General features: G+C 67.0%; 50 protein-coding genes, 2 tRNA genes and 2 rRNA genes (1 of these 54 cut by a window edge). 24 read left to right on the top strand and 30 right to left on the bottom strand.

Annotated elements, in window-relative coordinates:
• Positions 1–1,092, top strand: partial view of a polysaccharide biosynthesis/export family protein gene (locus ACO1BU_RS17695; RefSeq protein WP_424137291.1) — the 3' portion only. The gene continues 648 nt to the left of window position 1, outside the view; only the last 1,092 of its 1,740 coding nucleotides appear in the window; the start codon falls outside the window, past its left edge; it ends in the stop codon at positions 1,090–1,092.
• Between the two features lie 244 nt (positions 1,093–1,336).
• Positions 1,337–2,146 carry an enoyl-CoA hydratase/isomerase family protein gene (locus ACO1BU_RS17690; protein ID WP_424137290.1) on the top strand — a complete coding sequence of 270 codons (810 nt, stop codon included), beginning with the start codon at positions 1,337–1,339 and terminating at the stop codon, positions 2,144–2,146.
• On the opposite strand, the gene ACO1BU_RS17685 is transcribed toward ACO1BU_RS17690, so the two are convergent.
• From ACO1BU_RS17685 to urtA, 6 genes are all read right to left on the bottom strand, one after another.
• Positions 2,134–2,841 (bottom strand): SDR family oxidoreductase, encoded by a 708-nt coding sequence (locus ACO1BU_RS17685; RefSeq protein ID WP_424137289.1) that lies wholly within the window; start codon positions 2,839–2,841, stop codon positions 2,134–2,136. The genes ACO1BU_RS17690 and ACO1BU_RS17685 overlap by 13 nt on opposite strands.
• 120 nt (positions 2,842–2,961) lie before the next feature.
• Positions 2,962–3,654 carry an urea ABC transporter ATP-binding subunit UrtE gene (urtE, locus tag ACO1BU_RS17680; RefSeq protein WP_424137288.1) on the bottom strand — a complete coding sequence of 231 codons (693 nt, stop codon included), beginning with the start codon at positions 3,652–3,654 and terminating at the stop codon, positions 2,962–2,964.
• 3 nt (positions 3,655–3,657) lie between these two features.
• The gene (urtD, locus tag ACO1BU_RS17675; protein ID WP_424137287.1) at positions 3,658–4,395 is read right to left on the bottom strand and encodes an urea ABC transporter ATP-binding protein UrtD; all 738 of its coding nucleotides are present in this window, start codon (positions 4,393–4,395) and stop codon (positions 3,658–3,660) included.
• The gene (gene urtC / locus ACO1BU_RS17670; protein ID WP_424137286.1) at positions 4,392–5,489 is read right to left on the bottom strand and encodes an urea ABC transporter permease subunit UrtC; all 1,098 of its coding nucleotides are present in this window, start codon (positions 5,487–5,489) and stop codon (positions 4,392–4,394) included. Before urtC ends, urtD begins: the two co-directional genes overlap by 4 nt.
• A complete protein-coding gene (gene urtB, locus ACO1BU_RS17665) occupies positions 5,486–7,042 on the bottom strand; it encodes an urea ABC transporter permease subunit UrtB (RefSeq protein ID WP_424137285.1) in 1,557 nt (518 codons plus the stop codon). The genes urtC and urtB overlap by 4 nt, the downstream gene beginning before the upstream one ends.
• A 40-nt stretch (positions 7,043–7,082) precedes the next feature.
• Positions 7,083–8,327, bottom strand: coding sequence for an urea ABC transporter substrate-binding protein (gene urtA, locus ACO1BU_RS17660; RefSeq protein WP_481133223.1), 1,245 nt, complete (start codon positions 8,325–8,327; stop codon positions 7,083–7,085).
• A gap of 227 nt (positions 8,328–8,554) precedes the next feature.
• Here urtA and ACO1BU_RS17655 point away from each other — a divergent pair, with 227 nt between their 5' ends.
• The 4 genes from ACO1BU_RS17655 (at position 8,555) to ACO1BU_RS17640 (ending at position 14,637) form a co-directional block, all read left to right on the top strand.
• Positions 8,555–11,914 carry a hybrid sensor histidine kinase/response regulator gene (locus ACO1BU_RS17655; protein WP_424137284.1) on the top strand — a complete coding sequence of 1,120 codons (3,360 nt, stop codon included), beginning with the start codon at positions 8,555–8,557 and terminating at the stop codon, positions 11,912–11,914.
• The gene (locus ACO1BU_RS17650; protein WP_424137283.1) at positions 11,898–12,836 is read left to right on the top strand and encodes a response regulator; all 939 of its coding nucleotides are present in this window, start codon (positions 11,898–11,900) and stop codon (positions 12,834–12,836) included. Before ACO1BU_RS17655 ends, ACO1BU_RS17650 begins: the two co-directional genes overlap by 17 nt.
• Positions 12,837–12,962: 126 nt before the next feature.
• Positions 12,963–13,517 carry a sugar O-acetyltransferase gene (locus tag ACO1BU_RS17645; protein ID WP_424137282.1) on the top strand — a complete coding sequence of 185 codons (555 nt, stop codon included), beginning with the start codon at positions 12,963–12,965 and terminating at the stop codon, positions 13,515–13,517.
• A 76-nt stretch (positions 13,518–13,593) separates the two neighbouring features.
• Positions 13,594–14,637 carry a glycosyltransferase gene (locus ACO1BU_RS17640; RefSeq protein ID WP_424137281.1) on the top strand — a complete coding sequence of 348 codons (1,044 nt, stop codon included), beginning with the start codon at positions 13,594–13,596 and terminating at the stop codon, positions 14,635–14,637.
• Here ACO1BU_RS17640 and ACO1BU_RS17635 read toward each other — a convergent pair.
• Genes ACO1BU_RS17635 through ACO1BU_RS17615 form a run of 5 tightly spaced genes read right to left on the bottom strand, consistent with a single transcriptional unit; the run spans position 14,634 to position 19,849 of the window.
• A complete protein-coding gene (locus ACO1BU_RS17635; protein WP_424137280.1) occupies positions 14,634–15,371 on the bottom strand; it encodes an ABC transporter ATP-binding protein in 738 nt (245 codons plus the stop codon). The genes ACO1BU_RS17640 and ACO1BU_RS17635 overlap by 4 nt on opposite strands.
• Positions 15,368–16,219, bottom strand: a complete 852-nt coding sequence (locus ACO1BU_RS17630) for an ABC transporter ATP-binding protein (protein ID WP_424137279.1) — start codon at positions 16,217–16,219, stop codon at positions 15,368–15,370. The genes ACO1BU_RS17635 and ACO1BU_RS17630 overlap by 4 nt, the downstream gene beginning before the upstream one ends.
• Positions 16,216–17,238: an ABC transporter permease gene (locus tag ACO1BU_RS17625; RefSeq protein WP_424137278.1), complete on the bottom strand. Its 1,023-nt coding sequence runs from the start codon at positions 17,236–17,238 to the stop codon at positions 16,216–16,218. Before ACO1BU_RS17625 ends, ACO1BU_RS17630 begins: the two co-directional genes overlap by 4 nt.
• Positions 17,235–18,248: an ABC transporter permease gene (locus ACO1BU_RS17620; protein WP_424137277.1), complete on the bottom strand. Its 1,014-nt coding sequence runs from the start codon at positions 18,246–18,248 to the stop codon at positions 17,235–17,237. The genes ACO1BU_RS17625 and ACO1BU_RS17620 overlap by 4 nt, the downstream gene beginning before the upstream one ends.
• A gap of 2 nt (positions 18,249–18,250) precedes the next feature.
• Entirely contained in the window at positions 18,251–19,849 is a 1,599-nt protein-coding gene (locus ACO1BU_RS17615) for an ABC transporter substrate-binding protein (protein WP_424137276.1), read from the bottom strand.
• A 91-nt stretch (positions 19,850–19,940) separates the two neighbouring features.
• Here ACO1BU_RS17615 and ACO1BU_RS17610 point away from each other — a divergent pair, with 91 nt between their 5' ends.
• Complete coding sequence (locus tag ACO1BU_RS17610; RefSeq protein ID WP_424137275.1) at positions 19,941–20,609, top strand: phosphoribosyltransferase; 669 nt, start codon at positions 19,941–19,943, stop codon at positions 20,607–20,609.
• Positions 20,610–20,775: 166 nt separating this feature from the next.
• A complete protein-coding gene (locus ACO1BU_RS17605; protein ID WP_424137274.1) occupies positions 20,776–21,417 on the top strand; it encodes a DUF1194 domain-containing protein in 642 nt (213 codons plus the stop codon).
• A gap of 15 nt (positions 21,418–21,432) precedes the next feature.
• Here the strand turns inward: ACO1BU_RS17605 and ACO1BU_RS17600 are convergent, their stop codons facing one another.
• On the bottom strand, positions 21,433–21,867 hold the full coding sequence (locus tag ACO1BU_RS17600; RefSeq protein WP_424137273.1) for a DUF3775 domain-containing protein: 435 nt from the start codon (positions 21,865–21,867) through the stop codon (positions 21,433–21,435).
• Positions 21,868–22,031: 164 nt separating this feature from the next.
• Between ACO1BU_RS17600 and ACO1BU_RS17595 the strand changes: the two genes are divergently transcribed.
• Positions 22,032–22,382 (top strand): hypothetical protein, encoded by a 351-nt coding sequence (locus ACO1BU_RS17595; protein ID WP_424137272.1) that lies wholly within the window; start codon positions 22,032–22,034, stop codon positions 22,380–22,382.
• A gap of 105 nt (positions 22,383–22,487) precedes the next feature.
• Here ACO1BU_RS17595 and ACO1BU_RS17590 read toward each other — a convergent pair whose 3' ends face one another.
• Genes ACO1BU_RS17590 through ACO1BU_RS17580 form a run of 3 tightly spaced genes read right to left on the bottom strand, consistent with a single transcriptional unit; the run spans position 22,488 to position 25,350 of the window.
• Positions 22,488–23,315, bottom strand: a complete 828-nt coding sequence (locus ACO1BU_RS17590) for an aldo/keto reductase (protein ID WP_424137271.1) — start codon at positions 23,313–23,315, stop codon at positions 22,488–22,490.
• A gap of 21 nt (positions 23,316–23,336) precedes the next feature.
• Positions 23,337–24,377 (bottom strand): WD40 repeat domain-containing protein, encoded by a 1,041-nt coding sequence (locus ACO1BU_RS17585; RefSeq protein ID WP_424137270.1) that lies wholly within the window; start codon positions 24,375–24,377, stop codon positions 23,337–23,339.
• A gap of 1 nt (position 24,378) precedes the next feature.
• Positions 24,379–25,350 (bottom strand): CobW family GTP-binding protein, encoded by a 972-nt coding sequence (locus tag ACO1BU_RS17580; RefSeq protein ID WP_424137269.1) that lies wholly within the window; start codon positions 25,348–25,350, stop codon positions 24,379–24,381.
• Positions 25,351–25,498: 148 nt separating this feature from the next.
• Here ACO1BU_RS17580 and ACO1BU_RS17575 point away from each other — a divergent pair, with 148 nt between their 5' ends.
• Positions 25,499–25,861, top strand: coding sequence for a plasmid stabilization protein (locus tag ACO1BU_RS17575; RefSeq protein WP_424137268.1), 363 nt, complete (start codon positions 25,499–25,501; stop codon positions 25,859–25,861).
• Between the two features lie 28 nt (positions 25,862–25,889).
• On the opposite strand, the gene ACO1BU_RS17570 is transcribed toward ACO1BU_RS17575, so the two are convergent.
• Both ACO1BU_RS17570 and aptA read right to left on the bottom strand, forming a co-directional pair.
• Positions 25,890–27,884, bottom strand: coding sequence for an AI-2E family transporter (locus ACO1BU_RS17570; protein WP_424137267.1), 1,995 nt, complete (start codon positions 27,882–27,884; stop codon positions 25,890–25,892).
• A gap of 215 nt (positions 27,885–28,099) precedes the next feature.
• Entirely contained in the window at positions 28,100–29,428 is a 1,329-nt protein-coding gene (aptA, locus tag ACO1BU_RS17565) for an omega-aminotransferase AptA (RefSeq protein WP_424137266.1), read from the bottom strand.
• A 136-nt stretch (positions 29,429–29,564) separates the two neighbouring features.
• On the opposite strand from aptA, the gene ACO1BU_RS17560 reads away from it, so the two are divergent.
• The 6 genes from ACO1BU_RS17560 (at position 29,565) to ACO1BU_RS17535 (ending at position 34,478) form a co-directional block, all read left to right on the top strand.
• The gene (locus ACO1BU_RS17560) at positions 29,565–30,803 is read left to right on the top strand and encodes a glycoside hydrolase family 108 protein (RefSeq protein WP_424137265.1); all 1,239 of its coding nucleotides are present in this window, start codon (positions 29,565–29,567) and stop codon (positions 30,801–30,803) included.
• 62 nt (positions 30,804–30,865) lie between these two features.
• Positions 30,866–30,942 (top strand) — tRNA-Arg (locus ACO1BU_RS17555).
• Positions 30,943–31,476: 534 nt separating this feature from the next.
• Positions 31,477–31,550, top strand: a tRNA-Arg gene (locus ACO1BU_RS17550).
• 760 nt (positions 31,551–32,310) lie between these two features.
• Positions 32,311–32,745, top strand: coding sequence for a secondary thiamine-phosphate synthase enzyme YjbQ (locus tag ACO1BU_RS17545; RefSeq protein WP_424137264.1), 435 nt, complete (start codon positions 32,311–32,313; stop codon positions 32,743–32,745).
• Between the two features lie 151 nt (positions 32,746–32,896).
• Positions 32,897–33,361: a nuclear transport factor 2 family protein gene (locus ACO1BU_RS17540; RefSeq protein ID WP_424137263.1), complete on the top strand. Its 465-nt coding sequence runs from the start codon at positions 32,897–32,899 to the stop codon at positions 33,359–33,361.
• A 121-nt stretch (positions 33,362–33,482) separates the two neighbouring features.
• Positions 33,483–34,478 (top strand): dienelactone hydrolase family protein, encoded by a 996-nt coding sequence (locus tag ACO1BU_RS17535; protein WP_424137262.1) that lies wholly within the window; start codon positions 33,483–33,485, stop codon positions 34,476–34,478.
• A gap of 51 nt (positions 34,479–34,529) precedes the next feature.
• Here ACO1BU_RS17535 and ACO1BU_RS17530 read toward each other — a convergent pair whose 3' ends face one another.
• Together ACO1BU_RS17530 and ACO1BU_RS17525 are read right to left on the bottom strand one after the other, a co-directional pair.
• The gene (locus ACO1BU_RS17530) at positions 34,530–35,414 is read right to left on the bottom strand and encodes an amidohydrolase family protein (protein ID WP_424137261.1); all 885 of its coding nucleotides are present in this window, start codon (positions 35,412–35,414) and stop codon (positions 34,530–34,532) included.
• A gap of 125 nt (positions 35,415–35,539) precedes the next feature.
• Positions 35,540–36,172, bottom strand: a complete 633-nt coding sequence (locus ACO1BU_RS17525; protein ID WP_424137260.1) for a MarC family protein — start codon at positions 36,170–36,172, stop codon at positions 35,540–35,542.
• Between the two features lie 250 nt (positions 36,173–36,422).
• Here ACO1BU_RS17525 and ACO1BU_RS17520 point away from each other — a divergent pair, with 250 nt between their 5' ends.
• Complete coding sequence (locus ACO1BU_RS17520; protein WP_424137259.1) at positions 36,423–37,409, top strand: Clp1/GlmU family protein; 987 nt, start codon at positions 36,423–36,425, stop codon at positions 37,407–37,409.
• Positions 37,410–37,711: 302 nt separating this feature from the next.
• Positions 37,712–38,701 (top strand): Bug family tripartite tricarboxylate transporter substrate binding protein, encoded by a 990-nt coding sequence (locus ACO1BU_RS17515; RefSeq protein WP_424137258.1) that lies wholly within the window; start codon positions 37,712–37,714, stop codon positions 38,699–38,701.
• 35 nt (positions 38,702–38,736) lie between these two features.
• On the opposite strand, the gene ACO1BU_RS17510 is transcribed toward ACO1BU_RS17515, so the two are convergent.
• Genes ACO1BU_RS17510 through ACO1BU_RS17495 form a run of 4 tightly spaced genes read right to left on the bottom strand, consistent with a single transcriptional unit; the run spans position 38,737 to position 42,778 of the window.
• On the bottom strand, positions 38,737–39,759 hold the full coding sequence (locus tag ACO1BU_RS17510; RefSeq protein ID WP_424137257.1) for an alpha/beta hydrolase: 1,023 nt from the start codon (positions 39,757–39,759) through the stop codon (positions 38,737–38,739).
• Between the two features lie 37 nt (positions 39,760–39,796).
• The gene (locus ACO1BU_RS17505; protein WP_424137256.1) at positions 39,797–41,002 is read right to left on the bottom strand and encodes an FAD-dependent oxidoreductase; all 1,206 of its coding nucleotides are present in this window, start codon (positions 41,000–41,002) and stop codon (positions 39,797–39,799) included.
• Positions 40,999–42,195 carry an amidohydrolase family protein gene (locus tag ACO1BU_RS17500; RefSeq protein WP_424137255.1) on the bottom strand — a complete coding sequence of 399 codons (1,197 nt, stop codon included), beginning with the start codon at positions 42,193–42,195 and terminating at the stop codon, positions 40,999–41,001. The genes ACO1BU_RS17505 and ACO1BU_RS17500 overlap by 4 nt, the downstream gene beginning before the upstream one ends.
• A 1-nt stretch (position 42,196) precedes the next feature.
• Positions 42,197–42,778, bottom strand: a complete 582-nt coding sequence (locus ACO1BU_RS17495) for an amino acid synthesis family protein (protein ID WP_424137254.1) — start codon at positions 42,776–42,778, stop codon at positions 42,197–42,199.
• A 118-nt stretch (positions 42,779–42,896) separates the two neighbouring features.
• Between ACO1BU_RS17495 and ACO1BU_RS17490 the strand changes: the two genes are divergently transcribed.
• Both ACO1BU_RS17490 and ACO1BU_RS17485 read left to right on the top strand, forming a co-directional pair.
• Positions 42,897–43,580: a hypothetical protein gene (locus ACO1BU_RS17490; protein WP_424137253.1), complete on the top strand. Its 684-nt coding sequence runs from the start codon at positions 42,897–42,899 to the stop codon at positions 43,578–43,580.
• Positions 43,581–43,582: 2 nt separating this feature from the next.
• On the top strand, positions 43,583–44,254 hold the full coding sequence (locus ACO1BU_RS17485; protein ID WP_424137252.1) for a GntR family transcriptional regulator: 672 nt from the start codon (positions 43,583–43,585) through the stop codon (positions 44,252–44,254).
• Positions 44,255–44,256: 2 nt separating this feature from the next.
• Here the strand turns inward: ACO1BU_RS17485 and ACO1BU_RS17480 are convergent, their stop codons facing one another.
• The 4 genes from ACO1BU_RS17480 to ACO1BU_RS17465 all read right to left on the bottom strand — a co-directional run bounded on the left by ACO1BU_RS17480 (position 44,257) and on the right by ACO1BU_RS17465 (position 47,933).
• Positions 44,257–44,901, bottom strand: a complete 645-nt coding sequence (locus ACO1BU_RS17480) for a UbiX family flavin prenyltransferase (RefSeq protein WP_424137251.1) — start codon at positions 44,899–44,901, stop codon at positions 44,257–44,259.
• Between the two features lie 159 nt (positions 44,902–45,060).
• The gene (locus tag ACO1BU_RS17475) at positions 45,061–46,338 is read right to left on the bottom strand and encodes a TRAP transporter large permease (RefSeq protein WP_424137250.1); all 1,278 of its coding nucleotides are present in this window, start codon (positions 46,336–46,338) and stop codon (positions 45,061–45,063) included.
• A 40-nt stretch (positions 46,339–46,378) separates the two neighbouring features.
• A complete protein-coding gene (locus ACO1BU_RS17470) occupies positions 46,379–46,906 on the bottom strand; it encodes a TRAP transporter small permease (protein ID WP_424137249.1) in 528 nt (175 codons plus the stop codon).
• 1 nt (position 46,907) lies between these two features.
• Positions 46,908–47,933, bottom strand: coding sequence for a TRAP transporter substrate-binding protein (locus ACO1BU_RS17465; RefSeq protein ID WP_424137248.1), 1,026 nt, complete (start codon positions 47,931–47,933; stop codon positions 46,908–46,910).
• 357 nt (positions 47,934–48,290) lie between these two features.
• Between ACO1BU_RS17465 and ACO1BU_RS17460 the strand changes: the two genes are divergently transcribed.
• Positions 48,291–49,721: a UbiD family decarboxylase gene (locus tag ACO1BU_RS17460; RefSeq protein WP_424137247.1), complete on the top strand. Its 1,431-nt coding sequence runs from the start codon at positions 48,291–48,293 to the stop codon at positions 49,719–49,721.
• 20 nt (positions 49,722–49,741) lie between these two features.
• A complete protein-coding gene (locus ACO1BU_RS17455) occupies positions 49,742–51,997 on the top strand; it encodes a xanthine dehydrogenase family protein molybdopterin-binding subunit (protein WP_424137246.1) in 2,256 nt (751 codons plus the stop codon).
• Between the two features lie 15 nt (positions 51,998–52,012).
• Here the strand turns inward: ACO1BU_RS17455 and ACO1BU_RS17450 are convergent, their stop codons facing one another.
• Positions 52,013–52,555, bottom strand: a complete 543-nt coding sequence (locus tag ACO1BU_RS17450; protein ID WP_424137245.1) for a MarR family winged helix-turn-helix transcriptional regulator — start codon at positions 52,553–52,555, stop codon at positions 52,013–52,015.
• A gap of 239 nt (positions 52,556–52,794) precedes the next feature.
• On the opposite strand from ACO1BU_RS17450, the gene ACO1BU_RS17445 reads away from it, so the two are divergent.
• Both ACO1BU_RS17445 and ACO1BU_RS17440 read left to right on the top strand, forming a co-directional pair.
• Positions 52,795–53,280: a flavin reductase family protein gene (locus tag ACO1BU_RS17445; RefSeq protein WP_424137244.1), complete on the top strand. Its 486-nt coding sequence runs from the start codon at positions 52,795–52,797 to the stop codon at positions 53,278–53,280.
• A gap of 33 nt (positions 53,281–53,313) precedes the next feature.
• Positions 53,314–54,825, top strand: a complete 1,512-nt coding sequence (locus ACO1BU_RS17440; protein WP_424137243.1) for a 4-hydroxyphenylacetate 3-hydroxylase family protein — start codon at positions 53,314–53,316, stop codon at positions 54,823–54,825.
• A gap of 226 nt (positions 54,826–55,051) precedes the next feature.
• Here ACO1BU_RS17440 and rrf read toward each other — a convergent pair.
• Positions 55,052–55,166 (bottom strand): 5S ribosomal RNA (rrf, locus tag ACO1BU_RS17435).
• 112 nt (positions 55,167–55,278) lie between these two features.
• Positions 55,279–55,462 (bottom strand): 23S ribosomal RNA (locus ACO1BU_RS17430); the annotation flags it as partial.

Below are 55,462 nucleotides of genomic sequence, written 5' to 3'. Positions count from 1 at the left end.
GCCGGCGGCGTTGATCCTTCCCGTGGGTCCTTTCGCGACATCCAGATCCAGCGCGGCGGCCAGACGGTCCAGCGCGTGGATCTCTACCCCTTCCTGCTGACCGGCCGCCTGCCGAATTTCATCTTCCGCGAGGGCGACACGATCGTCGTCGCCAAGCAGGGCGCGCTGGTCAGCGTGGATGGCGCGGTGCGCAACAACTACCTCTTCGAGGTGCCCGGCCGGACCATGTCGGGCGAGGAGTTGATCCAACTCGCCGCACCTCTGCCATCGGCCACGAATGTGGTGGTGCGGGGCACGCGCAACGGCCAGCCCTGGTCGCGCTACATCAGCGTGTCGGAGCTGCGGCGCGTCTCCCTGCAGGACCAGGATGTGGTGAGCTTCATCACCGACGCACCGGCCCAGACCATTCGCGTAACGATCGAGGGCAGCCGCATCGGGCCTTCCGTCCTGATCGCGGACCGCGACATCGGCCTGTGCCAGTTGCTGGACCACGTGGCGGTCGATCCGGTTCTGGCGGACACCAAATCGGTCTTCCTGCTGCGGCCGCGCATCGCCGCACAGCAGACCCGCACGATCAACGAGACGCTGGATCGGCTCGAGCGGCAGCTCTTCACCGCCACCTCCACCACGACGGGCGTCGCGGAGATCCGGTCGAGCGAGGCGCAGCTCGTCTCGCAGTACATTTCCCGCGCGCGGCGCATCAAGCCTGAGGGCCGCCTTGTGGTGTCCGACAGCTCCGGCCGCTGCGCCGATACACGGCTAGAGGATGGCGATACGGTCGTCATTCCGGAGCGCAGCGAGGTCGTCATGGTGGCCGGCGAGGTCACGGCCCCGCAGGCCGTGCTGTGGCGGCCGGATCTGACGATCGAGGATTATGTGAAGCGGGCCGGCGGGTTCACGCAGCGTGGCAATGTCTCCAACATCATGATCCGCCGCGCGAGCGGGGAGCTGGTGCTGGAGCCGAATGTCGGGCCCCGGCCGGGCGACGAGCTGATTGCCCTGCCGAGGCTGGATCCGAAGCTGTTCCAGATCGGACGCGACGTGCTGCAGTTGATCTATCAGGTGGCGCTGTCGGCGCGGGTCTTTCAGTAGCCGGTGAAAGGGCCGGGGGAGAAAGAGCTTTCCCCCGGTGGCCGATCATCTCCGCTTTGGTTTCGGATGCACCGGCGTCACTGGTGCGACGATGCTACGCAGGCAAGAAGGCCGGGGAATATCTTCCCCGGCCTTTTCCTATTCTTCGGATGGCTGCGGTACGGAGCCTGGCCATGCGGATCGGGTGCCGCCTTGCCCGGGCGCCGGAGACGCGGCAAGACGATGGCGGGATGGAGGAACGCCGATGAGCGACGAAACCCCGCTTCTGGTGACGCGGCAGGGCGGCGTGGTGAGGGCCGTGCTGAACCGGCCAGGGCGGCGCAATGCGCTGAACGGGGCGCTCTCGGAGGCGCTGGACGCGCTACTGGCGGAGATGAAGGCCGACCGGACGGCGCGGGTGCTCGTGCTCTCCGGCGCGGGTGGGCATTTCTGCGCGGGGCTGGACCTGGGCGAGGTCGGGGGCGAGACGGGAACGCCGGAGCAGCGCATCGCCGCGCAGCTTGAGCGCAACCGGCGAATTGGAAGCCGCTTCGCCGCGCTATCGGCCCTGCCACAGGTGGTGATCTGCGCGGTGCAGGGATCGGCCTTCGCGGGCGGTCTGGGCTTTGTCTGCGCGGCGGATATTGCCCTCGCCTCGGCCGATGCGCGTTTCGCGGCGCCCGAGGCGCGGCGCGGGCTGGTCGCAGCACAGATCCTGCCCTGGATCATCCGGCGCGCGGGGCGCAGTCAGGCGACGCGCATGGTCCTGCAGGGGCATGTGCTGGACGCGGCCGAGGCCGGGCGGATCGGGCTGGTACACCAGGTGGCGCCGGATGCAGCGGCGCTGGACGTGATGGTGGAAGCGGCGATCGCCGATGTGCTGCAGGGCGCGCCCGGCGCCCTGTCCGAAACAAAGGCACTGCTGGCAGCGCTCGGCGGCGCGGTGCCGGAGGGCTATGCGGAGGCGGGAGCCGAGGCCTTCGCGCGCTGCGCCGCCAGCGGCGAGGCCGATGAGGGAATCGCTGCCTTCCGGGAGCGGCGGGCGCCGGCCTGGGTGGCCCGTCACTCCACGTAGATCATCTTCCGGGTCATTCCGCCGTCCGAGATGAACTCGGCGCCGGTGACGAAGCCGCTCTCGGGGGAGAGGAGCCAGGCGGCGAGGGAGGCGATGTCCTCGGGCCGTCCCACGCGGCCGGCGGGGTGCTGGGCGTGGTCCTCCTCGCTCAGCTTTTCGTCCCCCACATTGATCCAGCCGGGGGAGATGACATTCGCCCGTATATCGGGGCCCAGGCTGATGGCCAGTGCATGGGTCAGGGCGACGAGGCCGCCCTTGGAGGCTGAGTAGCTTTCCGTATTCGGTTCCGACTGGTGGGCGCGGGTGGAGGCCATGGTGACGATCGCTCCCTTGGCCTTCCGCAGAAGATCCTCCGCCGCGCGGGCGAGGAGATAGGTGCTGGTGAGATTGGTCGCGATGACCTTTGACCATTCCTCCAGCGTCAGGTCTCGCAGGGGCTTCCGGATCATGATGCCGGCGTTACAGACAAGGCCGTCCAGGCGGGCCTCCGTCTTCGCGATGCCCTCCATCAGCGCGCGCACGGCGGCCTCATTGGAAATGTCGGCCTGGACATGACGGGCGGCCTCTGCGGGCCCCTGCGCCTCCATGTCGGCGGTAACGACCTGCCAGCCATCCGCCGCCAGCCGGCGGGCAATCCCGCGGCCAATGCCGTTGGATCCACCCGTGACGAGCGCAACGCGCTTTCCTTCCGCCATGTTCAACCTCTTTCTCTACCGGGCGGGAACGCCTGCGGGGCGGCCGGGTTAGCGTGGGCGGAAGCCCTCTTCTTCCCCGCCCCGCCTGCGGCACGCTGGCGGATGCGTGCCGATCCGGTGCTAGACGGTCAACAGGCGACGGACGGACTCCTCCTCAAGGGCCTGCGCCTCGCCTTCCAGTGCCACCTCGCCACGAACCATGACCGTGATGCGGTCGGCCAAATCGCGGGCGAACTCGAAATACTGTTCGACCAGCACCACGGCCATGCCACGGTCCTTCGCCAGATGGCGGATAACGCGGGCGATATCCTTGATGACGCTGGGCTGGATGCCCTCCGTGGGTTCGTCGAGGATGAGCAGGCGCGGGCGGGCTGTCAGCGCGCGGGCGATGGCGAGCTGCTGCTGCTGGCCCCCGGAGAGATCGCCGCCGCGGCGGCGGAGGAACTGGCGGAGGATGGGGAAGAGGTCGAAGACCTCCGACGAAATCTTGCTGCCGCGCGGTGCGGCGGCCAGGGCCGTTTCCAGGTTCTCCTGCACGGTCAGGAAGGGAAAGATTTCTCGGCCCTGAGGAACATAGCCGATGCCGGCACGGGCGCGGTCCGCGGGGGACATGCCGGCAATGTCGCGGCCTTCCCACTCGATGCGGCCGCTGCTGATCCGCTCCACGCCCATGATGGAGCGCATGAGGGAGGATTTGCCAACACCGTTGCGGCCGAGGACGCAGGTGATCCTCCCGGGATCGGCGACCAGGTCCACGCCGCGCAGGCAAAGGCTGGCGCCGTAGGAGAGGCGGATGTCTTTCGCACGCAGCATGACTCAGCGCCCCAGATAGACTTCGATGACGCGGGGGTCGTTCTGGACCGTGTCGATGGAGCCTTCCGAGAGAAGCGTGCCCTCGTGCAGCACCGTCACTTTGCTGCCGAGCGCGCGGACGAATTCCAGATCGTGCTCCACCACCACCACGCTGCGCTGGCCCGCGATGCGGCGGAGCAGGGCGGCGGTGTGTTCGGTCTCCTGGTCGGTCATGCCGGCCACGGGCTCGTCCACGAGCAGCAGGTCAGGACCCTGCATCAGCAGCATGCCGATCTCCAGCCACTGCCGCTGTCCATGGGAGAGGATGGCGGCAGGGTCCTTGGCGCGGGCGGTAAGGCCGATCTCCTCCATGACGGATTCGATGCGCTTGCGGGCTGTGCCGTCCAGCACCCAGCGGAGGCAGGAGATCGGGTCGCGCGGGGCCTTCAGCGCAAGCTCCAGGTTCTCGAAAACCGTCAGCGCGTCAAAAACCGTGGGCTTCTGGAATTTGCGGCCGATGCCGAGATTGGCAATTCGCGCCTCGTCCATCCTCGTCAGGTCATTATCTCCGAACCTGACCGTGCCGGCGGTCGGACGGGTCTTGCCGGTGATGACATCCATCATCGTGGTCTTGCCCGCGCCGTTCGGGCCGATGACCGCGCGCAGCTCTCCGGGATCAACGACCAGGGAAAGGTTGTTCAGGGCCCGGAAGCCATCGAAGACGACCGACACGCCGTCGAGATAAAGGCCAGGCTTGCTCATTGCACACGCCCCCGGAAGAGGCCGACCAGGCCGCGCGGCAGCAGCAGGGTGACAGCGACGAAGAGTCCACCCAGGACGAAGAGCCAGAGGTCCGGGGCGAAGGAGGTGAGCCAGGTCTTCAGCGCGTTCACCGAGAAGGCACCGAGAACCGCGCCGACCAGCGTGCCGCGGCCGCCGACAGCCACCCAGATCACCGCCTCGATCGAATTGCCTGGCGCGAATTCGCCGGGATTGATGATGCCGACAAGCGGTACGTAGAGCGCGCCCGCCAGCCCGGCCAGCACGGCGGAAAGGACGAAGACGAAGAGCTTGAAGGAGGTCACGGAGTAGCCGAGGAAGCGGACGCGGCTTTCGGCATCCCGCACCGCGATCAGCACGCGGCCAAGCTTGGTGCCGACGATGTGGCGGCAGAGGAAAAGCGAAGCGGCGAGCAGAACGAGCGCGGCGTAGAACAGCGCGGCGCGGGCCCCTGGCGTGTTCAGTGGTATGCCAAGCAGCTCCTTGAAATCGGTGAAGCCGTTATTGCCGCCGAAGCCCATGTCGTTGCGGAAGAAGGCCAGCATCAGCGCATAGGTCATGGCCTGGGTGATGATGCTGAAATAAACACCCGTGATGCGGCTGCGGAAGGAAAGCCAGCCGACCACGAAGGCCAGGATGCCGGGCACCAGCATCGCCATGAGGATGGCGAAGGGAAAGTGGTCGAAGCCTAGCCAGTACCAGGGCAGTTCCCGATATCCCAGGAAGACCATGAAGTCCGGCAGGACCGGATGGCCATAGACACCGCGCGGCCCGATCAGCCGCATCAGATGCATGCCCATGGCATAGCCGCCAAGCGCGAAAAAGGCGCCATGGCCGAGCGAGAGGATGCCGGCATACCCCCAGGCCAGGTCGATCGCGAGCGCCAGCACGGCGTAGCAGATCCACTTGCCCGTGACGGCAACCGTGAAGTCCGACACGCGCAACGCGCTGCCTTCCGGCAGGTGGTTGAGCAGGGGCAGCAGCGCCAGCAGCGCAATGGCGACAAGGATGGCGCCGCGGACCACCAGCCGCGCGGGGATGCCGCGGGGCGGGGCGGGGGTGGTGGTGGCGCTCATGCTTCGGCTGCCCGGCCCTTCAGGGCAAAGAGGCCGCGTGGACGGCGCTGGATGAAGAGCATGATGATAACCAGGACAGCGACCTTGGCCAGCACGGCGCCGGCCCAGGGTTCGATGATCTTGTTCAGCACGCCCAGCCCCATGGCGCCGACCAGCGTGCCGGCCAGGCTGCCAACGCCGCCAAAGACAACGACCATGAAGCTGTCGATGATGTAGCCCGTGCCGAGATTGGGGGAGACATTGTCGATCTGGCTGAGCGCGACACCTGCCATGCCGGCGATGCCAGAGCCGAAGGCGAAGGTCAGTGCGTCCACCCGGCCCGTGCGGATGCCCATGGTGGCGGCGGTGCGGCGGTTCTGCACGACGGCGCGCATTTCCAGCCCGAAGCGGGTGAGACGGATGGCGGCGATCGCCAGGCCGAGCACGAGCAGGGAAAAGACGATGACCCAGAGGCGGTTCTGGGTGATGAGGATGCCGCCGGGCAGGGACATGGTGCCCTGCATCCAGGCGGGGGAGAGGACCTCCCGGTTCTGGGCGCCGAAGGCCAGGCGCACGGCCTGCTGCAGGATCATGCCGACGCCGAAGGTCATCAGCAGGGTTTCCAGCGGGCGGCCATAGAGGTGGCGGATCAACCCGCGCTCCAGCACCGCGCCGGCGAGGCCGGCAACGAGGAAGGCGGCGGGAACAGAGAGGGGCAGGGACCAGGGCAGCAGCCAGGGGATGCCGCGGCAGGCCTCCTGCACCACGAAGGTGGTGTAGGCGCCAAGCATGACGAATTCGCCATGGGCCATGTTGATCACGCCCATCACGCCGAAGGTGATGGCGAGGCCGAGGGCGGCCAGCAGCAGGACGGAACCGAGGGAGAGGCCCTGGAAGAGGGTTTCAGCCGCGCGCTTGAAGGCCAGGCGGTTGTCGATCGCGGCCACGGCCCTGGCGATGTCTCCGGCCAATTCGGGATTCAGGGCACGGGCTTCCAGCAGCAGGGCGCGGGCATCTTCGGAGGATGCCTCGCCAAGGGTTGCGATGCCCTGGCGCTTCACGGCGGCCTCGCTCGCCACGAGACGGGAGGCGGCGAGCGCCAGCTCCTGGCGCTCCCTCACGCGTGCCACGGTTTCCCGGGCAATCGCCGCTTCAAGGGCGGAAATGCTTTCGGCACTGCGGCTGCGGAACACGGCATCCGCGGCAGCGTAGCGTTCATCGGCATCGGTGGAGACAAGCTGCAGGCGGCCGAGCGCGCCGCGCAGGGCGGAGCGAACGCGGTTGTTGATGCGGATGGTTTCTGCGCCGGTCGCGTCGGCGGGCTGGCCGGTGGCGGCATCGCGGCCGTCGGGCAGGATGATCGTGCTGTCGTGCTTGCGGAGTTGCCCTTCGGAAAGGGCGCGCAGCACCGGCAGGGCACGGGTGTCACCGCTGGCGCCGAGGCGTTCGACCGCTTCCGCCTGGATGCCGAAACCGCCGGCTAGGCCGGGCAGGGCATCGAGGAAGGCGTCCTGCGCCGCGGCGGGAAGTGCCGTGGCCAGGAGGAGCATCAGGGCGAGGAGAAAACGGGGCATGGGGTGCCGGCGGCGGGTTGCCCCGCCGCCCGATCCTTCATCAGCCGCGGCGGTTCTTGTTCTCGGGGATATAGGGCGACCAGTTCTCGGCCGGGATCGCCTGTGGCGTCTTGTAGACGATGTTGAACTGGCCGTTCTCCATTACCTCGCCGATCATCACGGGCTTGGAGAGGTGGTGATTGCGGTGCATCTCCTCCTCATAGCCACAGGGGGCCATAACCTTCTGGCCATACATGGCCTCGCGCACCTGATCCACATTGGTGGTGCCGGCCTTGGCGACGGCCTGCATCCACATGCGGAAGCCGGTATAGGTGGCTTCCATCGGGTCGTTGGTCACGCGCTTGTCGTTCTTGATGTAGGCCTTCCACATGGCCTTGAAGTCGTCATTCGGCTTGCCGGGAACGGACATGAAGTAGTTCCAGGCGGCCAGGTGGCCGACCAGCGGCTTGGTGTCGATGCCCGCCAGCTCTTCCTCACCCACTGAGAAGGCAACGCAGGGGATGTCCTCCGCCTTGATGCCCTGGTTGCCCAGCTCGCGGTAGAAGGGAACATTGGCGTCGCCATTGATGGTGGAGACGATGGCGGTGCGCTTGCCCTCACCCGCAAAGCGCTTCACGCGGGAGACGATGCCCTGCCAGTCGGAATGGCCGAAGGGCGTGTACTCCTCCATGATGTCGGCATCGGAGATGCCCTTGCTGTTCAGGAAGGCGCGCAGGATGCGGTTGGTGGTGCGGGGATAGACATAGTCGGTGCCGAGGAGGGCGATGCGCTTGGCCTCGCCGCCATCCTTGCTCATCAGGTACTCCACCGCCGGAATCGCCTGCTGGTTCGGCGCGGCGCCGGTGTAGAAGACGTTCCTGCTCTGCTCCTCGCCCTCATACTGCACGGGGTAGAAGAGCAGGCCGTTCAGCTCCTCAAAGACTGGCAGGACGGATTTGCGGGAGACCGAGGTCCAGCAGCCGAAGGTCACGTCCACCTTGGAAACGGCGAGCAACTCGCGCGCCTTCTCCGCGAAGAGCGGCCAGTTGGAGGCGGGGTCCACCACCACCGGCTCCAGCTTGCGGCCGAGCACACCGCCCTGGGCATTGGCCCATTCCACCATCATCAGCACCGTGTCGCGCAGCGCCGTCTCGCTGATCGCCATCGTGCCGGAGAGGGAGTGGAGCACGCCGACCTTGATGGGCGCGCCTTGGGCGAAGGAGGGGCGGATGGCGGGCAGCGCGAGCGCGCCCCCGAGGCCGAGGGCCGCGCGGCCGAGCGCGCGGCGGGACATGCCGTTGGTCATGGAAGGGTCTCCTGGCGTGGGCAAGGGCTTCGGCGGAGGCCGCCGCGTCACAGCCATCCTCGCGATCCGCGCGAGAGAATCGAATACGTCGAATGACGTAGGTGGCGGCCCCGGCCCGTCCTTGACGGCAGCCTGGGGAGCGGAACACCTTCTCCGCCCCCGATCCGGGCCTGCCATGCCCGAGCCCCGGCGGGAACCTGATCAGGGAGCGAGGACCGGCCCCGGGCATGGCGACGCGCCAACGCATCATCCGTATCCGCCGCGACTACAACCGCTGGGTCGCTGACGAGACGATGGAGGACTACGCACTCCGCTTCACGGCGGAGAGCGCACGGAAGTGGTCGGCCTTCCGGGTGGCCAATACCGCGCTCGGCTCCATCTCCTTCCTGGCGCTGGAGGCGATCGGGGGCACGCTGACCGTCACCCATGGGTTCACCAACAGCGTCGCGGCAATTCTCTTTGTCAGCGTGCTGATCTTCGTGGCCAGCCTGCCGATCTGCCTCAGTGCCGCGCGGGCGGGGGTGGATATCGACCTGCTCACCCGGGGGGCGGGGTTCGGCTATATTGGGTCCACCATCACCTCGCTCATCTACGCCTCCTTCACCTTCATTTTCTTCGGGATCGAGGCGGTGATCCTGGCGACGATGCTGGACAGTTTCTTCGGCGTGCCGCTCTGGGCGGGCTACATCCTCTGCGCGGTGGTGGTGCTGCCGCTGGTGACGCATGGCATCACCTTCATCAGCCGCGTGCAGACCTGGACCCAGCCGGTCTGGCTGGTGCTGAATGTGTTGCCGCTGCTGGCGGTGGCCATCGCCCGTCCTGACTGGGTTTCGGATTGGACGGAGTATGGTGGGGAGAACGGGGCGGGAAGCTTCAACCTGCTGGCCTTCGGTGCCGCCGCATCCATCCTCTTCGCGCTGATCACCCAGACTGGGGAGCAGGTGGACTACATCCGCTTTCTGCCAGCGCGGGCCACCCAGAAGCCGTGGGTCTGGTGGTCCGCGATGCTGCTAGGTGGACCGGGTTGGATCGTCTTCGACGTGCTGAAGCTGCTCGCCGGCTCCTTCCTGGCCTATGCCGCGATCCGGGCGGGGCTTTCCGCCGTGCAGGCCGTGCAGCCAGCGGAAATGTACCGGCTGGCCTTCGGTTATCTGCTCGCCTCACCCGTGCTGGTGCTGATTGTCACCTCGGTGTTCGTGGCGCTGTCGCAGATCAAGATCAACGTGACCAATGCCTATGCCGGGTCGCTGGCCTGGTCCAACTTCTTCTCCCGCCTGACGCACAGCCATCCCGGGCGGGTGGTCTGGCTGGTGTTCAACATCGCCGTGGCCCTGCTGCTGATGGAGCTGGGCGTCTATAATACGATCGAGCAGGTTCTCTTCGTCTATTCCAATGTCGCCGCAGCCTGGATGGGGGCGCTGGTGGCGGATCTGGCCGTCAACAAGCCATTTGGGCTCAGCCCGCCGGGGATCGAGTTCAAGCGGGCACATCTGTATGACGTGAACCCGGTGGGCGTGGGCAGCATGCTGCTGGCGGTTCTCATTTCCTTCCTTGCCTATTACGGTTTTTTCGGCCCGCTCGCGCAGGCTTTCTCGACCTTTCTTGCCTTTGGCATGGCCTTCGCGGCGGCGCCGCTGCTCGCCTGGGCCACAGGTGGGCGCTACTATCTGGCCCGCCGCCCGCGCGCCGCCTGGGCCACGATGCCGTCCTTGCAATGCGTGATCTGCGAGCATGATTTCGAGCCGCGGGACATGGCCTATTGTCCCGTCTATACCGGCCCGATCTGCTCCCTCTGCTGCTCGCTGGATGCACGCTGCGGCGATGGCTGCAAGCCCCATGCGCGGCTCTCCGCCCAGGTGATGGAGCCGTTGCGGGCGGTGCTGCCGGCCCGGGTGCTGGATGCGCTGTCCACGCCGGTCGGCTCCTTCATGGTGGTGTTCCTGCTTTTCGTGGCCACCATCAGCCTGGTGTTCCTGGGCATCCGCGCCCAGACCCCGGCGGGCCCGGATCTCGACACGGCCTTCTGGAAGGCCTTCTTTGTGCTGGTGGTGATTGGCGGGATTGTCGCGTGGGCGCTGGTGCTGGCGCGCCAGAGCCGGCTGGTGGCGCAGGAGGAGACGCGCCGGCAGACCAGCCTGCTGATGAGCGAGATCCGCGCCCATAAGCGAACCGATGCCGCGCTCCAGAAGGCGAAGGAGACAGCGGAGGCGGCGAATGTCGCTAAGAGCCGCTATGTCATCGGCATCTCCCACGAGTTGCGCTCCCCGCTCAATGCTATTCTTGGCTATGCGCAATTGCTGGAACGGGACACGGCCATTCCGGAGCGCCGGCGTGACGGCATCCGCACGATCCGCCGGTCCGGCGAGCATCTGGCGGCGTTGATCGAGGGGCTGCTCGACATTTCCAAGATCGAGGCGGGGCGGATCGAGCTCTACCGCGACGAGGTGCGGCTGCCGGAATTCCTGGAGCAGATCGTGCAGATGCTGCGCCTTCAGGCGGAAGCGAAGAGCGTCGCTTTCATTTTCGACCCGCCGGAGCGGATGCCGGCCCTGGTGCATACCGATGAGCGGCGCCTCCGGCAGATCCTGATCAACCTTCTCTCCAATGCGATCAAGTTCACCCGCCGGGGCAGTGTTACCTTCCGCCTGCGCTTCCGGTCGGAGGTGGCGGATTTCGAGATCATCGACACGGGAATCGGCATTCCCGAGGCCGATCTGGCGCGCATCTTCGAGCCCTTCCAGCGTGGGGAGAATTCCCATGCGCCCTCCACCCCCGGCGTCGGTCTGGGGCTGACCATCACCAAGACGCTGACTGAGGTGATGGGGGGCGAGATCTCCGTCACCAGCCGCCTGGGCGAGGGCAGTCGGTTCCGGGTGCGGCTGCTGCTGTCGAGCAAGACGGGCCGTCCGGCGCCAGCGGAACGCCGCATTACCGGTCGGACGGAAGGTGCGCGTGCGCCGCTGGTGCTGGTGGCCGATGACGATGCCGATCATCGCGCTCTGATTGCAGACCTGCTGCAGCCGCTCGGCTTCGAGGTGCGCCAGGCCGCCGATGGCACCGAATGCCGGCGCCTGGCCGCGGAGCGGGAGCCGGATCTCTTCCTGCTCGACATCGCCATGCCCGGCATGACCGGCTGGGAGCTGGCCCGGCGGCTGCGAGAGGAAGACGAGCTGCGCGCTCCGATCATCATGGTCTCGGCCAATGCGCTGGAGCTGCGCGCGCCCGGCGAGGGGCAGCACCATAATGACGTGCTGCCCAAGCCTCTTTCCTTGCCTGCTCTGCTGGATAAGGTGGGGCAGCTGCTCGGCGTGACCTGGACCTTCGCCGATGCGGCGCCCGCGGCGGGAAACGGGGCCGCCATGCGGCTGACGCCCGAGCAGGTGGCGGATCTGCGGCAGCTTGCCGCCATCGGCTATGTCGGCGGCATCCGGGAAAGGCTGGACGCGCTGGAGCAGGAAGCGCCGGAGACCCGCGCCGCCGTCGCCGAGTTGCGCGGCCTGATTTCGGAATACCGGCTGGACGCCTTCATCGCGGCCCTGCCGGAGGGACAGGAAGCAGGATCCATCGCCGATGCCAGCAGAGGCTAGCATGCGGAACGGGGAAGCGGCGCGCCGTGATATCGTGCTGGTCGTCGATGACGCGCCCGGCACGCTCGGGCTGCTGAACGACACGCTGGAAAGTGCGGGCTACATGGTTCTGGTGGCGCAATCCGCCGCCGCCGCCATGGCGGTGATCGAACGCATCACGCCGGACATCGTGCTGATGGATGCGGTGATGCCGGGCATGGATGGATTCGAGGCCTGCCGCCGCATGAAGCGGAATGCCAGCCTCTTCTCCGTTCCCGTGATCTTCATGACCGGCCTGACCGAGAGCGAGGACGTGGTGCGCGGCTTCGATGCGGGCGGGGTGGACTATGTCATCAAGCCCGTGGTGCCGGACGAGGTGGTGGCGCGGATCAGCGCCCATCTGGCCAATGCGCGGCTGACCCGCAGCGCCCATGCCGCGCTCGACGTGGCCGGGCGGTCCCTGCTGGCGGTGGACCGGGACGGCGACGTGCTCTGGGCGACGCCGCAGGCCGCCTCCCTGCTGCGCGCCGCAGGGCCGCAGGAGGAAGAGGACCCGGAGCAGGCCGGGCTTCGCATCCCCGGCTGGGCGCCGCTGGGGCAGGGGGAGACGCCCCGCATCGCCCCTGTCATTCTGGGCGACGGACGCTCCATCGAGTTTCATCATGTCGGGCAGATCGGGCCGGATGAGCTGCTGTTGCGCGTCACTATCGCCGATCCCGGGCGGGAGGAGACGATACTGCGTACCCGGCTCGGCCTGACGGCGCGGGAGGCTGAGGTGCTGCTCTGGTTGGGGCGCGGCAAGTCCAACCGCGATATCGCCGATATCCTCGTGCTCAGCCCTCGTACGGTGAATAAGCACTTGGAGGGAATCTTCGCGAAGCTGGGGGTGGAGAACCGGGCCTCGGCGGCTGCGCTGGCGGTGCGGACGCTGGGCGGGGCGTAAGGGAAGAAGGCTGGGGAAGGTGGGCTTCCTCGCCCCTTTTCTGGATCTCTCGCTTTGGAGGCACCGGCGGCGCCGGCTCGTCCTCTTTTGGTTTGGCGGCGTGTGGAAGGCGCGCCAAACTGGCATATGACCGAACGCGAGAAGATGTTGGCCGGCCTGCCCTATGACGGCATGGACCCGGACCTGCTGGCGGAGCGCTATCACGCGCGGGCCCTGATCCAGCAGATGGACGCCCTGCGGCCCGAGGACGAGGCGGCGCGCCGCGCGGTGCTGGAAGAGTTACTGGGCAGCATCGGCGACAAGACAATGGTGATGCCGGGATTCCGTTGCGACTACGGCAGCAACATCCGCCTGGGTATGGGCAGCTACATCAACTTCAACTGTGTCTTCCTGGATTGCGCGCCGATCACCCTCGGCGATCACTGCCAGGTGGCGCCCGCCGTGCAGATCTACACGGCCACCCATCCGCTGGAGGCTGGCTTTCGCGCGGCGGGAATCGAAAGCGCACACCCCGTGACCATCGGGCGCAATGTCTGGCTGGGTGGCGGCTGCATCGTGTTGCCAGGGGTGACGATCGGGAATGACACGGTGGTGGGTGCAGGGGCGATGGTGAACCGCGACCTGCCGGGAGGTGTGCTGGCAGTGGGAAACCCGGCGCGGGTGGTGCGGCAACTCGGATGAACGGTTCGGCCATGCGTAGCACGCCCTTTTCCGTCATACCCCGGCGGGTCTGGTACCGGGGCGGTGAGGAAGGCTGATGCGGATCGCGGTGGTGATGTGCCATGCGGACCGGCGCATGGAAGGTGCCCGGCGCGAACTGCATCTCCTTCGCGCGCTCGGGGGCCATGGTACGGCTGTTCACCTGTTCCGCATGCATGCCGGTGCGGAGGAGAAAGAGGAAGTGTACCTCGATGGCAGCATCGCGGCCGCCTTCTTCCCGGCCGACAATCCGGACGACCCGCATGCCCTTCGGGTGAGCACGCCCATGCTCCGGTCCCTTGCTGCCTTCCGCCCGGATCTCGTGCTCTATAAGGGGCTGCACTACGCGATCGCGTCCTTCCTCCAGGAACGCCTGGTGCCCGAACCCGCCTTCGGCTTTATCGTGGGCGGAGCCGTGACGGACCGGCTGCTTCCACGGGCCATGCTGGTGCTGGCCGAGCATGAGGGGCAGTGCCGGAGCGCCTTTGCATCCCACCATGCCGCCGGCCGGACACTCGTCCTGCCCAAATACATCGATGCCCATCTCTGCGGGGACGGCTCTCCGCCCTCCGTGCCGCGGCACGACATTGTCAATGTCGGAACCTTCCACGGCCCGCGGAAGAACCAGGCGGCACTGCTCGGACTGTCCAGGCAGTTCCGGATCGCCTTTGTCGGCGGTGGTGCCATGCTGGAGCAGATCCGGGCCGCCGCACCGCCGAGAAGCAAGGCGCGCTTTTATGGCCACCGCCGGCACGACGACGTCTTCGGCTATATTCGCGATGCGCGGATCATGGTGCACCCCGCCCTGCAGGAAGGGCTGGCGCGATCAGTGGTGGAGGGCATGGCCTGTGGGCGGCCCGTCATCGCCTTCCGCCACGTCATCCCGAGCGGATTCGTCCACGGGGTGCACGGCCTGCTCGTCACGCCCGAAAGCCTGGAAGCTGAGGTCGAGGCGCTGCTGGCTGATCCGGAGCGGATCGAGCACATGGGCCGCGCGGCTTTCGCCTATGCCCACGCGCATCATGGCGTGGAGGCGATCGGACAGGCGGCGGACCGGCTTCTGCACATGGCCCGGCAGCTGGGACTGGTGGAGGGTTCCTAGGTCCTTTCCAGGTCGCGCGAGAGTCTGAACAGATCCTGCGTGTGCGGATGCACCACGCGGCCCGCGCGCAACGCCGCCACGTCCAGCATCTCCACGATCTTCCCACCCTGCATCACCGCCAGTCGTCCGCAGAGATGCGCGACCACGGCGAGATTGTGTGAGACGAGAATGCAGGTAAGGCCGCGCGCGGCGCGAAGATCGGCCAGAAGGTTCAGCACCTCCGCCTGCACGGAGACGTCGAGGGCGCTGGTGGGTTCGTCCAGCAGCAACACGCGCGGATCGGCGATCAGGGCGCGGGCGATCGCCACGCGCTGGCGCTGGCCCCCGGAGAGCTGGTGCGGGTAGCGGAAGCGGGCGGTACGCGGCAGGGCCACCTCCTCCAGCGCGCGGGCGATCCTCGCATCGGCATCACGCACACCATGCACGGCCAGCGGCTCGGCAAGGATGCGGTCCACGGTCTGGCGGGGATGGAGCGAGCCATAGGGATCCTGGAAGACCATCTGGACCATGCGGAAGAAGGCCCGATCCCGCCGGCGGCCCAGGGGCTGCCCGCCCACGGCCATGTGGCCGCTCCATTCGGTGATCAGGCCGGCGATAGCGCGCAGCACAGTGGATTTGCCGCTGCCGCTCTCCCCCACCAGCCCGAAAGTCTCGCCTCCCGCTACGTGGAAGGAGACACCGCGCACCGCGTGATTCGTCCCGAAGCGGACATCGAGGTTCTCGATGTTGATCATGCGCGCGGCGCCAGCCAGGCGGGATCGCGCTTCAGCGTTGGCAGGCGGTCCCGGTGCTCCGTCAGGCTGGGCAGGCATTCCAGCAACCCGCGGGTGTAGCCATGCGTCGCCTTGTGGAGGTCGGCGGCGGGCATCTCCTCCATCACCTGCCCCGCATACATCACGGCCACGCGGTCGCAGAAACGGGATACCAGGGGAAGGTCGTGGCTGATCAGCATCAGCGCCATGCCCCGCTGGTCGACCTGCTCCTCGATCAGGCCCAGGATCTCCGCCTGCACGCTGGCGTCGAGGGCGGAGGTGGGCTCGTCGGCAATCAGGAAATCGGGATTGGGGGCGAGCATCATGGCGATCATCACGCGCTGTCCCATCCCTCCGGAAAGCTCGTGCGGATAGGCGTCGTGGACGCGGCGCGGATCGCGGATCTTCACGCTTTCCAGAAGCCCCAGTGCGGCCTCGCGCGCCTCCTTCCGGCCCATCCGGCTATGGGCACGCAGGGCCTCGGCGATCTGGGCGCCCGCGGTCACCACGGGGTTCAGGCTATATTTCGGGTCCTGCAGCACCAGGCCGATCCGGCCGCCGCGCAGGGCGCGCATCTCGCGGTCTGTGGCCTGGAGGATGTCGGTGGTGCCGAAGCGCAGCACATCGGCCCGGACCTGCGCCGTGCCGGGCAACAGCCGCATCAGCGCCCGGCCGGTGACGGACTTGCCCGATCCGCTCTCCCCCACGATGCCCAGCTTCTCCCGCCCGATTGAGAAGGAGACGCCGCGCACGGCCTGGGTGACGCCGGTGGCGGAGGGAAAGGCGACATGGAGGTTCCGCACCGCCACCAATGGCTCACCGGATATCATCGCTGCTTCGGGTCCAGCACGTCGCGGAGGCCATCCCCCAGCAGGTTGAAGGCGAGGGACGCCGCGAAGATGGCGATGCCGGGCATCACGGCGACCCACCATTGTTCCAGGATGAAGCGCCGGGCGGTCGCGATCATCGTGCCCCATTCCGGCAGCGGCGGCTGGGCGCCAAGGCCGAGGAAGCCGAGGCCCGCAGCGGTGAGGATGATGGAGGACATGTCCAGCGTGACCCGTACGACCAGCGAGGGCAGGCACATCGGCATCACATGGCGCAGCACGATCCGGGCATGGGATGCGCCGGTCATGCGCGCCGCGGCGACATAATCGGTGCGGCGGATGGTCAGCGTCTCCGCGCGGGCCAGGCGGGCATAGGGCGGCCAAGCCGTCAGCGCGATGGCGACCACCGCGCTCTCCACCCCCGGGCGCATGGCGGCGACGAAGGCCAGCGCCAGGATCAGGCGCGGGAAGGCCAGGAAAACGTCGGTCACGCGCATCAGCAGCCGGTCCCAGATCCCGCCCGCATAGCCGGCCACGCAGCCGACCAGCAGGCCAACCGGTGCGACCAGCACGACCACGGCAATCACCATGCCCAGCGTGATGCGGCCACCATAGAGAAGCCGGGACCAGACATCGCGGCCCAGTTCATCCGTGCCGAGCCAGTGCTGGGCGGAAGGAGCGGCGAGGCGGTTGCCGAGTTCCTGGATGCCCGGATCATGCGTGGCCAGCACCGGCGCCAGCAGGATCAGCACCAGCATGACCAGGATGACCAACAGCCCCGCCACGGCCAGTGGATTGCGGCGGAAGGCGAGCCAGGCCTGGTAGCGGCGGCCCCAGGCGGCCTGGGAGCGCGAGGCCGGGGCGTCGGTCAGCAGCCATTGGCGGCGACGCGGAACGGCACCCGGTGCAGGCGGCGGCGGGGCGCCCGCGGCCTCTGGCACCGCATCGGCCGGAATTGGTTCCACGGCCGCCGTGGTGGTCGCGGCATCGGCAATCGGGCTGCCGGGTGTCGGGCCTGTCATCGGGTGCGTGGGTCCATCAGACGATAGAGCAGGTCCGCCAGCAGGTTCAGAACCACATAGATCAGCCCGACCACCAGTGTGGCGCCGAGCACCGCGTTCATGTCCGCATTCAGCAGCGACACGGTGAGGTACTGGCCCAGGCCGGGCCAGGCGAAGATCGTCTCGGTCAGCACCGCGCCCTCCAGCAGCCCGGCATAGGTGAGGAAAATCACGGTCACCAGCGGCACGGCGGTGTTGCGGAAGGCATGGCGCCAGACGATGCGTGCGGGGGAAAGACCCTTGGCCCGGGCGGTGGTGACGTATTCGCTGCGCAGCTCCGCCAGCATGAAGGCGCGCGTCATTCGGGCGATATAGGCCAGGGAGAAGAAGGCCAGCACGCCGGCGGGCTGGATCAGATGTGCCACCGCATCCCAGAAGGCCGGCCAGTCATTGGCCAGTGCGGCGTCCAGCGTCAGCAGCCCGGTCACGGGCTCCACCATGTCCTGATAGACGATGCCCTGGCGGCCGGGGCCGGGCAGCCAGCCCAGCCAGGCGTAGAAGACCAGCAGCGAGACCAGGGCCAGCACGAAGACCGGCACGGAATGCCCGGCCAGGCAGAAGACCCGCACGGCCTGATCCACCCAGGAGCCTTGCCGCGTGGCGGCCAGCACCCCAAGGCCGATGCCGAGGACAGCCGCGATGAGGATTGCCAGCGTCGCCAGTTCGAAGGTGGCGGGGAAGAAGCGGGCGATGTCCTCCCAGACGGAATTGGAGGTCATCACCGACCGGCCCAGATTCCCCGTCAGGATGTCCGTCAAGTAGCGCCAGAACTGGACATAAAGGGGCTGGTCGAGCCCCAGCTCGATCCGCGCGCGCTCGACCACATCAGCCGGGGCGCGGTCACCTACCACCGCCAGCACCGGGTCGATCGGTACCACGCGGCCGATGAAGAAGGTGACCAGCGCCAGGCCGAGAAGGGTGATGGGGATGCTGGCGGCGGTGGCCGCCAACGCCCGGAGACGTGCCCTCAAGATCAGGCCTTGGCGATCGCGGCGTAGTTGGTGCGGTCGTTGATGACGCCGATGCTCAGGCCGCGGACATTGTTGCGCGTCACGGCCACTTCCAGCTCCTGAAGCATGATCGCGAAGGGGCTCTGCTTCTGGTGGTCGCGCTGCAGGTCCTCATACATCGCGACCCGCTTCTCCGTGTCGGTCTCCTTCACGGCGGCGATGGTGCGGGCGGTCAGCTCGGGGATCTCCCAGGCGGAGCGCCAGGCCAGCGTCTTGTTGCGCGCATCATCCCCGTTGTCGGGGTTCATGCTGAAGGCCTCGGCATTGCTGTGGGGGTCGAAATAATCCGAGCCCCAGCGCAGGAGGGCCAGGTCATGCTGGCGCGCGCGGGTCTTGGTGATGACCGCGCGCATCTCGCCCGGCAGCATGCGCGGGCGGATGCCGATGGCGGCCAGGTTCGCCTGCACGGCCTGGGCAATGTCGCCCACCGGGGCGCCCGAGAAGAAGTCGAAGCTGCACTCGAAGCCGTCGGGATGGCCGGCCTCCGCCAGCAGGCGCTTGGCGGCTTCCACATCGGCCTTGAAGGGCTTCTCGGTCAGGGCACCGGGCAGGCCCTCCGGCAGGAAGGCCTGATGCACCGCGTAGTTGCTGGGAACGATGTTCTTCTGGATGCCCTCATAGTCGATGGCCATCTTGATGGCCTGGCGCACCTGCGGCTTGGCCAGGATCGGGTTCTTCTGGTTCATCGCGATGTAGATCAGGCTGGCCTTGCGCTGCGACAGCACGGTGTAGCGGTTGTCGCCGGACAGGGTCCTGATCTGGTCCGAGGCAAGATTGCGGGCGATGTCGTAATCGCCGCGCTGGAGGCCGAGGAGCTGCGCCGAGGGATCGGCGACATGGCGGATGATGATGCGGCGCGTGGCGGCGGGGCGGGCGGCATTCGGGTTGGCCTGCAGCGTCACCGCCTCGCTCGCGCGCCATGAGACGATGCTGTAGGGCCCGGATCCGGCGGAATTGCCCTTCATCCAGGCATTGCCCCAGTCATCGCCCTGCGCGCGGGCGGAGACGGTGGCCTTCTCCACGATGCTGCCCACGGCGGCGGAGAGGCAGTAGAGCAGGAAGGAGGTGGCGGTCGGCTCGGCCGTGGTCAGCACCACCGTGCGGGGATCGGTGGCGCGGATGGTCTGCGCCATGTTGTCTTTTGTGAATCCGAACTGGTTGATGATGAAGGCCGGGCTCTTGTTCAGCGCCACCACGCGCTGGAGGGAGTAAACCACGTCCTCCGCCGTCACTTCCTTGCCGCTGGCGAATTTCTGCCCGTCCTTGAGGCGGAAGGTGAAGGTTTTCGCGTCATTGCTCGCCGTCCAGCTCTCGGCCAGATCGCCGGTCAGGCGGGAGGGATCCTCATTCGGAGTGGTGGTGAGCCGCTGGTAGACATTGCCGCAGATCTCGCCGCCCGTGTACTCGAAGCTCTCGGCGGGATCGAGCGTGATGATGTCGTCGATCTGCTTCGCCATCACCAGCACGCCGGGCGGCGTCTGGGCCTGGGCGGCGCGGACCGCCACGTCCCAGGAAAGGAAGGCGGTGCCGGCGGCGGCCATCAGGTTGCGGCGGGTCGTCATGCTTCGTCTCCGGTCAGGGCGGCGCGATGCCCGAGGCTGGGTCGTTCCACAAGGCTGGACCATCATCAAGTGCTGTGCCAAGCGCGAACCCATGGAGTTCTGGCAGAGATTTGAACCCGCCCCGGATGCGCCACCCTATAGGGAGAGCGCGGCACTTCCGATGCCCGACGGATCGGCCCTGCGCCTGCCGCTTCGCGACTACGGTGATGTCGCGGTCACTGGGCTGATCGTCAATCAGGCCTCCTTCTTCGTCCTGCGCCGGATCGCGGGCTGGATGGCTGAGGCAGCACGGCCGCTTGGCGCAGAGGTGGTCTGCGGCCTGCCGACGCTGGGCCATGCCCTGGCCCCGCTGGTGGGGGAGGCGCTGGGGCATGCGAACTGGGTGGCCGCCGGCTATTCACGCAAGCGCTGGTATGAGGAGGCGCTGTCGGTGCCCGTCTCCTCCTCCACCACCCCGCGGGAGCGGCGGATGTGGCTGGACCCGCGAATCCTGCCGCGGCTGGCCGGGCGGCGCGTGCTGCTGGTGGATGATGTGGTCAGCACGGGTAGTTCCGCTTTGGCTGGGCTGGTGCTGCTCGGCGCGGCCGGGGTGCGCCCGGTGGGGCTCTGCGTCGCCATGGCCCAGGGAGATCGTTGGCGGGATTCCTGGCCTGGAGAAGTGCCGGTCTGCGCTGCTTTCGCCGCCCCGCTGCTGCGCCGCGTGCCCGGCGGATGGGCGCCGGACCCGGCGACGCGGCCCGAGGTGATGCTACCGCGCTGACAAGATCGTGCGTTGCGACAAAACCATTGCGTGTATCGGAGTGCACCTGATCTGATCGTGGCATTCCACGGCAAGGCGGTGCTCCATGCGGCGTCGGTCCCTTCTCGCGGCGAGCAGCGCCGCGATGCTTCCTGTGGCGCCAGGTGCAGGCAGAGCGGAAGAGTCGGTGGACCTGCTCCTGGTGCTCGCCGTGGATGTCTCCCGCTCCATCGACGATGACGAAGCCCGGCTGCAGCGTGAGGGCTATCGAAGCGCGATGACCGATCCACGGGTGCTGGAAGCAATCCGCGCCGGGATGATGGGCGCGATCGCGGTCGCCTATGTCGAATGGGCAGGCTCTGACTATCAGCGGCTCGTGATTCCCTGGACGCATATCGGAAGCACGGCGGAGGCCGAGGCCTGGGCCGAGGCGCTGGAACAGGCGCCGCGTGTCGCGCTGTCCTGGACCTCCATCTCCGGCGGGCTGGATTTCTCGATGAGGACCCTGACGGAATCCCCCTTTGAGGGAACGCGGCGGGTGATCGACGTCTCCGGCGACGGGGTGAACAATAGTGGTGTGCCGGTCGAGGCCGTGCGGGACCGTGTCGTGGCGCAGGGCGTCACCATCAATGGTCTGCCCATCATGAATGACCGCCCCACCTTCGGGCGGCCTTCCCCCATGCCGCTGGACCAGTACTACCGCGAAGCAGTGATCGGTGGTGAAGGAGCATTCCTCATTGCCGCCGAGGATTTCGAATCCTTCGGCAACGCGGTGCGGCGCAAGCTGGTGCGGGAGATTGCAGGGCTGCCAGGGCCGGTCTTCGGCTGACCGGCCGGGCCTGGATCAGCGCTCGATTTCCTCCACCACGATTCCGAAGGCGGCCAGCCCCTCCGCCAGCAGGTCGCCCAGCATATCAATGCCCATGAGATAGGCCGCTGGATCGGCCTCATTCCGCTCCCGCGCGAGATTCAGCGCCTCTTCCCACTCGTCGGGCTCGTAATCCCCACGGCCGATCCAGGCGATTGCCATGAGGGCCGCCTGTTCGTCCTCGTTCAGTTCCTCGATCAGCGTCTCCAGGCTTTCGCCGGTCAGGTCGGGTTTGCTGGCATCGGCCGTCTCCAGCTTGGCGTCCTCATTGGCCTCGTCCTCCTCGGTCTCATCGGAGGCGCGGGCGGCATCGATGATGTTGGCCACCGCCTGCAGGCTGATGCCGAGATCCACCTCGTCATCGTCATCCTGCTGCGGGATGCCGGGGAGTCCTGTGGGCTTGTCGCTCATGGAGGGGGTCCCGATCGCGTTTTGGAGTTGCTGCCGCCCGCCCAACGCTTGACCCGCCCGTCGGCTTCGCGAAACCGACTCCCGGAGCACGCGTTCATTCCGCAGAGGGCGATGCAACAAGAGTCGCCAAGTTCCTGAAAACATTATGAAGTGGGGTTCTCAAAATGAAGGCAGGCGCGATTGCTCTGATTGGCCTTCTCACGCTGGCCCCGGCTGCCCGGGCCGCCGATGTGCCCCTCTTCGTCAATGCGACCATGTGTGATGTGGCAGCGCCGATTTCGAGCAGCGCCACTGTATTCCAGCGTGAGGTCCGGGCGGAGCGGCGCGTGCCCCGGCGGGCTGAGCGGCACGCGCAGGCCCAGCCGCGCCGGCGGGCCCCTGCCGCTCGCCCTGCCCCGCAGGCCCTGGCTGATGAAGTGCCGATGGCTGTGACCGAGCCGGAGCCGGTGCTGCGGCCGGCCGTGCATTACTGCGTCGGGCCGGCCGGCTCCCCGCATCCCGTGCGCTATACCTGATCAGGCCGGATAAGCCGCGCGCCGTTGAATCCGGCGCGTTCCGAACTCGAGGAAAAACACGAGCAGGCCGGGGAAAACTTCTTCTCCCCGGTCTCCTTCAATTGATCATGCGTTCCAGTCGGGCGCGAAGTCCGGATCCACGAAGCGCTGATCCTTCGGCAACGCGTCGATGGCCGCGACATCCTCAGCCGTCAGCTTGCCCGCTAGTTCCAGTGCCGCGAGGTTGCCGCGCTGCGATTCTGGCCGTGTTGCCTTCGGAATAGCCGCCACGCCGTCCTGCCGCAGCAGCCAGGCAAGCGCGACCTGTGCGGCCGTCGCGCCGTGGCGAGCCGCGACCGTCCGGATCTCCGGGTTGTCGGCCAGGAGCCCTCGTCCCAGAGGGGAATAAGCGGTCAACACGATGTTATGGGGGCGCGTGACTTCCAGCAGGCGGTTTTGGGTGAGTAGCGCATGATACTCGACCTGATTGGCGGCGATGGGCACGCCTGTTTCGATCGCGCGCTTCAGCAGGCCGGCAGGGAAATTCGCCACGCCGATCGCGCGGGTCAGGCCCTCCTCTCGCAGCCGTGCCATGTCATGCATGACACGATGCAGATCCATCTCCGGCGCTGGCCAGTGGACGAGATAGAGGTCGAGGTAGTCGGTGCCGAGCTTCTTAAGGGAAGTCTCGCAGGCTTGGCGGATCTCGCCGGGGCCAAGATGGTCCCACCATACCTTGCTGGTGACGAAGACATCGCCACGCGGCACGCCGGAACCCTTCAGCCCGGCGCCGACCTCCGCCTCATTCGCATACATCTCGGCCGTGTCGAGGGCGCGGTAGCCCATGGACAGGGCTGATTCGACCGCGGCCTGGCCCGCGGCTCCGGTGAGCCTGTAGGTGCCCAGGCCGAGCCGCGGGATGGAGATAAGGGGTGTTGTGATTCGATCGCTCATGCGCCCCAGGGTGGGGGCGCGTCAGCGCTTCGCCAAGTCAAGAAGCGCGGCGAAGCCCGTCTCCGTGCCGAAGGCCAGATGCGTTCCAGCCGCATTCCAGGCCAGGGCGGAAATGGGTCCGCGCCCTGGCGCCGCGACGGGTACCACCTTGCCTGAAGCGATCTCCGCCATCAGCACGAGGCCATCCGCGAAGCCCGCCACCACCACCTCATGCTGCGGATGGCAGGCGACACGGGTGCAGATCACCTGGTCGCCGCCCGCGATCTCCGTCGGCGCCTTGCCCATGGGACCGCCGCCGAAGAAGGGCCAGAGCACGACGGAATCGGCGCCGGAGGAGGCGAGCCAGCGGCCCTTGGCGGTGAAGGAGAGGGAGGCCGTCTTCGCAGGATAGCCGGACATGCGCATGTGCTGGCTGTCCGTCAGGCGCCAGCCATGCAGCGCGTTTTCCTGCATGGCGGTCACCACGTTCTGCCCGTCCGGCGAAACGGCGATCGCGTGATGGCTGCCCTTCCATTCCAGCACGCGCGGCTTGTCCTCCTTCGCCCCGACGAACCAGGCGGAGACGCCGTTGTAGTGGGAGGCGAAGACGCGCTTGCCCTTGGCATCGATCGCCACGCCGCCGACGGTGGAGGGATGCGGGCCGAGCACCTTCAGCTTGGCGCCCTTGCCATCGATCAGGTGGACATGCTTGCCCACTGCCACGGCGCGCAGGCCCGAAGGATGGGTGGCGATGTGGCTCACCCACTTCATCATGCCGAACTCGGCCATGGTTTCCGCGCCGCCATCCGGCGTGATGCGGATGAGCTTGCCGTCATCACCGCCGGAGAGCAGGCCGTTGGTGGCGTCGGGCACCAGGGTCAGCCCGGCGCCGTCATGCACTTCCGTGCGCGTCCACTCCGCCTGGTGGTCGGCGGGGGAGGCCAGGTGCACGCTGCCATCGGAAAGTGCAAAGCCGATGGAGCGGCCCTCGCGCCCGAAGGCCACATCCACGACCCAGGCGCCAAGCTCGCGTCCCGTGCCGCGCTGGTCCAGCAGGAAATCCGCTTCGGCGACGTCCGACATCTCAGGCGGCCGCCGTGGATTCAAAGCCGCGGCGCAGCTTGGGGCGGTTCAGGTCGCGGCCGATGAAGACGATACGGGACTTGCGCGGGTCCCCGTCCTTCCATGGCCCGATGTAGTCGCCATCAGCGATCATGTGCACGGCCTGGAAGGCGAAGCGGCGGTCGTCGCCCTTGTAATGCAGGATGCCCTTGGTACGCAGCAGGTCCTGGCCCTTGGTCTGGAGCAGCTCGCCGATCCAGGCATTGAACTTCTCGGGGTCCACCGGCCTGTCCAGCTCGAAGGAGACCGACTGCACATTGCTGTCATGGCTGTGGTCGTCATCGCCCGAAAGGAACTCGGGCTCGCGCGCCAGGATGCGGTCCAGGCTGAAGGCATCGCGGCCGATCACGGCGTCCAGCGGTACGTTGGACTTGGTGGCGCGGCGGATCTCGACGGTCGGGTTGATGGCGCGGATGCGGCGCTCGACCTCATCGGCCTCCTCGTTGGTCACGAGGTCCATCTTGTTCAGCACGATCACGTCGGCGAAGGCGACCTGCTCCTCGGCCTCGGGGCTGTCACCCAGGCGGGTCAGCAGGTGCTTGGCGTCCACCACGGTGACGATGGCATCCAGCCGCGTGGCACGCTTGACGTCCTCATCGACGAAGAAGGTCTGGGCGACCGGGGCGGGGTTCGCCAGGCCGGTGGTCTCGACGATAATGCCGTCGAACTTATCCTTGCGCCGCATCAATCCGCCGAGAATGCGGATCAGGTCCCCGCGCACGGTGCAGCAGATGCAGCCGTTGTTCATCTCGAAGACTTCCTCATCGGCATCGATGACGAGGTCCTGGTCCACGCCCATTTCGCCGAACTCATTGATCACCACCGCGAATTTGCGGCCGTGCTGTTCGGTCAGGATGCGGTTGAGGAGGGTCGTCTTGCCGGCACCGAGATAGCCGGTGAGGACGGTGACGGGGGTCGGGACGGTTTCAGACATGGATGTGCCCTGCGTGCCCTCGGGGGAGGGGAGTTCGGTTTGGTCGGCGTGTTATATGGTATCGGCCGGGCGCCGGGCCATGGGGGGGTGAACCGGCCCGGGGTTCCCACGTTGTTCCGGACACCATCACGCGAGGAGGTCCGGTCCGATGCCCCGTGGCGATAAGTCCGCCTACACCGGCAAGCAGAAGCGCATGGCAGAGCATATCGAGGAGGGCTACGAGAAGCGCGGCGTATCCGAGGATGAGGCCGAGCGGCGGGCCTGGGCCACTGTTAACAAGGAGACGGGCGGTGGGAAAAAGAGCGGCTCGGGCCGCGGCAAGGCCATGAACACCCAGCCCTCAAAGACCGGCGGTAAGCGGGGCGGGGCGGCCAGCGCGCAACGGCCCGCGGCTCTGCGCTCGGCTTCGGCAAGGAAGGCGGCAGCGACCCGCACCCCCGAGCAGCGCTCCGCCTCCGCCCGGAAGGCAGCCGCCACCCGCAAGCGGAACGCCGAGGCGAAGAAGGACTGACCAGCCCCAGCCGTTCCGCGGTACGCACCTAACCCGGAAGCGGCCTCTTCTCCATCACCGCCTTCGCCGTGGCGGGATCCTGCGCCCCGGCGGCAGCAACCTTCAGGCACTGGGTCACCGCCCCGTAGAGCGACGAGGTGTAGTGATCCGCCCCGACCGCCTTGGCCTGGGCGGCATCGGTCAGCACCGCCTCGCCTTCCGGCCACAGCCCCACCAGCAGCGGCACGCCCGGCATGCGCTGCCGCAAGCGGCGCAGCAGATAGCGCAAATGCGCGGGGCTGCCGGAGATATCGAGATAGGAGATGCAGACCATCGCGACCCCGGTCGTGTCGAGATTTCTCACCTGCTCCCGCGAACTGGCTTCATGCGGCACGGCGCGCGCGCCGATGCCATGCTTGATCAGAAGCTGCGCCAGCATGGCCGAGGCAGCCTCATCCAGCGGCCCGCGCCCAGCCAGGCACAACACTGGCGTTTCGGACGACCAGGTCCCCGGACGTTCCCCCCGCGGCGGCAGGAGAATGTCGGGGGCGGGCTCCCTCGGCAGGGCCTTCTCGGAGACGGTCGTTTCGGTCGAGGGCGCCTTCTCCGGGGGATCCCGGTCCGGCGTGTCAGCCAGATCATTCACCAGGCCGGCGACGGCAATTCGGATAAGCTCCAGCCGCTCCGGCCGCAGCACGCCGCGCTCTGCGTCCTTCGCGGCCATGCGCAGGCCTTTCAGCGCCACCTCGTCGTAATAGGAGGAGAGCGAGCGGTCCTGCAGCAGTGTCTCCGCCTGGGCCAGCGCCTCATCCGCGTCGCCGGCCAGGATGCGTTGGTAGAAATTCTCGACGGGTGTCAGGGCGGGCCGGTCGCCCAGCATGACGTCGAGGAATTCCAGCCGCTTCACATGCCGCCCGAGCACCACAAGGCAGAGGGTGAGGGGGGTGGCCAGGATCAGGCCGATCGGACCCCAGAGCCAGGTCCAGAAGATGGCGGCGACAATCACCGAAACTGGCGAGAGGCCAGTGCTGTGGCCATACACCATGGGCTCGACCACCTGGCCGATGATCGGCTCGGTGATCAGGAAGAGGGCGGCGGTCCAGATCACCATGGACCAGCCGGGTTCCGCGCCCGCGGCCAATACCACGGGCAGGGCGGCAGCCAAGATGGAGCCGATATAGGGCACGAAGCGGAACAGAGCGGCCAGGATGCCCCAGACGATGGGGCTGGGCACGCCGATCAGGAACAGGCCGATGGTGATCAGCACCCCGAAGGAGCCATTCACCGTCAGCTGGGCCAGGAAGTACTTGCTGAGCCGCCGCCCGGCCTCGTCCAGCGCCTCGGTCGTGCGGTGAAGGTCGTCCGACCCGAACAGGCGAATCAACCGGTCGCGCAGATCCTCCCGCTGCAGCAGCACGAAGACGGCCACGATAAAGACGATGAAAGTCGTTTCCAGCGGGCCAAGCACGGGTGAGACGAAGCGGCGGACCAACTCGAGCTGCGACGATTCGGCCTGCTTGATCTCCACAGGCACGGGCCGCCGGTCGCCCTCGGCGCCGGGCAGCGCCGGTGGGGCGCTGGGGGCCGGATGAGCCGCGGCAGGGGCCTCGGCCGGTGCCTGGGGTGTGGCCTCGTTGTTCAGGCGGCGGGAGAACTCGCTGATGCGCCCGAAGATGACACCCTGAGCCGTCTCCACCTTCTGCTGGATAGCGCTCTGATAGCGCGGGGCATCGCGGGCGAGGCTCGCGATCTGCACGCCGATGATGCTGCCGATCAGCAGGATGACGCCCAGCCCCAGCACGACGGACAGCAAGACGGCGGGAACGCGCGGCAGCCTGAGACGCCGGAGCAGGCCGGCGACGGGCGCCAATACGAAGGAAAGGAGAATGGCGAGCGTGATCGGGATCAGCACCTCGCGCGCCAGATAGAGGCCGGCGACCGTGACGACGCAAACCACGACGGTCAGCAGATGCGCCATTTCGGGGCTGGAGGGAGGCTGGACCGGGGCCGGCGGAGGTGGATCCGGCAAGGTGGTGGTACTCATGGGCGGCGGGCCAGGCTCCAGGTTCAGGAGGCCATAAAACGCGCCGTGCCCGGTTTCGTGCGTGCGGTTGATTTACGTTGTGATGATGCTGGTCTGATAAACGGAGCCGACGTTCCGGCTCCCGGTCCGAGCCAGCATCCCGGCACGTCTCCAACCCGGGAAAACATGATGAGGGGCCTTGGGGGAGAAGTTCCTTCTCCCCCAAGGCATTTTGCTCAGGCGATCGCGTGGATCGCGTCGCTCAGCGTGCCCATCAGCCGGTCCACATGCGGCTTCTCCACGATCAGCGGCGGAGAGAGGGCAACGATGTCGCCCGTCACGCGCACCAGCACGCCGTCATCGAAGCACTTGCGGAACACATCCATGGCGCGGGCCCCGGGCTGGCCCTCGCGCGGGGCCAGCTCGATACCGGCGATCAGGCCGAAATTGCGGATATCCAGCACGCCCGGTGCGCTGCGGAGCGAATGAGCGGCCTCTTCCCAATAGGGTTCAATCGCGCGGGCGCGGCCGGGCAGGTCCTCCTCCCGGTGCAGGGCGAGGGTGGCGATGGCGGCCGCCGAAGCCAGCGGATGACCAGAATAGGTGTAGCCGTGGAACAGCTCGATCCCGGCCGGCGAGCCGTTCACGACGGTGTCGTACACATTGCTCGTGGTGGCCACGGCGCCCATAGGCACGGCGGCGTTGGTCAGGCCCTTCGCCATGGTCATGATGTCCGGTGTCACGCCCAGGCGCTCGGCGCCGAAATCGGTGCCCAGGCGGCCGAAGCCGGTGATGACCTCGTCGAAGATCAGCAGGATGCCGTGCTTGTCGCAGATCTCGCGCAGGCGCTTCAGATAGCCCTTGGGCGGAACGAGCACGCCCGTGGAGCCCGCCACCGGCTCGACCATCACCGCCGCGATAGTGTCCGCGCCGTGCAGCGCGACCAGGTCCTCCAGCTTGTCGGCGAGCTCGATGCCGTGCTCCGGCTGGCCCTTGGCGAAGGCATTGCGGGCCAGGTCATGCGTGTGGGGCAGGTGGTCCACATAGGGGAGCATGGCGCCGAACTGCTTGCGGTTGCCGCCAATGCCGCCGACCGACATGCCGCCGAAGCCCACGCCGTGATAGCCGCGCTCCCGTCCGATCAGGCGTACGCGGGAGGACTGGCCGCGGGCCTTGTGATAGGCCAGCGCGATCTTCAGCGCCGTATCCGCGCTCTCCGACCCCGAATTGGTGAAGAACACCTTATCCACGCCGTCCGGCGTCATCTCGGCCACGCGTGCCGCCGCCTCGAAGGCGATGGGGTGGCCGAGCTGGAAGGTCGGCGCGAAATCCATCACCGCCGCCTGCTTCTGGATCGCCTCGACGATCTCCTTTCGGCCATGGCCGGCATTGCAGCACCAGAGGCCGGCCGTGCCGTCCAGGATCTCCCGCCCTTCGGGCGTGTAGTAGGACATGCCCTCGGCCCGCGCGAGCATGCGCGGGTTCTGCTTGAAGTAGCGGTTGTCGGAATACGGCATCCAGAACGAATCGAGGTTGTTCGGACGCGAGGGAGACATCTCGTTCATCGGCAGGGCACCTTTGGGCAGGGCGCCAGCATGGCCGATCCGGGGTGGCCAGAACAAGGCGGCCTGGAGGAAAGGCTTGATTTCCTATCTGACCTTGGTTTATGTTCCTGTTTCGTTCTTTGGCAGGAATCCATCCATGGCCTTTCCTCTCATCGCCATCGCGGCCTCCCTGGCGCCGGAGATCGTGCGACTGATAGCGGGGGACCGCGCCGGTACTGTGGCCGGAACAGTGGCGGAGGCCGTCCGCCAGGCCACCGGCACCGAGGATCCCGCCGCGGCCCGCGCCGCCCTCGCCGCCGATGCGGAGAAGGCCAATGCCCTCCGCATCCGCCTTGCGGAGATTGCGCTGGACGGCGAGCGTCTTTCGGCCGCGCAGGCGGCCAGCCAACGTAGCGCGGAGCTGGACACGCTGCGCGCCACCCTGTCCGACACGCAATCCGCCCGCGCCAGCATGGCCGAGATGCTGCGCGGCGGCAGCCGCCTGGCCTGGGGGCCGGCGACGGTCTCGACCCTGGTGGTGCTGGGCTTCTTCGCGGTGCTGATCCTGCTGGTTACGTTGGATGCCGGGCCGGGCGGGGCGCCACGCTTCGACCCGCAGGTGGCCAGCGTCATCAACATCACCGTTGGCGCGCTGGGGGCAGCCTTCGCGGCGGTGGTGAACTTCTGGATCGGCTCCTCCCAGTCGGCCCGCGATAAGGACGCGATTGTGGGGCGGCTGCAGGATGCCCAGGCGCAGCATGTTCAGACCGCCATGGCGACTCTGCGGGAGGCGGCGCCTGTCTCCGCGCTGCGGCCGGTCTCCCTGCTCTCCACGCCCCGGCCGGCGGCCCTTTCGGCCGAGGACCGCTTCGACGCCTGCCTGGACCGGGTGCTGGCGGCGGAGGGCGGCTTCGTGAACAACCCGGCCGACCCGGGTGGCGCCACCAATTTGGGCATCACGCAGCGTACCCTGTCGGAGTTCCGGGACGCTGAGGTCACGGAAGAGGATGTCCGGGCGCTGACCCGCGCCGAGGCGCGCGAGATCTATCGCGCCCGCTACTGGATCCCGATGCGCTGCGCCGATCTGCCCGCAGGTATCGACCTGATGGTGTTCGATTTCGGGGTGAATGCCGGGCCGGGCCGCAGCGTGCGGCTGCTCCAGCGCAGCGCGGGGGTCACGGCGGATGGGGCGGTCGGGCCGATTACCCTGGCCTCCGTGCAGGCGTGCCGGCCATCGGACCTGATCACGCGGCTGGCTGAGGGACGAATGGCTTATTACAAGGGACTGGAGAGCTTCCCGACCTTCGGGCGCGGCTGGACCCGGCGGGTGGATCAGACGCGGCAGGCGGCCCTGGCCATGTCGGCGGAGGTCATCCCGGTGCCGATGGTCGCCTGATCGATGGCCGGCTGCGCGCGGGGGGTTTTCCCCGGCGCGCAGCCGGGCTAAAGGAAGGGCACGGACCCGTAGCTCAGCTGGATAGAGCGTTGCCCTCCGAAGGCAAAGGTCGTACGTTCGAATCGTATCGGGTCCGCCAGTTTTTTAGGCACTTGGTTCCAGAAGTGCCCGACTTCAGCAGCCTCCCAGCAAGCGAATAGTAAGCGGCTCGTCAGGGTGTTGCCTGGGCTGGCCAGCGCTGCCCTCCTGATCGCGGCCCTTCCAATCGAGTCGTCGGCGGCCGGGGTGCGTCTTGGTCGGCCTGCGTTGCCTGCCGCTGCCACCACGCGCGTCCGGGTCGCCGCCGAGGGGCGGGGCATTCGCGAAACTGCGCGCCTGACCGGCGTATCACCGACCAAGGTCCTCGGCATTCGGCGCGAGATTGAAGCTGAGCAGGGCGCCGTTCCCGCAGCCTAATCTTGGGGAACCAAGACCACCAAGTTCCTGACGCACGAACCCGCGACTCTTAGGGGCCGACCTCGAGCAGTAGCCTCATCTCCAGCCCTCTACTGTCAGGGCCATGATGATCCCGAGGCGCTTCGGACCTGTGACCTCGGCCAAGTCGCTATACAGGCCAACGGTTTGAGTCACTTGCATCTGGAAACTGGAGAAGATATCAGGCCAGCGCCGTGCGGGACCGTGCAGGTAGAACTTACGCCAGCCCTCCGAAGGCAAAGGTCGTACGTTCGAATCGTATCGGGTCCGCCACATTTTCGTAGAGTTAAAGGCTTTCCCGCTCCGGGCCACGGAGCGAGCGTGGACCTGATCTGGACCCTATGACTATCCGCCCTCACTTTCTGCCGACTTCGCCCGCTGCCGAGATCGTGGTTGAGCGTAGAGGACCAGGAACAAAAGGCTGGGGTTGGCGGCTGACCAGGGACGACGAAACCTTCAAGACAGGACCGAGCGGCTATCGCAGTGCCGAGGAGGCTTATGCGGCGGCCGAGCTGGCGTTGGGACGGGGACCGGCTCCCCGCTGATCCCGGCCGGAGGCGCAAGGTTATCCGTTGCCGCATTCTCTGAATGCGGGGCGGGTTGTGCTCCTGAACTGTCGCGCATGGCCGCAGCGGCACACCCGGATGATGTAGAAATACAACATTGAGGGCTCGCGCTTGCCTGGCCCTAAGGGTTTCTGTTGTGCAGCGCCATGCTGCGGTGCAGCATATTTCCAGGTGAAGGGAGGAACAGGCAAAGGGGTGTCCTTGCATGTTCGCTTTTGCTCTCGGTACTGTCGTACTTGTGGCCCTGAATCTTTGGGTCAGCGTTGCCGCCCACCGTTCCGGGCTTGACCGTCTCCAGGATGGAAAGCTGACCTACTAAAGCCCATCCCCTTCCCCGCTGCCCTGCCGTCCTGGCCTTCGTCACGGTTGCCCCGGCGCTGTCGTTAAAGCGTGAGGCGCGCCGAGCGCGGCCCGGTGATACCGGTTAGGGCGGCGCGGGATTTCGGGACAGGTCGGGGAGGGTAGGCTTGGAGCAGCGGCTACTTCGCCTTGAGGTCACCACGCGCGGACGAGGCCTGGTGGACATCACGGGCCCGGTCTGCCGCTGGTCCGGCACCCAGGGGATCGCCACCGGCCTGCTGACCATTTGGTGCCGGCACACCTCGGCTTCCCTGCTGGTGCAGGAGAATGCCTCCCCGGAGGTCCGGACCGATCTGGAGGCCTTCCTGGCCCGCCTTGTTCCCGAAGGCGGCAATGGCCGCTACCGGCACGAGGAGGAGGGGCCGGATGACATGCCTGCCCATATCCGGGCGGCGCTCACCCAGACCCAGCTCTCGATTCCCGTGGATGCGGGCAGGCCTATGCTCGGAACCTGGCAGGCCATCTATCTCTACGAACACAGGACCAGCCCGCACCGGCGCGAACTGATCCTGCATTTGCTCGGCGAGCCTGCCTGCCCCTGATCACCGGACGAGCCGGTTCCGTTGCCGACGAGGCGCCATCCCGATCCGCCACGCGGCGCCAAAGGCTCATGTTGCCGGCCGCCCCGGCCTGGCCCACCCTTCCTCCGGGCGCGCCATAACCGGGCCTGAAAGCCACTAAACGGAGGAAGCCATGTCCCAGTCCCGCAGAAGCCTCGCCATTGCCACAAGCATGGTTCTCACCGCCGGCCCCGTGCTGGCGCAGGGCAGCCAGGGCGCTTCCGCGGCCGATGAGGCCGCAGTGGCCCAGGCCGTCGACGCCATGCGCGCTGCAATGGTGTCGGCCGATGCCCGCGTGCTCGAATCTTTGTGCGCCGAGCAGCTCTCCTACGGCCATTCCAGCGCACGCGTCGAGAACCGGGCCCAGTTCGTCGAGAACGTTGCCAGCCGGCGGGCGCCGTTCAAATCCATCACTCTCAGCAACCAGACCATCGCCATTTCCGGCGATGCCGCCATCGTCCGGCACGTCTTCACGGCCCAGCAGACCAGCAACGGGCGCGACGTGGATATCCGCATCGGCGTGCTGCAGGTCTGGCAGAAGCAGTCCGGCGCCTGGCGTCTGCTGGCCCGGCAGGCCTTCACCCTGCCGCAGACCTGATGTGGGGTGAGGCGGTGGGCTTCCTCCGGGCGAGTTGACGCCCGCCGGGGCGGGTGTCCGAATGCTCTCAACAAGGCCGGCCGGGCTCACCGGTCACGGCACCGGAGGAGACATCGGCACCATGCCCCGAAGCGCCACCGCCTTTTGCCTTGCCTCGCTGCTGGCGATCACCCTGGTTGTGGGCAGCCCGGCGCTGGGGCAGCCCGCACCCGCCGCGCTTCCGGGCCGTGTCGAGGTCATCCCGCTCCGCAGCAGCACCCCGGGCGGCGCGGACTTCCTGCGTGGTGCCAAGGCCCCCGAGGTCACCCTGGCTGGCGAGCTCCGCCTGCCTCCTGGGCCCGCCACGACCCGCGTGCCCGCCGTCATTCTCGTCCATGGCTCGGGCGGCATCAGCGGCTCCACCGATCTCTGGGCGCGCCAACTGAACGAGGCCGGCATTGCCGCCTTCATCCTCGACAGCTTCGCGGGCCGCGGCATCACCAGTACCGTCACCGACCAGGACTTGTTGCACTCCCTGGCCATGATGGTGGATGCCTACCGCGCCCTGGACCTGCTGGCCGTCCATCCCCGTATCCGGGCGGATCGGATCGCCGTCATGGGCTTCTCCAAGGGCGCGGTCGCCGCGGTTTATTCGGCCAGCGAGCGCTTCCGCGGTCTGTGTGGAAGTCCGCAGAACCGCTTCGCCGCCCATATCGGCCTCTACACCCCCTGCAATGTCCGCTACGAGGGCGATACGCAGGTGGCCCGTGTGCCCATCCGCCTGCATCACGGCGTGGCGGATGACTATGTCTCGATCGCGCCCTGCCGTGAGTATGTGGAGCGCCTGCGTGCCGCGGGCGCCGATGCGACGCTGACCGAATACCCGAACGGCCAGCACAGCTTCGACAACCCTGCCATACCGGCCCTGGTGACCGTGGCCAATGCCCAGAGCACCCGCAATTGCCGGATGGAGGAGGGGGCGAACGGCACCATCAACCTAGCTGGCACGAATGACCCTTTCGTCCAGAAAAGCTCCGCCTGCGTCGCCATCGGCGCCCATACCGGCCATGACCCGGCCGATGGTGCCGCCGTCCGCGCCAATGTCCGGGCCTTCCTGACCGAGACGCTGCCGCGCTGACTGCCCATAGCCCGGGCGCGTGCCAACGCGCCCGCGGCCGGAAAGCGGCGCTTACAGCCGGTAGATGGCCTTGGCCGTGTCGTGCAGCACGCTGCGCCGCTCCGCGCCGGTGAGGCCGGACAGGCATTGCAGCATCACATCCAGAAGCTGGTCATAGCTCGTCCAGAGCATTTCGATAGGGTAGTTGCTGCCATAGAGGCAACGCTCGGGGCCGAAGATCGCCAGCGTCTCCTCCACCACCGGCTTCCACAGATCCACCGAGCAGGCGCGCTCGAAGGTACCGAGGCCGGAGACCTTGCTGACGATGTTCGGGCAGCCTGCTAGGGCGCGCATGCCCGCCCGCCACTGGGCCCAACCCTCCGGGCTGCGATCCTGGAGCATGCCGGCATGCTCCAGGATGAAGCGTGTTTCCGGGAAGTCCTGGACGAGCTGCAGCGCGTCCGCCATCTGCCCCGGGAAGATCTGGAGGTCGAAGGTCAGGCCGCGGCGTGTCACCTCGGCCAAGCCGGCACGCCATGGGGCGTCATTCATGATGTCGGGCCGGGCGGCGAAGCGGTAGAGCGGCTTCTCATGCCAATGGAGTTGCTGCCGGATGCCGGCAATGGGGCCTAGCGCCATCTGCCGGTCCAGCACCACCGCCACATCCGGCCTGGACAGATCGGCATAGCCGACGATCGCCATGGGGAAGCCTTGCTCCGTGGCCTGGGCCTTCACCCACTCCACCTCGGCCACTTCCTCGTCGGGCGCCACGTTGAGCTGGATGTAGACGGACTGCACCACCCCACGGCGCCTCACCGTCTCCACGAATTCCGCCGCCCCATAGTCCCGCCGCAGCGCGCCATACTCGCCGAAGATCCGTGGCACGGGCGGGCCCAAGAGCCAGGGAACCCGTGCCAGCGCCCAGATGTGATGATGCGCGTCGATGATTGCTTCCATGCCGTTCTCTCCCGTCCGCGAGGATCATCCTGGCTCGAGTCCGGATGCCCTGGCCTTCCCTGTCCATCGCTGGACTTCAGCCTGAATGAAAGGGGCGAACCGAGAGAGCGCGGCTGCTGGCGTGCTCAGGAACTCGCCAGCAGGGCTCTGATCCCATCGACGACGAACTGCACCGCAAGGGCGGTCAGGAGAACCCCGAGCAGCCGGGTCAGCACGATGCTGCCTGTTCTGCCAAGAATTCCGGAAATCCTCTCCGCCGCCATGAAGACGACGAGGCAGGCCAGGGCCACGATGCAGACAAGGAGCAGGAGTGACGCGATCGCCAGGACGTCCCCATTGCTCCGCGAAGCGAGCAGGATGACCGCGGTGATGGCGCCGGGTCCGGCCATGAGCGGAATCGCCAGCGGGAAGGCAGCCACGTCGCGCACATGATCAAGGTGGACAGCGGCCGTTGCCGCCTCCTGCTTTCGCTCGGTCCGGTGCTGGAAGACCATCTCGAAGGCGATCCAGAAAAGGAGCAGCCCACCCCCGATCCGGAAGGCTGGCAGGCCTATTCCCAGCCAGTGCAGCAAAGGCTGACCGAGGAATACAAAGAAGGTGAGAATGCCGACGGCGATGACGGTGGCCCGGAGCGCGATGATCCGGCGCTCCCGCGCTGTCATTCCATCCGTCAGTGACAGAAAGATGGGGGCAAGACCGACGGGATCCACGGTCACGAGAAGGGTGACGAGGGTGGAAAGAAGGAGATCGGCGTTCATCGGTTATTCGGGACAACGCGGTGCCGCGTTGAATGGCGATGATGAATCGAACTCGCTCGCTTCTGGTCAGGCAATGCGTGCTTCCTTCCGGTGCTCACAGGCGAGGAGGATGGGAATGCAGGGCCATCAAGAGCAAGTCTATGGCGCGCCCGGGCCGCCGTTCTGGGACGGGTGGAGTTGAAAGCCGAACCGCTCCTGTCCTGCCCGACGTTCCGCTGCCCGATCAGGGCGAGCCATGATCGAGGGAGCGATGAACAGCAGCACTCTGGCTTCGAGCGGGGGCATACCAGCCGGCCCGGTTGAGATGCCGCCGGACTGGCAAGCGGCTATCTCATCCATCCTCGCCGGCGACTTCCGTCGGGTCCTGGTGCTTGGTGCCGCCGATGCGGGGAAGAGCACCTTCTGTGGCGCCGTCCTCTCCCAGGTGGCAAAGGCGTCCCGCCGTGCCGTCCTTCTGGACACCGATCCCGGCCAGAAGCAGGTCGGGCCCCCGGCCTGTGTGACGCTTGGATATGCGACCGGTGGCGGTGCGGTGGTCCTGTCGGCCCTCGTCTTCATCGGGGCGGTGGAGCCGCTGCGTGGCTGGTCGCGGCTGGTCGCCGGCTCGGCCTCGCTGGCGGCAGCGGCACAGGCGGAACTGACCGTCATCAACACCTGTGGCCTGCTCCGCGGGCCGGGGCGGCGCCTCAAGGCGGCCCTGATCAGTGCCCTCCGGCCCGATCTCCTGGTCGCGATCGGCGAGAAGCCGGAACTGGACGCGGTGCTCGGCGACCACGCCGCGACGGCCATGCTCCGCCTGGCCCGGCCGCCTCTCGCGCGCCGGAAGGGGGAGGGTGAAAGGCGAGCCCTGCGGCGCGCGGCGTTCCACGCCTATTTCGACGCCACCCCGGTGTGGCCGTTGCCAATCAGGAAGCTGCATCTTCAATCTGAGGACGGCGAAGCGCTTCCCTCCCCGGGACGCCTGGTTGCCCTGATGGATGAGGACGGGCGTGACCTCGCATTGTCGCTGGTCCTTCACCACGACGCTGCCGGAAACGTGTTGCTTCGGGGGCCGAGGCCAGTCCGGGCGGTTGCTGGCCTCCGCTGGGGCCTGCTCAGTCTCGATCAGGACTGGGCGGAGCAGGGGCGCGTTCCCGGGCGCGGTGGAGGAAGCGGCGATTGCGGTAGGGCCGGATCGGGAAGCGGTGACGAGGCCCACAAACCAGACTCCGGAGAATCGTCGCCCAGCACATCCTGACACGCGTCGGGACGAGGCCTGCCTATGCTGGTCAGGCCACGAATTCAGCGGGTGGGAGCTGCCTTGAAAGGTTCCGCAGATCGCTCGCAACCGGAGCAGATCTGCCACAAGCCCTTCCGTGGACCAGCACTCCAGAATAGATACGTATTGTAGCTGACTGGGCCGATCATTAGGCGATTCGTTTTCAGCGTTGCAGGATCGTGCGGGCATGCCCTCCTGATTCAGCGCAATGTTCCCGTGTAATCCCGGGGAACGGATCTTGCTCGCCGGGCAGGCACGCGGTCTGACGATGGGGGAGAAAGATGGCGCGTTTGATTTCAGGCCGGCGCATGGCCCTTGCCGTGATCACCCAGATCGCGGTCATGGCGTCGCTCGGTGCGGCACGGGCGCAGGAGGCCTGGCCGGATCGGCCCATTCGCCTCGTCGTGCCCTTTGCGCCCGGCGGCGTGACGGACAGCATCGGGCGGCTCAGCGCCGAATGGCTGGGCGCGCGCCTCGGCAAGCCGGTGGTGGTCGAGAACCGCAGTGGCGGCAACGGCACTATCGCCGCCGAACTCGTCGCCGGCAGCCGTCCGGATGGCTACACGCTGCTGGTCGCCAGCGCCTCCCAACTCGCGGTTCTGCCTGCGCTCACGAGCGTGCGCTACGATCCGGTCCGCAGCTTCGCGCCGGTCACCATCGTCGCCAGCAATCCATTTGCGCTGGCCGTTCCGGCGCGGCTCGGTGTTTCCAACCTGCGCGAGTTCATTGCGTTGGCCGCGCGGGAGAAAGGCGGACTGAATTACGGTTCCGCCGGAAATGGATCGGGCAGTCATCTGACCATGGCGCTTCTTCTGCGCAGGGCTGGCGTCGAGATGCAGCATGTTCCCTATCGTGGCGGCGGGTTGGCGGTGCAGGATCTGCTGGCCGGCCGCGTGGTCGCCTATTTCGGCAATCCGGCCGAAGTGGTGCCGCAGACACAGGGCGGCGCGGTGCGCCTGATCGCGACATCCGGCCGCGCGCGCATCCCGGAGTTGCCGGACGTGCCGACCGTGACGGAACAGGGTGTCAACGGTGTCGTCACCGAAACCTGGAATGGCATCTCAGCCCCTGCGGGCACGCCGCCCGCGATCATCGCCCGTCTGGCCGAAACGCTGCGCCCGGCCTGCGAGGATGCCGGTTTCCGTAGCGCGCTCAGCCGCCTGGGCGTTGATCCCGTCTGCAACAGCCCCGCTGAAATGGCGGCGCGGCTGGAGGCTGACCTGCCGGTGTGGCGGGAAGCCGTTCAAATCTCGGGCGCGACGCTGGACTAGATTGGATCGGGGCCGGTGATCGGCCGGCCTCTTTTCTAGAGACCTTTTTCGCTCATCCAGGCGCTGACAGCCTCGACCAGCTTGTCGGCCGTGTCCGGAAAATAATGCGCGGCCAGTGTGGGTGGACGGTCGTTGGGCAACAGGGCGAAGCGGATTCCCTGGACCAAAGATCCTTCCGCACTGGCTGCGGAGAGCAGCATGTGCGGCTCGAAAGGCTGGATCACCGCATCCGCCGCATCCCGCACGATCAGAACCGGCTTCGGAATGCGACGAATCCAGAAGGTGCCGTCTGCCACGCTCGCCGCATCCGAGCGGTAGGTGAGAAAGTGCTGCGCCGTCACCGGCACGCGCTGGCCGGTATAGAAGCCCATCGGCTCCGGCAGCCGCTCCGTCAGCTGGCCCTCGCGCAGCATCGATCGCGCCGTTTGGTTAAGCCTGTGGTAACCCGGCTCATCCTGCATGAGGATGTTGCGCGTCTTCCAGGGCAGATTAGCGAAGGCGCCAAGCAGCATCACGCCTTGGATGTCGGCCGACCAGTCCGTCGCGGCATAGAACTGCACCTGGATATTTCCGAGCGAATGACCGGACAGCACCAGGCGGCGATAGCCGAGGGAGCGGGCCGTCATCACCGCGGCCTCGATGTCGCGGCGGACGTCGAAGAAGTTCTCCGTGTTCACCCGATCATCATGCTGGCGCGTGCTGATGGAAAGCACGGCTCGGCCCCCGGCGGAAAGGCCGCGGCCCAGCGCGTCGGCGGGCGCGTGCGCGAAGTTGTCTCCGCTGCCATGGACGGTGATAACGAGTGTCGTCTCGGCCGGCCGCCGGTCCCGAGGCTCCCAGAGCGCGGCATCGACGCGGTTGCCGTCGATTGCCGTGATCCCGAGGAAGCGCAGGGTTGCCGTGGCTGCCGGCTGGAAGCTTTGCGGCAGGCCGTCGGGCCGGGGCATCTCCTCGTAAGCGATACGGGCAGCGACTGTCTCGGCTGCCCAGCCGGGCGGCTGGGGTGCGGCAATGGCCAGGGCAACAGACAGGGCAGCCGGGGCGAGGCGGCGGAGCATCATGGCGTCCTTCGCGACGGGAAGATGGTCCGGGCCGTCAGCTCATGGCCGCGGCCCGGCGGGTGCTCTCGATCAGGGAGGTCCGCAGGAGGAACTCGCGCGCCTTGGCCGGATTAGCCGCGGTCGCCGCCAGCGCGTCCAGGCTGGCGCGCCGCTTCTCCGGGTCCTTCTCCTCCAGGCGCTTCTTGTTCGCGATGGTCTGCTGCTGCACAAATTCGATGTTCAGCGTGCGGCGGCGGCGCTCGTAGCCGTCCAGCAGGGCGGGATCAGCCCCCTGGAAAACATGGGCGGACAGCGTGTCCGCCAAGTCCATCGCATCATGGATGCCGAAATTCAGCCCCAGCCCGCCGATCGGATTGTTCACATGCGCGGCGTCGCCCGCCAGGAAGACGCGCCCCCGCCGGAACTGCGCCGCCACGCGCTGATGCACCTTGTAGAGGTTGCGGTGCACGAGGTCGTAGCGGCCGGGCTTCGCATGCAGCCCCTGCAGCCGTGCTTCGGCGGCCTCATCGGACAGCGCGACCTCGTCAGGCTCATCCGTGCGGGTGGGGAACACCGCGCGCCAGCGCGGGCCGCCACCATCCCCGGCCACCTTGAACAGGTTGGCCCATTCATCCGGATCCGCGAAGTAGTTGCGCAGGCAGCAGCCGATCATCGCCTCGAAATCGTCCGTGACGGTGAGGACGATGAAGCGCTCGGGCCAGGTATAGCCCTCGAACTCGATTCCGAGTTGCTTTCGCACGGTGGAGCGGCCGCCATCGGCGCCGACCAGCCAGTCCGCGCGCAGCCTTTCGCCATTGGCCAGGATGGCGGTGACGCCCGAATCATCCTGCTCCAGCCCGACAAGGCCCGCCTGCATGTGGACGGTCGCGTTCGGAAGCGTGGCCAGCCGGTCCAGCCCCATGCGCGCCAGCTTGTGCTGCTCGGTCTGCACCACGAAGGGGTAGGGCGTGTCCTCCGCGAGGACGGCATGGTCGAATTCCGCCACCTTGCGGCGGGCGGGCCGGTCCCAGAACTGGAAATGACGGGCGACCAGCCCCTCGCGGATGAAGCGGTCGAGCAGGCCGACGCGCTCGATCATCGCGAGGGTGGAGGGATGGGTGGTGGAAGCGCGCGGGTTGCGGTCGATATCGCCCGCCGCCTCGACCAGCGTCACGCGGAACCCGGCATCGGCCAGGGCGAGGGAGGCGACGACGCCGACCGGCCCCGCGCCTGCCACGATGATGCTCGGCTCGGTGCTCAATGGGCGCTCCCGGAGAAATCCATCGGCAGGCGGCATTCCGCGACACGGACATGGCGCATGCCGGCAGGGGTGTTGCGGCTGCGGCCAACGAAGCGCGGCACGCCATCCGTGAAGACGGCCGAGACAGCGGGTACATCGCCATTGGTGATCGCCGAGAGCGCGTCGTCCTTCGAGCCACCGGCGCAGGCATCGATCAGCACCACATCGGCATCGCGGCCCACCTCCAGCAGGCCGGAATTCAGGCCATAGACGCGGGCATTATTGCCGGTGGCGGCGGCGATCGCCTGCTCCGGCGGCATGCCACCCAGGCTGGCCAAATGGGTGATGGTGTAGAACATGCCCAGGGGCATGATGCCGCTGCCCGTCGGTGTGTCGGTCGCGATCAGCAGGCGCTCCGGCTGCCCGGCCTCATCCAGCAGGCGCGCGGTTTTCAGCGCGGTGCGGAGATTGCCGGCGGTGCAGAGCTGCATGGCAACGCTGCTCTCCTTCACCAGCCGCTCGAATCCTTCCTCCGCCATGGCCACCGGGCCGCCATTCACATGGAAGGAGACGGTGGGATCAGAGGCCAGCACATGCTCCGCCCAGATGCCGGAGGAGCCGGGGATGGAGGAGCCGCCGGTATGCATGGTGGTGACCATGCCCAGGGCGCGCGCCGCCTTCATCAGCGGCGCGTAGTCGAAGGGCGTGGGGAAGGCGCCGAAGCCGGCCTTGGCCAGCCAGATGCCGGCAGCCTTCAGCTCTGCCAGATCGGCCTCAGTCAGGCCGGGCTCCAGGATCACCGAGCCCGCATGCACGCGCATGCCGCCCGGGCGGTAGTCACGGAAGCAGGCCTGGGCCGCGAGCGCGAGCGCCTTCACCCCGGCCGGGTCTTTCGGCCGCCCGGGGACATGCACCTCGGAGGCGGTGATGGCGGTGGTGGTGCCGCCATGCACATAGCTTTCCAGATAGCCCACTACCTTCTGGCGCGGCGTATAGTCGCCGAAGGTGATGTGCACATGGCTGTCGATCAGCCCGGGAATGGCGATGGTGCCGGCCGCGTCCACCACCACATCTGCGCCCGAGACCTGATTGGCGCTCAGCGTCCCCAGCGCGGCGATCCGGCCGTTCTCCAGCAGGATGGAGTTGCCCTGGGCAAAGGGCGTGGCCAGATCACCGGTGACGATGCGGCCAAGGTTGGTGATCGCGACCCGCATCTCAGTACAGCCCGTCGTGCTTGGAAATTTCGCTGGCCTTCAGCCCACCGACGCGGGCGTTCAGGCGGCCACGATTGGCCAGCACGATGATCAGCGCAACCTCATCCGCAGCCGGACTCTCATCCGGCATGGAGATCGTCACGCCGTCATAGTGGGAGCGGACATAGAGCGCGTCCTTATGCGCCAGCGGGACGTCGATCTTGCAACCGGGCGCCGCCAGCTTGGTGAAGGACGGCACCCAGGACAGCCCGCCGCCGAGGGCTTCCCGGACAGGTGCGGCAAAGGTCGAGGTGAGCAGGGCATTGGCGTGCTCCAGCTCGCCGCCGAGGCCCACCACGCCGCCCTTGCCGTAGCTCTCCGCCTTGTACGGACCCATGGCCTCGACCGCGAGCTTCGCCATGAAGGCCCCCACTTCCTTGCTGGCCGCGATCCCCTCGGAGAGATCCTCGACATAGCGGCCGGCCCAGGGATTCCCGAGGATGGCGACGGCAGCGACCTTGCGCAGCGGGGCATCGGTCCGCTGGCCAGCCTCGAAGGTCCTTTCGTCGATGAGGGTGAACCAGCGGCGGACTTCCAGCTGCATCGGCATCAATCCTAGTTGGGGCCTATCCGGGAGGGCCATGTTCAGGGCCCGATCGTGGTTGCGCATGATTGGCGCACATCATAGGATTGTCAAACAAACGAACGGTCGGAGAGAGTTGGTGCAGGGCACGACCATCCTGTTTTCCGAGATGACGCCCCCGCCCGGACGCGAGGCCGAATTCCACGACTGGTACGACCAGGAGCACATCCCGCTCCGTATGGCCGTGCCGGGCTTCGTCTCCGCGCGCCGCTATCGCGATACGGCAGAGGGCGCGAAGGGCTTCCTGGCGGTCTATGAGATGGATGCGTCTGGCGTGCTGAGGTCCGATGCCTATGGCGTGGTGAAGAACCAGCCCAGCGCCCTCACGCGTGACATGCTCTCCAGCGTGTCCGGCTTCACCCGCTATATCGGGCAGGAGATGGCCGTGCGCCGGCGCGCGGATGGAGACGCGCCGACCGCCCTGGATGCCCCTCTGCTCTACGCCGTCTGGTTCAGCGTGCCAGAAGACCGCTGCGCCGATTTCGACGCCTGGTACGAGCAGGATCACGTGCCCCTGCTGATGGAATGCCCGGAATGGCTGATGGTCCGCCGCTTCCGCATCACGGATGGCGAGCCGCAGCCCTATAACCGCCTTGCCCTGCATTACCTGGCGGACCGCTCGGCCCTCGAATCCCCGGCACGGGAGAAGGCGCGCGCCACGCCCTGGCGCGCAAGGCTGGCGGCAGAGCCCTGGTTCAAAGGAACCTATAGCGTGTTCGAGGCCATCCGCCCGCGCCAGCGTGCCCGGTCCGCCACGTCCTGACCATGGATCTCCGCATCGCCCCTCTCGGCGTCCAGACCCAGGCGGTGGACCGGTTGCGGGAGGCGATCGTCTCCGGTCACTTCCTGCCGGGCCAGCGCCTCGTCGAAACGGATCTCTGTCGCGCCCTCGGCATCAGCCGCGGCTCGGTGCGGGAGGCGCTGCGGCGGCTGGAGGGTGAGCGGCTGGTCGTCATCACCCCGAATCGCGGCCCCTCCGTTACCGAGCTAAGCTGGGAGGAGGCGGCGCAGATCTACGACGTGCGCGCGCTGCTGGAAGGCGAGGCCGCCGCCCTGGCAGCCCAGCACGCCACGGAGGAGCAGCGCGTCGCGATGAGGGCGGCGCTGGCCGAATTCGACACGGCGGTTTCCGCCGAGGACGCGCCGGGGCGGGTCGTCTCCACGGCGCGCTTCTACGCCGCCATGCTCTCCGCCTGCGGCAATGCGGTGATCGAGGAATTGCTGCGCGGGCTGCATGCGCGGATCAACCTGCTGCGCTCCCGCTCCATGTCCCGCCAGGGCCGCGCGGTGCACAGCGCGCGAGAAATGCGCGCGATCCTGAAAGGGATCCAGGACCGCAGCCCGGAAGCGGCCCGCAAGGCCGCGGTTCTTCATGTCCAGGCTGCCCGTGAGGCAGCCCGGCAGGCCAGCGCGTCGACACCCGGCCAGGCGGCCTGAGATCAGGCCTCGCTGGTCGGACTGGCCAGCGGCGGGCGGGAGCGCTCGCCTGTCCAGCGGCGCACCGTGCCGAGTTCAATGTCGAAGAGGTCCAGCACCCGTCCGATGCTGTGATCCACCATCTCCTCAATGGAGGCAGGGCGGGCATAGAAGGCGGGCACGGGCGGATAGACGATGGCCCCGGCCTCGGTCACCGCGGCCATGGTGCGGATATGGCCGAGATGCAGCGGCGTCTCGCGCAGCATGAGCACCAGGCGGCGGCGCTCCTTCAGCACCACATCGGCCGAGCGGGAAAGCAGGTTCCCCGTCACCCCCGTCGCAATCTCCGACATCGTCTTGATCGAGCAGGGTGCGACGATCATTCCCAGCGTGCGGAAGGAACCGGAGGAGCAGGCGGCGCCGATATCCCCGATGGGGTGCACGACATCGGCCAGTGCCTCCACCTCCGAGACTTTCATGTTCGTCTCATGGGCCAGGGTGATCCGGGCCGCCTGGGACATGACCAGATGGGTCTGGATCGGCGTGTCGCGCAGAAGCTGCAGCAGGCGGATGCCATAGATCGAGCCCGAGGCGCCGGCCATGCCGATGATGAGGCGTGGGGGAGGGGACCCGGCCGGCGATGCCGACGGGCTGGAGGTCAGGGACATGGCGTGCCGTCGCCGAGCAGGAACCGATGGTTTCGCAACTCGTAAACCCTCTCCGGGATCTTGTCCGTTCCGTTTACGCGCTGCCGGGCGTGGCGCCTACTGCTTGTATCGGGGAGGTTGGGGCAGGTCCGGCCTGGGGTCGGCCGTGCCCATTGGGAATCAGCGGAAGAGGGACACGGGAACCAGCGTGATCGCCGGCACGTAGGTCAGGAGAAGCAGGACGCAGAGGTAGATCGCCAGGAAGGGCAGCACACCCCGGTAGAGCGTCGGCAGCGGTGTGCCGAACAGCGCGTGCGATGCGAAGAGATTCAGGCCGAAGGGCGGCATGAACATTCCGATCGCCAGGTTCACCGTCACCACGATGCCGAAATGAAGCTGGTCGATCCCGGCCTGCACCGTGATCGGCACCAGCAGCGGCATCAGGATCAGGATGGCGGCTGGCGGTTCCAATACGCTGCCGACGAAGAGCAGCATGATGTTGATGATGAGCAGCAGAAGCCAGGGCTCTGGCGCGATCTGGGAAATCAGCGAGGCCAGGGTGGTGGGCAGGCCGCTGGTGGTGATGAGCCAGGCATAGGCCCCGCCCGCCGCCACGATAATCATGATCTGCCCGACAAGCGCGGCGGATTCCAGCATGATGCGCCAGATATCGGACCAGGACAGCTCCCGATACACATAGATGGAGATCACGGCGGCATAGATGCAGGCCACTCCAGCCGCCTCGGTTGGCGTGAAGACGCCGCCATAGATGCCGCCCAGAACGATAACCGGCGCGAGGAGGGACCAGAAGGCTGCGCGCAGCCCCTGGGCGATATTCACCCAGCGGGCCGGGTCACCGACCGGGATCATCTGCACCTGGGCGCGCACCATGACATAGGCCGCGAGCGCCAAAGCGACGATGATGCCCGGCACGATGCCGGCCAGGAACAGGGTCGCAACTGATTGCTGCGCTGCAATCCCGTAGATGATCATGGGGATGGAAGGTGGGATGATCACATCGATCACGCCGGTGGCCGTGATCAGGCTGACGCCGAAGTTGCGCCCGTAGCCTGCCTTTTCCAGCGAAGGAAGAGTCAGCTTGCCGATCGCGGCCACACAGGCGACGCTGGAGCCGGACATGGCACCAAAGACCGCCGCCGAGCCGATGGTGGCCAGGGCCAGGGAGCCGCGCACACCGCCGACGATGGTCAGAACCAGCTCGATCAACCGCCTTGCGATGCCGCCCTGCGCCATGATGTCGCCGGCCAGGATGAACAACGGCACGGCGAGCAGGGTGAAGCTGTCCAGCCCCCCGAACATGGCGGTGTGGACGGCATGGAGGGGAATCCCTCCCTGGTAGAGAATGCCCGCCACCGCCGCGATCAGCAGCACGAGGAAGATCGGCATGCCCAGGCCGAGCAGCGCGAGCGGAACGCCCGCGAAAATCACCGTTCCCATCAGTTCGCCCCTTTCCCGGGCCGGCCGGCGCGGCGCCGGATCACGATTTGCTTGAAGTGACCTGCCGCAGCACGATCAGCGCGGCATTCAGGAAAAGGCCCAGCAGCACCACGCACTGGGGGATCCACATCGGAACCTCCAGCGCATCGCTCCGCTGGTCGAAGCTGTGCAGCATGGAGACAATATCGAAGCTCGCCAGTCCCACGGTGACGAGCACGGCGACGGCCGCGATCGCCACCAGCCAGCGCACCAGCTTTCGCGCGCGTGGGTTCAGCATGGCCTCGAAGGCCTCGATCCGGATGTGCCGTCCTTGCCAGGTGACCGTCGCGGCGCCCGCGAAGACGATCAGCACCATGAGATAGACCATCAACTCCTCGGCCCAGCTGATCGGCGAGGCAAGGAAGTATCGGCCGAAGACATTGGCGCCGTTCACGGCCACGATGATGCCCAGCGCCACCGCCGCGATCCGGTTGCAGAGCCAGGCAATGGCATCGCCGAGCCGGATGGTGAGCGCCGTCCAGCCCGTATCAGCAGCCTGTTGGCCGGCTGCTATGGTATGACCTGCCATCTCAGGCCGTCGCCGTCGCGGTCCGGGTCAGCAGATCATACAGGGCCTTCACATCGGCCCGCCGGGACGAGACCTCGGCGCCGATCGGGCGCATCATCTCCATCAGCGTGTCATGCTCGGTCTTCAACAGGGTGGTCACCGTGCCGCCATTTGCCTTCCAGACCCGCTCCTGGTCCTCATTGAACTTGGCGGTCCAGTCATAAACATCGACACTGGCCTTCTGGCCGGCATTGTCGATCACAGTCTGCAGCGGCTTGGGCAGCTTGTCGTACCAGAGCTTGCTCACGGCCGAGACAACGGTGATCGACGCGTGTTCGGTGCGCAGAACATGCTTGGCTGAATCATAGAAGCGCATCGCCGCCAGCACGGGCAGGCTACCCAGCACGCCGTCGATGGTGCCCTGCTGCAGGGCGGGCATCACCTCACCCAGCGGCATCGGCACGGCCGTGCCGCCCAGCCGCCGAATTTGCTCCGTCTGCATGGCGGAGGCGAGCACGCGGACCTTCTGGCCGCGGATATCGGCCAGCTTCTCCACGGGATTGCGGCTGTTCATGCTCATCATCGCATTGACGAAGAGGCCGATGCCCTTCAGCCCGCGATTGGCACCGAGTGCCAGGAAAGCGCGGTTGAACTCGGGCGACTGCAACCCACGGTTGGTGTGGGCAAGATCCTGGAACAGGCCGGGCGCGCCCAGCACCTCGTAGCGGGAATCGACGCCGCTGAGGAATTCCGGCGGCAGGACCAAGCACTGGATGGAGCCGAACTGCGTGCCCTCAATCATGCGCGGGGCGGAGCCGAGCTGGCTGGCCGGGTAGAGCTCTGGCTTGATCTGGCCGTTGCTGTGCATCTCCACCTCGCGTGCGAAGATGCGCATCCACTCATGCTGCGCGTCATTCAGGGTCGGGGTGCCGATCTTCATGACCATGGGCGTCTGGGCACGCAGGACGGCCGGGCCGGCGAGCACGCCCAGGCCGGCAGCGACGCCGCTCAGCATGGAACGGCGGCGGAGATTCACTTCGCGGTTCATCTGCGGTCCTCTAAGGCTGCTGAAAGGCATTCCCGGCCCGGGCGCGGAAGCCGATCGCCTGTCCACGCTCAGCCAATTGATACATCTTGTAGGTTACGCATTCTTGTTGGACAATCAAGCAGCATCGAACCGCATAAGCGAGAGGCCATTGTGAGCTCGTGCAGCAAATTCGGCCGGCTTGCTGCCGCTTCTGGTGAGTTTTTGTGCAAATGCGCCTCGTCTGGCGGCATCAACCCGTCAGTCTGCCAAGACCGTTGAAATGCACCGCCAGGCGCCGCCCCGAGCCTCCGGCCGGCCTGCGCGCCCGCACGCCGTCATGCCCCAAAGTCCCGCATCGCATCCGCTAGGAAGCATATCATGAGCTATAAGGATCTACGTGAGTTCATCGAGAAGGCGGATGTGCTCGGCGTGGTGCGCCATGTGAACGGGGCCGATCCGAAGCATGAGATTGGCGCCATCACTGAGGTGGCGGCGGGCATGCCGGAATGCCCGGCCTTGCTCTTCGACAACATCCCTGGCTTTCCCGCCGGGTTCCGTATCTTCACCAATACCACCATCACGCCGCAACGCGCCGCGCTTGCCCTCGGAATTGACCCGATGCTGCGGCCGCTTCAGGCGCTGAAGGTCTGGAAGGACCGGCGGCGCGGCCTGACCATGATCCCGCCGGTGGAGGTGAAGGACGCGCCCTTCCTGGCGAACCGGATGACCGGCACGGAGGTCGACCTCAATCGCTTCCCGACGCCGGTCTGGCACCAGAAGGATGGCGGGCCCTATATCGGCTCGGGCAGCCTGGTCATCATGCGCGACCCTGACAGCGGCTGGATCAATGCCTCGATCTACCGCGTGCAGGTGCATGGCCCGAACAAGTGCACGATCCAGTTTGACCATATGGGCCGGCACGGCGCGATCATCGCGCGCAAGTACTGGGAGCAGGGCAAGCCCTGCCCGGTGGTGGTGGTGAACGGGGAGGATCCTGCAATCTTCGTTGCCGGCTTCGAGTACCTGCCGGAAGGCGCGTCGGAATACGATTTTGCCGGCGCCATCAAGGGTGCGCCAATCGAGGTCTGCATGGCGCCGCAGACCGGCCTGCCGGTTCCAGCCTATGCCGAGATCATCCTCGAAGGTTCGCTCCTGCCAATGAGCGAGACCTCGTTGCCCGAAGGTCCCTTTGGCGAGTTCACCGGCTACTACGCAGCCGATACACGCCCGGCACCAGTGATGGAGGTCACCGGCATCTATCACCGGGACGATCCTATCCTGCTCGGCTCGCCGCCGATGAAGCCGCCTCGTCACCATTTCGGACTGCCCTTCCGAGGTGCCGGTATCTGGAGCAATCTGGAAACGGCCGGTGTCACCGACATCGTGGGCGTCTGGCAGCACACCTCCACCCTGATCACCGTGATCGCGCTGAAGCAGCGCTATGGTGGCCACGCCATGCGGGCCGCGCTGATTGCAGCCGCGAACAGCTATCTCGGGCGAATCGTGATCGTGGTGGATGAGGACATCGATCCCTCGGACATGAACGACGTCCTCTGGGCCGTTGCAACACGCTGCGAGCCCTCGGAGAATGTGGAGATCCTGCGTGAAGCCTGGAGCTCGGCGCTGGATCCGCGCATCCATCCCGACGAGAAGGCGAAGGGCGTGACCTCGCATTCCAAGATCATCCTGAACGCCTGCCGTCCTTTCTCCTGGATCGACCGCTTTCCGCCGACCACGGCATTGTCGGTCGCGCAGGCGCATGCGATCGAGGACAAATGGGGCGCCGTGCTGCGCCTAGGGGCGAAGTAGCGGGGGCACGGCGCGAAGCGATGGCAGGGCGGATCGAGGATGCGCGCCTCCTGTGCGGGGGTGGCCGGTACAGCGACGACACGGCACCGGACGGCACCGCGCATGCGGTCTTTCTCCGTTCCGCTGTGGCTCATGCCGAGCTCAGGAGCGTGGATATCTCGGCGGCTGCCACCTTGCCGGGCGTCCTCGCCGTCCTGACGGGCGAGGATCTGCCGGGCATGGGCAAGGTCCTCGTGCCGCCGCAGCGGCATGCGGATGGTACGCCCATGCAGGTGCCGGACTGGCCGCCCCTGGCGCGCGGGCGCGTCCGCTATGTGGGTGAGCCGGTCGCGCTGGTGGTCGCTGAGACCCGGGCCCGGGCGCAGGACGCCGCGGAGGCGATCCTGATTGATCAGGAGGAGCTGCCCGCCAGCATCGAGACGCGCCATCTCGAGACACCCGCCGCGCCGCTCTGGCCCCATGCGCCCGATAACACGGTCATCGACTACGCAGCCGGCGATGCTGTGGCGGCCGAGGCAGCCTTCGCCGCCGCCGCCCATGTCGTACGGGAGGAGCTCACCAGCCAGCGCCTGGTGGTCTGTCCCATGGAGCCACGCTCGGCGACGGCGCGCTACGACCAGGCCACGGGCCGCTATGAGCTGGAGGTCGGTTCCCAGGGCGCGGCGGGGATGCGCAACCAAGTGGCTGCCATGATGGGACTGGAGGCCTCCCGCCTTCGGGTCGTCACAGGTGATGTGGGCGGCGGCTTCGGGGCAAAGGCGCATGCCTATCCCGAGTATGCGGCCCTGCTGGCCGCGACTGCGCGGGTGGAGCGGCCCGTGCACTGGGTTTCGGCACGAACGGAGGCCTTTCTCTCCGACACGCAAGGGCGTGATTCGACCCTGGCGGGCGAGCTGGCCCTTGATGCGGAAGGCCGCTTCCTGGCGGTGCGCGTGCGCTCGGTCGTCAATACCGGCGCCTACCAGTCGGCCTCCGCCACAATGACCGCGACGGCGAATATCCTGCGCTGCATCGCCAGCGTGTATCGCACGCCGGTCGTGGATGTCCGGGTACGCTGCATCTACACCAACACCGTGCCGACGGCCCCCTACCGGGGCGCGGGACGGCCGGAGGCGAATCTGATCATGGAACGGCTGGTCGAGCGGGCCGCTGCGCGGCTCGGGCTCGACTCGGTCGAATTGCGCCGACGTAACATGGTCGTGCCAGACCAGATTCCCTACGAGGCGCCAAACGGCGTGACCTATGACAGTGGCGACTTCCCGGCGGTGATGGACCGTGCCCTCGTGCTTGCCGACCACGCTGGCTTCGCCGCGAGGCGGAAGGCTTCCCGCGCCCAGGGCCGGCTGCGCGGGATCGGCGTGGGCTGTTACCTGGAAGTCGCGGGCGGTCCGCCCTTCGAGGACGTCCGGCTGGATGTCACGCCGGAGGGGATGGTCGAGATCCGGGGCGGCATGCAGTCGAACGGGCAGGGGCATGCCACCGTGTTCCCGCGGTTGGTGGCCGCAGAGATGGAATTGCCCCTTGATCAGGTCCGGCTGGCGGATGGCGATTCGGATGCCGTGCCGGAGGGCATGGGCAGCGTCGGTTCCCGTTCCATGACCGTGGGCGGCGCCGCTGCGCTGGGGGCGGCGCAGCGTTTAGTGGAGGTGCTGAAGAGCCACGCCGCCCGCCTGCTCGAGGTCGATCCGGGGGACCTGACATGCCAGGGGGGCCGGATTGGAGTGGCTGGGACGGATGTCTCCCTTGGGCTGCGGGAGATCGTCGCCGCTGCCGGGCCCATCAGTGTTTTGGAGCGCGCCAAGGTCGGTCCGACCTTCCCCAATGGCTGCCACGTGGCGGAGGTTGAAATCGATCCTGTGACCGGAAAGGTGGCGCTCACTGGGTTTGCTGCGGTGGACGATATTGGGCGCGTGGTGGATCGCACCCTGGCCGATGGGCAGGTACAGGGCGGCATCGCACAGGGCCTGGGTCAGGTACTGACGGAAAATGCTGTCTATGATCCGGAGAGCGGACAGCCGATGACCGGATCCCTCATGGATTACGGCCTGCCGCGGGCCGATGACCTGCCGCCCTATGTCACGGAATTTGCCGAATTTCCCGCCAGGACCAATCGCCTTGGCACGAAAGGGGCCGGAGAAACGGGAACCACCGGCTCCCTCTGTGCCGCCTATAATGCGGTGATGGATGCATTGGGGCAGGCCGGCGTCACGCGATTCGACATGCCTGCCACACCGGCACGCATCTGGGCGGCCCTGGCCGAGGCGGAGACCGGTTAAGGGATATGCCCGCGGTCACGCTTTCCTGCGGCGGGAGGTCTGGCGACCGGGTGCTGCATCGCGTCCGGCCTCGGCCCGCTCGATCGCCGCCAGGGCCCGGGCGCCATTCTCGGCGAAGCGCGTCATGAAAGCGTCCTGCGCCTCGAACTCCGCCTGGGAAAAGCCCTGGAACAGGTGATCATTGATCTCCCGCACGAAGGGAGTCACCGCATCAATCGCCTGCTCGCCCTTGGCCGAGAGGGAGACAAGCACGCTGCGCTTGTCCTGGAGATTCGCCCGTTTCACGAGCAGGCCCTTGCGCATGAGTCGGCCGACTTCCGTGGTCACATGGGTCGAGGCTATGTGAATGTGATCCGCAAGCTGCCGGATTGAGACGCCGTCCGTGCCCTGCTGGTAAGCGACGCCGATGATCACGACGAACTGACTGCCCGTGAGCCCCATGGCGCGTCCGAAGGCTTCCCGGCAATCGATGAGCGTGCCGAGTGTGCGGACCATCCGGTAGAGCGCGCCACGAAAGGCGATATCGCTGCCATCAACCAGCAGATGGCCATAAGACACGGTGGGGGGCGGCTCATACCCCCCCGTCCTTGGCTGGCGTGCCGGCGTTATCTGTTTCCTTTGCGGGGCTGCCCGCGCGACCTTGGTCGTGTCGGTGGAACGCTTCGTCATTCCAATTCTCTAGCCCATCCGGCTCCGACGATCATCCCGCCGGTTCTCACAAGGGCCTTGTCGTGCCCCTATAACTACAATATGTAGCTTTCTGCCGGGCGGAGCCCGGCCGAGAGGGAGAGGGTGGCATGGACCCCGCCATATTCCGTAGGGCCCTCGGCCAGTTCGCGACCGGTGTTGCGGTGATGACTACCCTGGGCGAGCAGGATGCGCCCGTTGGCGTCACGATCAGCTCCTTCAACTCCGTCTCGCTGGACCCGCCGCTTTGCCTGTTCAGCCTGGGCCGCAATCTCCGGAGCCTTCCGGCTTTCGTTGCGTCGGAGCGCTGCGCGATCAATGTCCTCGCGGCGGACCAGCACAGCATCTCTAACCGCTTTGCAGGCCGCGATGGGGACAAGTGGGCGCAGACAAGCTGGGAGCCCGGCGAGTTCGGCTGCCCCCGGATCGGCGGTGCGCTCGCCTGCTTCGAGGGCACGCGGCACGCCATCGTGGATGGGGGCGATCACCTCATCTTCATCCACCGCATCGCCAAGGTGACGACCGCATCAGGGAGCACGCCGCTGCTCTTCTGGGGCGGGCGCTACCGCGAAATCCTGATTCCTACCACCGACTGACGTAGCGCCGACACACCGGTGCAGGAGCCTCTCATGCAGACAGACACCGCCGAAACAGTCGCGCCGGCCGCGTCCCGGGTGGCCCCCCTGCGGACCGGCGAGGAGTATCTGCGCGCCATTGCTGGCGACGGCCGGCGCGTTTTCATCGATGGCGAGCTGGTGCGCGATGTGACGGCCCATCCGGCCTTCCGTGAGGGCGCGCGCTCCGTGGCGCGGCTCTATGACTACGCCGCAGCACCGGAGAACCGGGCGCGGATGACCTTCGCCCTGCCTGGTGGCGGTGCCGCGCTGCGCGCCTACCAGATCCCGCAAACCCACAAGGATCTGCGCGCCAAGCGCCTGGCCGCTGAGGGTTGGGCAGAGCAAACCTTCGGCCTGATGGGCCGCACGCCTGACCATGTGGCCGGTTTCTTCTGCGGCTATGCGGCGAAGCCCTCCGTCTTCGCGGCGGGCGGGCAGGAATTCGCGGACAATGTCGTGCGCTTCTATGAGAAGCTTCGCGATAACCATCTTTATGCGAGCTACGCGATCGTTCCGCCCCAGATCGACCGCAGCAAGCCGGCCCATCAGCAGTCAGACCCGACCCTCTATGCCGGCGTGGTGAAGGAGAAGGACGGCGGCATCGTCATCGCCGGCGCCCAGCAGCTCGCCACGGGCGGCGTGCTGTCCGACTGGCTCTATCTGAGCTGCATTCATCCCCTGCAGCCCGGTGATGAGGCCCAGGCTATCGGCGTTGCTATTCCGATGAACGCGCCGGGGCTGAAGCTTCTCTCCCGGCGCGGCTTCGCTGCCCAGGCCAGCAACTCATTCGACTATCCGCTGACCAGCCGCTTCGACGAGACGGATAGCCTGGTCGTGCTCGACAATGTCTTCGTACCTTGGGAGCACGTCTTCATTTACCGCAACCGGCAGATCTGCTTCGACCAGTGGTGGAAGACGCCGTCGCATCTCTACGGCAACCTGCAGGCCCAGGCACGCTACGCGACCAAGCTGCGCTTTCTGCTTGGCATGGCCAAGCGCATGAACGAGATGACCGGGCACGACAAGAACCCGCCCGTGATGGTGCAAATGGGGGAGCTGGCCTCAATGGCGACCATCGTGGACAGCATGGTTCAGGCGCAGGAAGTGATGGCAGAAGTGGAAGAGGACGGCGTGCTCTGGCCCTCGCGTACCACCCTCTACTCCGTGATGGCGCTGCAGTCCGAGATTAACCCACGCATGATCGATATCGTGCGCGAGATCACCGGCGCCGGGATGATCACGCTTCCCTCCTCGGAAAGGGACTTCGCCAACCCCGAGGTTGCGGCTGATCTGGAGCGCTACCTATCGACGCCCAGTCACTCGGCGCGGGACAAGGTGGCACTGATGAAGCTCGCCTGGGACTTTATTGGCTCCGAGTTCGGCAACCGCCACCAGCAATATGAGAAGTTCTACGGCGGCGCGTCCTTCCTCGTGAAGATGAACGTCTTCCGCAACTACGACTTCGGACGCGCCACTGCGCTGGTGGACTCCGCCCTTAACCTTCCGCCGGTCGGCACCAGCTAGCCCGGTAACCCTCGCCCGGCGGTCTTCGTAGAAGGTGCCGCCGGGAACTGAGGTGCCTGTGCCGGGACGCCCCGGTGGTAGTGCTTGTCCGCAATCCGGCAGCGATGAACCGACGGCGGAACAGGCGCACCATGTCCTCTGACGCAGAAAGCCCATCGGCCTTTTGTGGGGCTGATGGGCTTTTATGTTTTGCGGTTGGTGTTTGTTGACAGGATCCGGTCTGGTGACCTGGCGCCGACCGACTCTCCCGCGTCTTAAGACGCAGTACCATAGGCGCTGAGGAGTTTCACGGCCGAGTTCGGGATGGGATCGGGTGTGGCAGCCTCGCTGTAAGCACCAGGTCACCGGGCCGGATCCTGTATGGTCCGGAATTGGTCAGTTGTTGCTGAGAGGATCTGTCACGCGGTTTGATGCTGTGTGCGGTGTCCCTTTGGGGACGCCTGTGAGGTGGTGTGATGTAAATCGATCGGGCGATTAGGACCGCTCAGCTGCGCTCGTTACCGAGCTTCCACTTGCGGCCTATCGACGTGCTGGTCTTGCACGGCCCTTGGGGAGACCTGGTTTTGAGGCTGGTTTCCCGCTTAGATGCCTTCAGCGGTTATCCGTTCCGCACTTGGCTACCCGGCGATGCGACTGG

Origin of the sequence: Roseomonas chloroacetimidivorans (assembly GCF_049629625.1) — a bacterium.
GTDB lineage: Bacteria > Pseudomonadota > Alphaproteobacteria > Acetobacterales > Acetobacteraceae > Roseomonas > Roseomonas chloroacetimidivorans.
This window is presented reverse-complemented; position numbering and strand designations above follow the sequence as displayed.

Excerpts from the sequence above, each read along its gene's own strand:
- ACO1BU_RS17690 (WP_424137290.1), top strand. The coding sequence starts at position 1,337 with ATGAGCGACGAAACCCCGCTTCTGGTGACGCGGCAGGGCGGCGTGGTG.
- ACO1BU_RS17685 (WP_424137289.1), bottom strand. The coding sequence starts at position 2,841 with ATGGCGGAAGGAAAGCGCGTTGCGCTCGTCACGGGTGGATCCAACGGC.
- urtE (WP_424137288.1), bottom strand. The coding sequence starts at position 3,654 with ATGCTGCGTGCGAAAGACATCCGCCTCTCCTACGGCGCCAGCCTTTGC.
- urtD (WP_424137287.1), bottom strand. The coding sequence starts at position 4,395 with ATGAGCAAGCCTGGCCTTTATCTCGACGGCGTGTCGGTCGTCTTCGAT.
- urtC (WP_424137286.1), bottom strand. The coding sequence starts at position 5,489 with ATGAGCGCCACCACCACCCCCGCCCCGCCCCGCGGCATCCCCGCGCGG.
- urtB (WP_424137285.1), bottom strand. The coding sequence starts at position 7,042 with ATGCCCCGTTTTCTCCTCGCCCTGATGCTCCTCCTGGCCACGGCACTT.
- urtA (WP_481133223.1), bottom strand. The coding sequence starts at position 8,327 with ATGACCAACGGCATGTCCCGCCGCGCGCTCGGCCGCGCGGCCCTCGGC.
- ACO1BU_RS17655 (WP_424137284.1), top strand. The coding sequence starts at position 8,555 with ATGGCGACGCGCCAACGCATCATCCGTATCCGCCGCGACTACAACCGC.
- ACO1BU_RS17650 (WP_424137283.1), top strand. The coding sequence starts at position 11,898 with ATGCCAGCAGAGGCTAGCATGCGGAACGGGGAAGCGGCGCGCCGTGAT.
- ACO1BU_RS17645 (WP_424137282.1), top strand. The coding sequence starts at position 12,963 with ATGACCGAACGCGAGAAGATGTTGGCCGGCCTGCCCTATGACGGCATG.
- ACO1BU_RS17640 (WP_424137281.1), top strand. The coding sequence starts at position 13,594 with ATGCGGATCGCGGTGGTGATGTGCCATGCGGACCGGCGCATGGAAGGT.
- ACO1BU_RS17635 (WP_424137280.1), bottom strand. The coding sequence starts at position 15,371 with ATGATCAACATCGAGAACCTCGATGTCCGCTTCGGGACGAATCACGCG.
- ACO1BU_RS17630 (WP_424137279.1), bottom strand. The coding sequence starts at position 16,219 with ATGATATCCGGTGAGCCATTGGTGGCGGTGCGGAACCTCCATGTCGCC.
- ACO1BU_RS17625 (WP_424137278.1), bottom strand. The coding sequence starts at position 17,238 with ATGACAGGCCCGACACCCGGCAGCCCGATTGCCGATGCCGCGACCACC.
- ACO1BU_RS17615 (WP_424137276.1), bottom strand. The coding sequence starts at position 19,849 with ATGACGACCCGCCGCAACCTGATGGCCGCCGCCGGCACCGCCTTCCTT.
- ACO1BU_RS17610 (WP_424137275.1), top strand. The coding sequence starts at position 19,941 with ATGGAGTTCTGGCAGAGATTTGAACCCGCCCCGGATGCGCCACCCTAT.
- ACO1BU_RS17600 (WP_424137273.1), bottom strand. The coding sequence starts at position 21,867 with ATGAGCGACAAGCCCACAGGACTCCCCGGCATCCCGCAGCAGGATGAC.
- ACO1BU_RS17595 (WP_424137272.1), top strand. The coding sequence starts at position 22,032 with ATGAAGGCAGGCGCGATTGCTCTGATTGGCCTTCTCACGCTGGCCCCG.
- ACO1BU_RS17590 (WP_424137271.1), bottom strand. The coding sequence starts at position 23,315 with ATGAGCGATCGAATCACAACACCCCTTATCTCCATCCCGCGGCTCGGC.
- ACO1BU_RS17585 (WP_424137270.1), bottom strand. The coding sequence starts at position 24,377 with ATGTCGGACGTCGCCGAAGCGGATTTCCTGCTGGACCAGCGCGGCACG.
- ACO1BU_RS17580 (WP_424137269.1), bottom strand. The coding sequence starts at position 25,350 with ATGTCTGAAACCGTCCCGACCCCCGTCACCGTCCTCACCGGCTATCTC.
- ACO1BU_RS17575 (WP_424137268.1), top strand. The coding sequence starts at position 25,499 with ATGCCCCGTGGCGATAAGTCCGCCTACACCGGCAAGCAGAAGCGCATG.
- ACO1BU_RS17570 (WP_424137267.1), bottom strand. The coding sequence starts at position 27,884 with ATGAGTACCACCACCTTGCCGGATCCACCTCCGCCGGCCCCGGTCCAG.
- aptA (WP_424137266.1), bottom strand. The coding sequence starts at position 29,428 with ATGAACGAGATGTCTCCCTCGCGTCCGAACAACCTCGATTCGTTCTGG.
- ACO1BU_RS17560 (WP_424137265.1), top strand. The coding sequence starts at position 29,565 with ATGGCCTTTCCTCTCATCGCCATCGCGGCCTCCCTGGCGCCGGAGATC.
- ACO1BU_RS17540 (WP_424137263.1), top strand. The coding sequence starts at position 32,897 with ATGTCCCAGTCCCGCAGAAGCCTCGCCATTGCCACAAGCATGGTTCTC.
- ACO1BU_RS17535 (WP_424137262.1), top strand. The coding sequence starts at position 33,483 with ATGCCCCGAAGCGCCACCGCCTTTTGCCTTGCCTCGCTGCTGGCGATC.
- ACO1BU_RS17530 (WP_424137261.1), bottom strand. The coding sequence starts at position 35,414 with ATGGAAGCAATCATCGACGCGCATCATCACATCTGGGCGCTGGCACGG.
- ACO1BU_RS17525 (WP_424137260.1), bottom strand. The coding sequence starts at position 36,172 with ATGAACGCCGATCTCCTTCTTTCCACCCTCGTCACCCTTCTCGTGACC.
- ACO1BU_RS17520 (WP_424137259.1), top strand. The coding sequence starts at position 36,423 with ATGAACAGCAGCACTCTGGCTTCGAGCGGGGGCATACCAGCCGGCCCG.
- ACO1BU_RS17515 (WP_424137258.1), top strand. The coding sequence starts at position 37,712 with ATGGCGCGTTTGATTTCAGGCCGGCGCATGGCCCTTGCCGTGATCACC.
- ACO1BU_RS17510 (WP_424137257.1), bottom strand. The coding sequence starts at position 39,759 with ATGCTCCGCCGCCTCGCCCCGGCTGCCCTGTCTGTTGCCCTGGCCATT.
- ACO1BU_RS17500 (WP_424137255.1), bottom strand. The coding sequence starts at position 42,195 with ATGCGGGTCGCGATCACCAACCTTGGCCGCATCGTCACCGGTGATCTG.
- ACO1BU_RS17495 (WP_424137254.1), bottom strand. The coding sequence starts at position 42,778 with ATGCAGCTGGAAGTCCGCCGCTGGTTCACCCTCATCGACGAAAGGACC.
- ACO1BU_RS17485 (WP_424137252.1), top strand. The coding sequence starts at position 43,583 with ATGGATCTCCGCATCGCCCCTCTCGGCGTCCAGACCCAGGCGGTGGAC.
- ACO1BU_RS17480 (WP_424137251.1), bottom strand. The coding sequence starts at position 44,901 with ATGTCCCTGACCTCCAGCCCGTCGGCATCGCCGGCCGGGTCCCCTCCC.
- ACO1BU_RS17475 (WP_424137250.1), bottom strand. The coding sequence starts at position 46,338 with ATGGGAACGGTGATTTTCGCGGGCGTTCCGCTCGCGCTGCTCGGCCTG.
- ACO1BU_RS17470 (WP_424137249.1), bottom strand. The coding sequence starts at position 46,906 with ATGGCAGGTCATACCATAGCAGCCGGCCAACAGGCTGCTGATACGGGC.
- ACO1BU_RS17465 (WP_424137248.1), bottom strand. The coding sequence starts at position 47,933 with ATGAACCGCGAAGTGAATCTCCGCCGCCGTTCCATGCTGAGCGGCGTC.
- ACO1BU_RS17460 (WP_424137247.1), top strand. The coding sequence starts at position 48,291 with ATGAGCTATAAGGATCTACGTGAGTTCATCGAGAAGGCGGATGTGCTC.
- ACO1BU_RS17455 (WP_424137246.1), top strand. The coding sequence starts at position 49,742 with ATGGCAGGGCGGATCGAGGATGCGCGCCTCCTGTGCGGGGGTGGCCGG.
- ACO1BU_RS17445 (WP_424137244.1), top strand. The coding sequence starts at position 52,795 with ATGGACCCCGCCATATTCCGTAGGGCCCTCGGCCAGTTCGCGACCGGT.
- ACO1BU_RS17440 (WP_424137243.1), top strand. The coding sequence starts at position 53,314 with ATGCAGACAGACACCGCCGAAACAGTCGCGCCGGCCGCGTCCCGGGTG.